The sequence below is a fragment of the Dyella monticola genome (assembly GCF_003363155.1).
Classification (GTDB): Bacteria; Pseudomonadota; Gammaproteobacteria; order Xanthomonadales; family Rhodanobacteraceae; genus Dyella_B; species Dyella_B monticola.
Genome location: NZ_QRBE01000005.1, coordinates 57,672 through 112,542 on the forward strand (window position 1 = coordinate 57,672; position 54,871 = coordinate 112,542).

Consider the following 54,871-nt stretch of genomic DNA (forward strand, 5'->3'; position numbering starts at 1 on the left):
CGTGCGCAATTATCTTCAGATTTTGCGCTGACGTGGCAGCCGTCTAGACGTCTAAACCGAGATGCGCAGAAACAGAAACCCCCGCATGCGCGGGGGTTCTGTGGGTAACGCTTGGCTGCGCGATTGAACTGTTCCGATTCAACCGCCGCTGTTACTGTCCGTTGCTATCGGTGAAGCCGATCTTGTTCAAGCCGTAGCTCTTCGCATCAGCCAGCACGCGCGCGACGACCTGATAAGACACCTGGTCGGCCGCGTCGATCTGCACTTCCGGCTGGTCCGCCTCGCTCTTGGTCGCAATGACCGCGATCTGCGTTTTCAACTGCGCCTCGTCCACCGGGGTGTCGTTCCAGTAGAACGCGCCCGTCTGGTCGATCTTCAGGTGAATCGGTTCCGGCGGGTTGCTCGGCGGAATGATGTTCGGATTCGGCTGCGGCAGATCGATCTTGATCTTATGGGTCAAGATCGGTGCCGTAATCATGAAGATGATCAACAACACCAACATCACGTCGACCAGCGGCGTGACGTTGATATCCGCCATGGGGCCTTTGCCACTTCCAGTACTAAATGCCATGGCACATCACTCCTTGCCGGTCGTCATAAAGCCGACATGGACCATTCCGGAATCCTTGGCATCAGCAAGGATTTTGCGGACGACCTTGAACTCGGTGTCCTTCGCTGCACGAATCTGCAGCTCAGGCTGTGGCGACTTCTGCGCCAAAGTCAGGAACACCGATTTCAGCTCGACTTCCGTAATCGGATTGGAGCTGTCGTTGATATACATGCTGCCATCATCCTTGACGGCCAGGTCCACCGGCTCGGTCAACGGCGGGGTATCCGTTTGATGCGGATTAGCCGTCGGCAACTTCACCGTGATCCGGTGCGACATCAGCGGTGCTGTGATCATGAAGATGATCAGCAGTACCAGCATCACGTCGACGAGCGGCGTGACGTTGATTTCCGACATCGGCGAGCCGGACTCGTTTCCGGAGCTCATCGCCATGGGTCAATACCTCACTTCTGAACTTGAGCGACACCTTCGACGCGTGCACCGGTAGCGAAGAAGTCGTGCAGGTCATGCGCGAATTCGTCGAAGCGGGCATACGTGAGGCGGTTGGAGCGGGTAAAGAAGTTGTAGGCAAGCACCGCCGGGATAGCGGTGAACAGACCGAACGCGGTCATGATCAGCGCTTCACCCACCGGGCCGGCCACCGCTTCCATCGAAGCATTACCGGAAGCCGCGATGCGGATCAGGGCGTGATAAATGCCCCACACCGTACCGAGCAGACCGATGAACGGTGCGGAAGAACCGACCGTGGCCAGCAGGGTCATGCCGCCTTCCAGACGCAGGCTCTCGCGAGCAACGGCCTGGCGCAGAGCGCGGTCGATGAATTCCGAACGGCTGAGCGATTCGGCAAGACGGCCACCGGCGGCCGAAGCCTGCTGATGGTGAGCCACTGCAGAAGCCGCATCGAGCGCGATCTTCGAGAAGGGTTCGCCCTTGGGCTGGGCTTCCAGCTCACGGATCGCGTCCTGGGTCGAGTTGTTCGACCAGAACCCGTTGATCACGCTGTCGGCGCGACCGCGGACCATCGCATTACGGATTGCGTTGGCGATGATGAAGTACCACGAGGAGAACGACATCACCACAAGCACAATGAAGACGATCCAACCAAGCGGATCGAAGTTGTGGATGAGGTCACCGAAGCCCATTTGCTGCATGGCTTGGGCGTTGGCATTGCCACCTAGAGCCGGAGGAGTCTGTTGGAACATAAACGCTACCCTTGGAAGTCAGGCGAGAACTTAACTGTAATAGGTATTACAGCTGATTGAGATTGAAGTTGACGGGTACGCGTACGTAACCTTCAACCTTTTTACCGTTTTTCATTTCAGCATTGAAGCGCCATTTCTGGGCCGCCTCAATCGCCGCGCGATCCAGCTCGCGGAAACCACTGGACTGTTCAACCTTGATGTCCTTCGGCGTGCCATCCACGGCCACCAGAATCAACAGCGTTACGGTGCCTTCGTGCCGTTGGCGAATAGCCTGCGGCGGATACTTGGGCTGCATGCGGCTGTTGTAGCTGATGTCCTGGCTTGCCGTGATATCCGCAGGCGGAGCCGGTGGTGCCGGTGGTGCTGGCGGCGGCGACGGTGCTGGATTGGTCGACTGTTCTTCCACGGCCGGCGGCGGTGCGGGCGGCGGCGGCGTCGGCGGCGGGATCACCTGTCGGATGATCTTCGGCGGCGGCTGCTTCGGCGGCTCCGGCGGCGGCGGCGGTGGAGGAGGCGGTGGCGGTGGCGGCTCGATGAAGTTCACCTGCACAATCTTTTCTTTCTGAACTTCCGCCGTTTTGGGCGGCGCCGCGGGCGCGACCAGTATCAGGAACGCGTATGCATGTAGCGCAATGGCTACCGCCAGCGCCCATGTGCGCCCCCAACTGAACGGCTTGACGCCGGTATCTTGGTTACTTGAGGCCATCTGTCGCTTTCAATCAGGAGCTAGTCAATCGGAATCGTGGTCGCAGCATCCATCGGCAAAGTCCGCTCCCAAAGTAGGGTGACATTTGCCACTGGACAACGCGGGAAAAGTCCAACGGTACAACAGCGCATGGCTTTTGTATAGCTTTTGTGTAGGCCGAAGATGACAATCTTTGGACGTCCATCCGGCCAGCTAAACAGTCTGCCACGTAGCTTTGAATCAACTACCAATGTTGGCGTCTTTCAGCCATTTCTTGGCTTGTGCAGCGGTTTCTGGATCCTTCTCAGCTTCCAGCACTGCCTGCGCCGCAGCGGCTTTGTCCTTTAGTCCAACGTTCGCCTGCGCCAGCGCCATGTAGGCCCTGCCCTTATGCTTGACGCCCTTGCTGATGGCTTGCTGCAGAAGCGGCTTGGCGGCGCTGAATTGGTTTTGGGTGACGAGCGCGAGACCTGCTTTGTAGGCGGGCTCACCATCGGTGGCCAACGGAATCGCCTTCTTGTACGCCGCAGCAGCCGCATCGCCGTTGCCGCCAATCATGTTCGCATCACCAAGCAATACGTAGTTGTCCGCGCTCGGCTTGACGACACCTTTGGTCATGCCTTCTTCAAGCGTCTGCACGGCTTTGTCCGAGTCGGGACCCGGATCGGAAGTGCTCGGGTCCTGCGCCTTATTCATGTACAACTTCGTCATCGTGACGTAGTCGTTTTCTGTCGTGAGTAGGCCTTTGGACTTGCCTTCTTCCATCAGCTTGATGGCGTCATCGTACTTCTGCAATTGGATGTCCAGACTCAGCGCGTTGTGGAAGCTGGTCGCATCCGTCGGCTCCGCGCTCACTTGCTGGCTGGCCAGTGCAGCGGCTTTGTCTTTCTGACCGGACTCGTTGTAGTCGACGATGAGCAACTGCGTCCACCGCGGATCAGGTTTGTTCGTCATCGACTGCGCCTGTTTGATCGCATCGATGGACTCAGGGTATTTCTGCATGTGGTAGTACGCCTCGCCTTCCACCGCATGCGATTCGGCGCTGTCGCTCTTACCGTCGGCGCGCCATTTTTCGATGGTATCGATGCATTGCTGGAACTGCTGGTTGGCGAGGTAGAACTTGGCCAGCTCGTATTGAAGCTGGAAATACGCATCGTTGGGCATCACGCCGTTATCCAGCGAACGCTTGAGCAGATCGATCGCACCAGGCAGATCGTTGTTCAATGCGTGCACACGAGCCAGACCTTGCAACGCCATCGCTTGGGCGTACTTGCTCTTGCTGTTGTCGGCGAGCGGCTGCAGCAATTGCTGCGCCAGATCCTTGTTGTTGGCCTGCGCAGCGTCGAGACCCTTGTTGAGGGAATCCGCTTCCTTCTTGTCGGTCAGATCCAGCTTGGGTGCTTGACGGGTCGCATTGGGATAGAGCGGGGCCGTTTTTTGCTGATCGCTCGACGAGTTGTCGCTTGCTAGCGCCGGAGTGCTTGCCAACATCAACGCAAACGCGGCGCCGGCCAGCATCTTCAGGGAAGCGTGTTTCATAACGTTCCTCAAACGGGAGATCGATTTCACGCACGAAGTGTGCGGGGGATCACTGAGATTAACCTGACAATGCTACCGATAACAAGCTGCAATGCCGCATTAAAGTTTGTTGCAAATCAAACAGTTATGACATTATCGCCATACGCCTGCGCATTTAGGGCAGAAAATTGCCTCATTGCTCGGCGCGAGCATCAGGTCCATGCCGTGACGGACGTGTGTATGCCTGTTCTTTTGTATTAATGCGTTAGTACAATCTGCGCATGACCCTGCACTGCTAAGGCGCAGTGCAGGGTGAAGATTAGATGTCGAGGTTGGCCACCTTCAGTGCATTGGCTTCGATGAAGTCGCGACGAGGCTCGACCGCCTCGCCCATCAGCATCGAGAACATCTGATCGGCGGCGATGGCGTCTTCAACGCCAACCTGCAGCATGCGGCGTGTTTCCGGATTGACGGTGGTCTCCCACAACTGCTCCGGATTCATTTCACCCAGACCTTTGAAACGCTGGATGGAGCGACCTTTCTTGGCCTCGTCCAGCAACCAGGTGCGCACGTCGGCGAAACGCAGCACGCCGCGTGAGGCGTTGCCCCGTCGCACGACGGCGTCGGGATGGATGAGTCCGGCCAGTTGCTGGCTCAAGGTCAGGATCGGACGGAATTCCGACCCCGTGAAGAAGGGCTGCGGCAGTAACCATGTGTGGCTGAGGCCATGCTGTTCACGCACCACTTCGATCGCGGCGGGTTGCTCCCCGTGTGCGGGGCGGAACGACAGGCGATAGCGCGGCTTGCCCAGGCCACTGGAGGCGAGGTTGCGCGTCAAGCCATCGAGCCAGCTCCGCATGGTTGCGGCATCGTCCCAATGCTTGGGCTCAATCGCCGCGTGCTCGAGCATGGCCGAAAGCACATTGGCATCGAAACGGTGGCCAAGGCGCTCGATCTGATCCAGTGCCGTCTGGTAATCGCGCAACAATTTCTCCAGCGCTTCGCCACTGATGGGTGGTGCATCCGGGATGTAAGCGAGTTCTGCGTTATCGACGGCGCTGGAAATCAGGTAGGCATTGAGCGCCGCGTCGTCTTTCAGATACAGCTCCTGCTTGCCCTGTTTGAGTTTGTACAAGGGCGGCAAGCCGATGTAGACGTGGCCGCGTTCGATCAGGTCGGGCATCTGACGGTAGAAGAACGTCAGCAGCAGGGTGCGGATATGCGACCCGTCCACATCCGCGTCGGTCATGATGATGATGCGGTGATAGCGCAGCTTGTCCGGGTTGTAATCCTCTTTGCCAATGCCCGTGCCCAGCGCGGTGATCAGCGTGCCGACTTCGGCGGAGGAAAGCATTTTGTCGAAGCGTGCTTTTTCGACATTGAGGATTTTGCCTTTTAACGGCAATACGGCCTGCGTCTTGCGGTTGCGGCCCTGCTTGGCCGAGCCGCCGGCGGAGTCACCCTCCACCAGAAACAGTTCGCACAACGAGGGGTCTTTTTCCTGGCAATCGGCGAGCTTGCCGGGAAGCCCAGCGATATCCAGCGCACCTTTGCGGCGTGTCATTTCACGCGCTTTGCGGGCGGCTTCGCGAGCGCGTGCCGCATCCACCACCTTGACGGCGATGGCCTTGGCTTCGTTGGGATGCTCAAGCAGAAATTCGCCGAGCTTCTCGTAAACCACCTGCTCCACCACGGTTTTCACCTCGGACGAAACCAGCTTGTCCTTGGTCTGGGAGGAGAACTTCGGATCCGGAACCTTTACCGACAGGACCGCGATCATGCCCTCGCGCATATCGTCGCCAGACAGCGTGACCTTGGCGTTCTTGGCGAGGCCTTCCTTCTCGATGTAGGCCTGGATCGCGCGCGTCAGCGCGGAGCGAAAGCCCGTGAGGTGGGTGCCGCCGTCACGCTGCGGAATGTTATTGGTGAAGCAGAACATCGTCTCCTGGTAGGAATCTGTCCACTGCATCGCCAAATCGACCGTAATGCCATCCTGCTGTGCTTCGAGGCTGATCACGTTGGGGTGCAACGCGGTCTTGAGCTGCGCGAGATGTTGCACGAAGGATCGGATGCCGCCCTCGTACGCGAAGGTGTCGTGGCGCCCTTCCCCGCGCTCATCGCGAAGGTCGATGGTGACGCCGGAGTTGAGGAACGCCAGTTCGCGCAGGCGTTTGGCCAGGATTTCGTAGTGGAACTCGATATTGGAGAAGGTCTGCGGGCTAGGCACGAAGCGCACGGTGGTGCCACGCTTTTCTGAGGGACCGACTTGCTTCACCGGATAAAGCGGCTCGCCCAGGCTGTATTCCTGGTGATATTCGTGGCCGTCGCGATAGATGGTCAGCCAGAGGTGCTCGCTGAGTGCATTCACCACCGACACGCCCACGCCATGCAACCCACCGGAAACCTTGTACGAGTTCGCGTCGAATTTGCCGCCGGCGTGAAGCACCGTCATCACCACCTCGGCCGTCGAGCGCCCTTCTTCCGGATGCGTATCGACCGGGATGCCACGCCCATTGTCCTGCACGCTCACGGAGCCATCGTCATGGATGGTCACGATGACGTGGTCGCAAAAGCCAGCCAAGGCTTCATCGATGGAGTTGTCGACGACTTCGAACACCATGTGGTGGAGGCCGGTGCCATCATCGGTGTCGCCGATGTACATGCCAGGGCGCTTGCGCACCGCTTCCAAGCCTTTGAGTACTTTGATGCTGTTCGAATCGTAGGATGCGTTCATGCAGTAACCATGTTCCGACGCCAGTAATCCGCCCGGTATGGCGCCATGGAGACCGGGCTAGATACAACCTTGCAATTATAGCAGGGGCGCCAAATAACCTTGTTCCACGTGGAACATTTTCACCGAAACCGACCCCAGCACGCCCGGTGGCTCAGTTCCGGAGATAAGGATCTGAGCCGAAGCGCCCTGCAAGCTCTGTACGACCGCCGCCTGATGGGCCTGATCAAGCTCTGAAGCCAGGTCGTCGAGGCAAACCACAGGCCACTCCCCTCGCCGCTCTGCGTCCAACCAAGCCTGGGCCAGCACGCAGATCAAAGCTACGAGCTTCTCCTGACCCCTCGAAAGGTGCTCACGCTGTGGCGCGTGCTCGAACGAAAGCGACCAGTCAGCCCGGTGCACGCCTGACGTCGTGTGGCCTCTACTTTGATCTCGGGAACGCTGAGCCACCAGGACCGTGGCAAGCTGCTCGTCCTCAGGCCAACCAGGCCGGTAGCGCAGTTGGACCGCGCCAAGCTCCGGCAGGAGCAGCGCCGCCTGCTTGCGTAAGAATGGCAACAGCGCATCGAGATAAGACCGCCGCCATTGATCGATGAACTCGCCCGCTCGGGCAAGCTCGCTTTCCCATGGGCTCAACAACCGGTCATCCAAGGTGGAACCCGAGCGCAGCAGGCTGTTCCTCTGTTTGAGGGCACGCTGATAGCGGCGCCAAGTGGGCAGAAACTCATGTTCCACGTGGAACACACCCCAATCGAGGAATCGGCGCCGTTCTTCGGCCCCGCCAGCGATCAACGCGTGAGAACCCGGCTCAAAGCAGACGACGGCGCATTCCCGGATCAAATCCCCGATCGCGACGTGCTCCCCATCCAGCCGTGCTTCCCAGCGCGCTCCCTCGCGGCCCAAACCCAGCCGGTGAACCGTCCCGTCGTCGTGCACCACGGTTGAAAAAATACTCAAGCCGGCGGCGCCGCGCTGGATCAACACATCCCTTGCGCCAGCCCGAAACGAGCGACCGTGCGAAAGCAAAAACGCCGCTTCCAGCACCGACGTCTTGCCAGCCCCGTTTGCGCCCACTAGCACATTGAAGCCAGGGTCCAAATCCAGTGTCAGATCGCCGATGCAACGCAAACCCTGCAAATGAAGACGCTGCAATCTCATGGGTTACGCTCGCCCACACAACAACGCCGAAGCTTGAGGCTTCGGCGTCGATAAAGGGGAGCACAGCCCGATAGCGGATAGCAAAACGTCACAACCGCAGCGGCATGATCACATGCCTGGATTGCTCGTTATCGTCTTCCTGCACCAGGCAGCTCGATTGCGCGTCGCGGAGGCTCAGTCGGGCCTTCTCACCGCGCAGTGCGCCAAGCGCATCGAGCAAGTAGCCCACATTAAAGCCCACCGTTAGATCGGAAACCACGGTCTCGGCCTCGACCTCTTCCACCGCCTCTTCCTGCTCTGGGTTATGCGCAACGATGCGCAATTTGCCCGAGGAAAATTCCAGCTTCACGCCGCGATACTTTTCGTTGGAAAGAATGGCGGCGCGTTGCAACGCGCCACGCAGCACTTCGCGATCCAACGTCGCTTTCTTATCCGCACCAAGGGGAATAACTGCTTCGTAATCCGGAAAACGACCATCGATCAGCTTCGATGTAAACACGACTTCACCGCGGCGGACGCGAAGATGATTACGACCAAACTCCAGGTCCACCGATCCATCGCCTGACTCAAGCAAACCGACCAACTCGTTCACGCCCTTACGCGGAATGATGATCTGCCTTCTCGCCGAAACCTTGCTTTCCAGATGCGTTTCCTTCAACGCCAGACGATGGCCATCGGTCGCCACGCAGCGTAATGCATGCTCCTGCAGGTCCAGCAGCATGCCATTGAGGTAATAGCGCACGTCCTGGTTGGCCATCGCGAATGACGTACGTTCCATCAGATCGCGCAGCACTTCTTCCGGCAGGCTCACCCGCTCAACCAACTCGATTTCGTCGATGGTCGGAAACTCGGTGGCCGGCAATGTGGCGAGCGTGAAACGGCTACGTCCCGCATTGAGGGCAACGCGATCGCCGTTCTGCTTCAGTTCGATACGCGCTCCATCGGGAAGCGCGCGGACGATATCGAAAAGCTTCCTTGCAGGAATGGTCGTTTCGCCATCCACCAGCTTCTCTGCCTCGGTGGAGGCAATCATCTCCACTTCCAGATCGGTGCCAGTGAAGGAAAGCTTTCCCCCGCTGACTTTAACCAGAAGATTGGCCAGTACCGGCAACGTCTGACGACGTTCCACGACGCCCACAACTTGCTGCAAGGGTTTAAGCAGCGCTTCTCGTTGGATGCTGAATTGCATGTCAGTGCTTTCCCTATTCTGCAGTTCTGGTTTTTAAAAGAAGAGTTGTGGTGGCAGTAGGGCCGGTGGATAACTTGAAAACACCAAATTATCCTTTAATAACAAGCGGTTAGGAAAAATCCCCTTGTGCCTTGAACGCTTCGCGGCCTGTGTAACGTCAGTGGATAACTTTGGCGGCTCAAAGCGTCCTCATATTATCCACAGGATACCGACCCGGTTTTCAAGCGCTTATTCAACAAAGCCGCTCAACCGGTCAAGGAACGAATCAATTGCTCCCAATCCTGCCGCATGCGCGTGTCCGATTCGCACAATTTGCGGATGGTCCGGCAAGCGTGCAGCACGGTGGTGTGATCGCGACCGCCGAAGGCCTCGCCGATCTCCGGCAGGCTGTGTTCGGTCAGTTCCTTGGAAAGCGCCATCGCTATCTGTCGCGGCCGCGCGAGTGAACGCACGCGACGTTTGGAAAGCAGATCCTGCAGGCGCACGCTGAAATAGTCCGCGACGATCTTTTGAATGTTCGGCACGGTTACCGCTTGCGCGTGCGTGGCGAGCAGGTCGCGCAATGTTTCTTCCGCGAAATCCGTGGTAATCGGACGTCCGTAAAAATTGGCGCGTGCAGCCAGCGTATTGAGCGCACCTTCCAGATCGCGCACGTTGGAGCGGATACGCTTGGCCAACAACATCGCCACCTCTTCGCTCACCAACACCGCTTTGTCGTGCGCTTTGGATAGCAAGATGGCGGCGCGCGTTTCGAAATCCGGCGGCTCGATCGCCACCGACAGGCCCCAGCCAAGACGCGATTTCAAGCGCGGCTCAAGCTTGTCCACCTCTTTGGGGTAGCGATCGCAGGTAAGAATGATCTGCTGCTTGGATTCGAACAACGCGTTGAAGGTATGGAAAAACTCCTCCTGCGTAGTGTCCTTGCCCGCAAAGAACTGGATGTCATCGATCAACAGCGCATCCACCGAACGGAAGCGGCGCTTGAATTCATCCATGCTCTTGGTACGCAAGGCCTCGATCATCGAGCCGACGAACTGCTCCGAGCGCAGATAGAGCACCTTGAAGCCGGGATTGTGCTCGCGCATCAAGTTGCCGGCGGCGTGCATCAGATGCGTTTTGCCCAAGCCGGTGCCACCGTACAAAAGCAGCGGGTTGTAAGCGCGGCCCGGGTTCTGCGCCACCTGCATCGCGGCGGCCTTGCCCAGCTGGTTGGACTTGCCTTCGACAAAGGTCTCGAAGGTGTAATGCGGGTCCAGGTTATGAGTGAAATGTACCGGCGCCGCCTCGGCCACTGCAGGCGCGGCGGCGGCCCTGGTCCCCAGCGGCGGGCGCCCGTTGACCTGCGGCGCGGCACTGGAACCCACCTCCAGCCGAACCGGGATGCTATGACCGGTCAACAAAGTGAGCACGGCCTCGATCTGCGGCAGGTAACGGTCGCGAACAACGTCCAACGTGTAAGGATTGGGCGCGAAAAGCTGCAATCCGTGGGCATCGTCGCGCGCCTGCAGGGGCATCAGCCACGTGTGCAGGTCCTCGGCGCTCAATTCACCTTCAAGACGCTCCAGACAGCGCCGCCACAGATCACTCATGAATACTTTCAGCCACAGCAGATGCGCTTGCGCGCGGGGTGGACCGGGAAGTCTAGCAGCACTCCCGGGGCAACTATCCACATGGATATCCACAACCTGCTGCCGTGGCCCTATTTGACAGAACCCGCCCCGACTCCGCATACTCCGCGATCTTTTTCACCCACTTATTTAGGAGGAAGCCATGAAGCGGACCTTCCAGCCCAGCAAGCTCAAGCGCGCCCGCACGCACGGCTTTCGTGCTCGCATGGCCACGGCCGATGGTCGCAAGGTGCTCAACGCACGTCGCGCCAAGGGCCGTAAGCGCCTGATCCCGTAAGCCCCGCAATGGCCACCGCCGGCCTGCCGCGCGAGTCGCGGATTCGTCGCGCCGGTGACTTTGCCATCTTGCGTCAAGCCAGCGGTCGCCTCGGCGGCCGCTGTTTTTCTGTGCGCTATCGCCAGAACGAGGTGGGGCACGCCCGTCTGGGCCTGGCCATTTCCAAGCGGGTCTCCAAACGTGCCGTGGACCGTAACCGCATCAAGCGCCTGGTACGCGAATCGTTCCGGCGCGCGGGCGCCAAACTTCCCCCGATTGACCTGATGGTGATGGCGCGCGAACAGGCCTGCTCGGTGCCCGGCGCAGACCTCCTGGCCGAACTCGATGCGCTGTGGCGCAAATTGCCGCCGTTGAAGCGAGAAGGCGACACCTCCACAATGGCGTGTTGACCTCCCTCTTTCCGCCCACCTTGGCCCGCCATGGCAGGGCCTTTTCCCGGATCGCTACGCGATGAACCAAACGCGCACCTTCCTCCTGTTCGCCCTCCTCGCGGTGGCTTACCTGTTGTGGACGCAATGGGAACAGGATTACGGCCCTCACCCGGTCGCCCCCACCACCACATCGACCAGCACCGAGGCGAGTAACGGCGCAGCGGGCAACGCGCCGGCGATTACAAGCGGCAATGGCGGCCCGTCCGGCCCCGCGCAGCTCGTCACGGTCACCACCGATGTGCTGCGCCTGACCATCGATACGCGCGGCGGCAGCATCGTGCGCGCCGAGTTGCTCAATTACCCGGTCGCGCCGCGCACCAAGAAAGATCCCAACCCCGCGCCGATACGTCTGCTCGACGACAGCAGCACCGACTACTACGCAGCGCAGAGCGGATTGGTGAGCGCCGACAGTGCCGCGCCCGATCACCTCGCGATGTTCCAGGCCGCGCAGACCAGCTACACGCTGACCTCCGGCCAGGATGCGCTGAACGTCGACCTCACCTGGACCGATGCATCCGGCATCAAGGTGGTCAAGCGCTACACCGTGCACCGCGGCAGTTATGTGGTGGATCTCGATCAGCAGATCGACAACGGCAGCGGCAAAACCTGGGACGGCAACGCCTATCGCCAGCTTCTGCGGGCCGATCGTCCGGCGCCGGTCTACACCAATTTCCTGCAGCGCATTTCCGACCAGTCGCGCTACGGTTTCTTCGGCGCGGCGTGGTACAGCCCCGAGCAGAAATTCAACAAGCTGGCGTTCGACAAATTCGCCAAGGAACCGCTGCAACATCCCGTCACCGGTGGCTGGGTGGCGATGATGCAGAACTACTTCCTCGGCGCGTGGATTCCGCCGGCGAATGAAGCCGATACGTTCTCCAGCGCGGTCGTGGATGAACAACACGCCGGGCCGCGCTATGCCATCCGCAGCGTGGGCCCGCAGATCAGCATCGCGCCGGGCCAGCACGCCAACGCGTCCGCGCAGCTCTACCTCGGCCCCAAGCTGCCGAACGTGATGCAAAGCGTGGCGCCTGGTCTGGATCTCACCGTCGACTACGGCATGCTGAAGATCTTCGCCGAACCGCTGCACTGGATCCTGGCGCAGCTGGACAAGCTCACCGGCAACTGGGGCGTGTCGATCATCCTGCTGGTGCTGCTCATCAACCTGGCCACCTTCAAGTTCACCAATGCGCAGTTCGCATCGGCCAACAAGATGCGCAAGCTCAAGCCGCGCATCGACGCGCTCAAAGAGCGCTATGGCGACGACCGCCAGAAAGTGCAGCAGGCCATGATGGAGCTGTACAAGAAGGAAAAGGTGAACCCCGCCGCCGGCTGCCTGCCGCTGGTGATCACCATCCCGATCTTCTACGGCCTGTATTACGTGCTGCGCGATAGCGTGGAACTGCGTCAGGCACCGTTCTTCGGCTGGATACACGACCTCTCCGCCGCCGATCCGTACTTCGTGCTGCCGGTGCTCTACACCGTCGTCATGCTGGTGCAGCAGTGGGTGATGCCGGTGCAGCCTGGCATGGATCCCACGCAGCAGAAAATGATGAAGTTCATGCCGCTGATGTTCGCGGTGATCTTCCTGTTCTTCCCGTCGGGCCTGGTGCTCTACTACGTCGTCAACGGCTTGTGCCGCCTGCTGCAACAGTATTGGATGATGCGCCGTAGCGAAGCGGCCGCGGCGAAAGCCACCGCCTGATATCCCGCGCGGGCGGCCCGGTGCCGCCCGCTGCGGTTATGCTGATACGCATGACCGCAGCCACGTCCTCCAGCGACACCATTGCCGCCATCGCCAGCGCATCCGGCGCAGCAGGCATTGGTGTCGTGCGCGTATCCGGGCCACGCGTGCCGCAGATCGCGCACGCGCTGCTCGGCCGCACACCCGCACCACGGCACGCGCATTTCACCGCTTTTTGCAGCGCCGAGGGTGAGCTGATCGATCGCGGCCTGCTGCTGTACTTTCCCGCGCCCGCCTCCTACACCGGCGAACACACACTCGAACTGCAAGGCCACGGCAGCCAGGCGCTGCTCGACGCATTGCTTCGCCGCATGTGCGAGCTCGGCGCACGCCTCGCGCGTCCGGGCGAATTCACCGAACGCGCATTTCTCAACGGCAAACTCGATCTTGCACAAGCAGAAGCCGTCGCCGACCTCATCGCCGCACGTTCACAAGCTGGCGCGCGCGCCGCACTGCAATCGATGGAAGGCGTGTTTTCCCGCAAGGTCGATGCACTACTGCAAGCGCTGATTGCCTTGCGCGTGCACATCGAGGCAGCGATCGATTTCCCCGAAGAAGAGATCGATTTTCTTGCCGATCCCGCCATCGCGCATCAACTACAAACAGTGCGCGCGGCGCTTGCCGATCTATTGCGCGAAGCGCAACGAGGCGTTCGTCTCAATGACGGTTTGCGTGTCGCCATCATTGGCCGGCCCAACGTGGGCAAATCCAGCTTGCTCAATGCACTTGCCGGCAGCGAGCGCGCCATCGTCACCAATATCGCCGGCACCACGCGTGACGTATTGCGCGAAAGCATCAGCTTGGACGGAGTAACACTGGAACTGGCCGATACGGCCGGCCTGCGCGAAACGCATGATCCGGTGGAACGAGAAGGCGTAAGACGGGCGCACAGCGAGCGCGCACGCGCGGATGTCGTGTTGCTTGTTACCGACGTGCCGCATGCCAGCGACGACCTTGCGTGGCTGCACGATCTTCCCGTCACCATCGAACGCATCGTCATCGTCAACAAGATCGATCTGCACGACGCCGCCGCACGCATCGAACACCACGACGGTGCATCGTGGCTTTGGCTTTCGGTGAAAACAGGGCATGGACTGGACGCACTGCGCGAACGCCTCAAGCAGCTGGCCGGCGTCGGCAGCGGCGAAGGCGCGTTCAGCGCGCGACGCCGGCACGTATTGGCCTTGGAACGCGTGGCCGATCACCTGGATCGCGCAGCCCATGTGCTCACTGCCACACGCGCCGGCGAACTGGCTGCCGAAGAACTTCGCCACGCGCAGCATGCACTCGGCGAAATCACTGGCACTTACAGCAGTGACGACCTGCTCGGCGCGATTTTCAGTTCGTTCTGCATCGGCAAGTAGAGATTGGTCCAATGAATTCCAAAGCCATCTGCATATCTTAATAAAACTATATAAATCAAATTATTAAGATATTTTCTGTCCATGGACGTCCACGGCTGTCCACTGGCTTCGCTGGAAAAGTGGGCTCACCATCGGGCACACTGGCTTAAGTGGGCCCACCAAGCGAGGCAGGCATGTCATTAGGAGCAGATTCAACGCATGAAGCAGACCCCGATGGCCGTGTAACCTCAGCCAAGAAAAAGTCCAAAAAATTGAATGTCGCGTTATTGGAACGGCAAGACGGACGAAGATGAGAAGCTACTTGTGATGCAGCGATACTTGTGCCTCGGCCACAATTTTCTATGAGCGCATCGGACTGAATCAGAGCATACAAACTAGAGATATAAGCTGGGCCGTCACTCGTCGTCGTTCACGCTAAGGTAGTCGTAGTTCCATCTAAGTGTTCGCTTAGCGTGATACAGAGAAAAATCTCTTTCTGTCGTCGGCACACAGGATTTTATAATGACGCTGCCAACACTTTTATCCCAACTGCTAAGCTCGAAAAGTGCCTTGATCTTGTCGGCAAGCTTTGTTGCTTCACCAATTTGTTGCTGTGCCGACTGGCCCTTCTTGCTATGCGAAACCACAGCTATTCCTAAGCTATATGGCTCCTCGGGCTTTAGTTCAATGCTTTCCTTCCCCTCAAGGGTCAGATAGATCCCTTCTATCGGATTGCCCAACTCGGTTATCACCGAAAGCAGTGCATTAGAAAGCCTCCTGTCCTTCTTTACTTTATCGGCATGCTTATTGTCGGTCTTATCCGGGGAAATGGTATGGGCGGCCTTCAGGCGCTGCTCGAAGCTATCCGGAAGAGCAGATCTTGAATAACGCGATGCTAACCAACGACTAAACGTGCGCAGGTTTTGGTCGCTTAAAATATGCTTTGGTGCATGATCTAAAAGATCTTCTTTCTTGACTACAATCTTTTGGGTTTGGTCCAAGCTAAGGGCAAGCAGCGCACTATCGATCTCTTGTTCAATGTGCAAAATTCGGGCGTGTTGTCCCGACACATGTTTCCCAGACGTCCTCCCAGTTGTCAGCTTAATGCACTTGATGAGTTCTACGAATTGAGCGCCTTCTGCTGCCGTCTGCAAATCACAATCATGTGTTGCGACAAAGAGCAACGCATCAGTTTCATCTGAATTTACCCACCCTTTCTCAAGCGCAAGACCGGGTTCGACAAGCGAACCCTGCCTCCAAGGATGAAGTTTTCGAGGTGCTTCCGTGCTCACACGAAACTATCCAGAGGATCCTCCGGGAGCAAGTCATCCAACGAGTTCAAGGACTTCTTGCGCTGCTCGCTTTCGAGTGCCGCCTTCACCACCAAGTCGACAACACTTTGTGGGTTGGCACCTGCACTAATCATTTGCCAGAAAGTCTCGTCGGAAGGCCCGACTGGATAATCCAGATATATTGGCACCAAGTAGCCAAGGCTATCACTCAAACTTTTGGCAGCGACCATAAGCTGACCAATCTTTTGCTTATTTTCTTGCAGGGGTGCTTTCTTTCCACTCTGCCACGAATGCAAAGCTTGTCTTGAAACGCCAAAGGCAGCAGCCAATTGTTCAGTCGTCGCATGCAAGGAAGACCGAAGCGCCACTATATGTGAACCCCAAGACGGTTCGCTCAGTATCGGGGGGTGAACGACCTGAGATAACTGAGATGCTGTAGCGTTAACGTTGGTCGTGGCAGGAGCAAATACCGCGCTTGCAGTCCGCCGATCATCTAAGTCATAAGACGCACCCCACCGTCCGCTAGTTATTGCGGAGTGCGGGAGGATCAGAAACATTACTGCTGTCGCAGTATTTAAGCCCACTGTCTTAGGGCTTCCTGAGTCACTATATGTTTGAAACATTGCGAGAGATCTCCTTTCACACTTATAAGATATCGACCAACAGCGTCCATGTTTAAGGGCTCGCGTTTTTCATGCCCAGCGTCACTATCTATGACTGCGTGAGCACTTTTGATTCCCTTGTGGCGTGGAAGCAATTCCATGCCAAGAGGGATAAAGTCTGGAGGGAAGCCAATTTCTCCGGGCCTTCGTACGCACCTAAGAACCACTTTGTTATCGGCTGCAGTAATGAAAACATGCTCTGCCGATTGCTGCTCAAGTTGCCAATTTCGCTCTTGAGCCCAAGAATCCAGCCCGAGTAAAGATGGGGGCAAATAGTCGGCCAAAGTCTTGCCGGCTTTTTGATCAGGAACGATAGCGTCCAGCATCCGCATGCTCACCGATTCCATGTAATCCAAAGATACTTCGGCGTGCAGTTCGGCCAAAGCTGCCATGAAGCGTTCTTGGAAGGTCGAGTATTCCGGGTAGTTTGTTGTCTGGATCCAGAAGCGATCATTCTGGATCACGACCGCCCAATCTCTTGCAACATTGAGACAAGTTAACTGTCTTGGCGAAGGCAGCTCAATATTTTGGGCGTTGACCACTACCGAAATACTGGACTGCATCTCTCGCTGGTCCGGGTAGCCCAACTTCCGGAACCTCTCTTTGATCGCCGTACGCCGTGCATCGTCGTTCAGAGCAGCTATTGGGTTATGCCGAACTTGTGCCGCAGCAAAATATACCGGCGCACGCGTCAGTGGTTGCCCCATGAATAATTCTCCTCGCTCTGGAAGGGCAGTTTACACTTTGGATTACATGGGGCAAGTGAAGACGATCAAAAGGTATACGTTCCGATAGCGATCCAGAGCTCTATCGAAATCCCTACCAGAATGATATTATCAAATTATTAAAGGAGATTTGATAATGACCGCCACCGTTGTTGGATACGCCCGGGTCAGCAGCGCGGGCCAGTCGTTGGATATCCAGCTCGATAAGCTCAACGCCTACGGCTGTACAAGGGTCTTTGCCGAAAAGCGGTCCGGGAGGCAGGTAGACAGCCGCCCAGAGCTACAGGCGTGCCTACAATTCCTGCGGGAGGGGGATACGCTGGTCATATCTAGGCTAGACCGCATGGCCCGCTCTATTCTCGATCTTGCGAAGATTGCCGACCAGCTAAAAAAGAAGGGGGTCGCCCTTAAGGTATTGGATCAGGCGCTAGACACCGGCACCTCGGAGGGCAGACTGATGTTTAGTCTTCTGGCGAGCTTTGCGGAATTCGAGAACGACATCCGGGCCGAGCGCCAAGCAGATGGTATTGCCAAGGCGAAAGAAAAAGGGGTGAGCTTCGGTCGAAAACGTGCTCTAACAGCAGAGCAATGTCAGCGGATCAAAGTTCTTCGTGAGGAAGAGAAGTTCTCTGTTCCTCAGTTGGCGGAGCGATTTAATGTCGGGGTCGCAACTGTTTACCGCGCGCTTCAGGAGTCCGATTGAGTGCCTCAGCTCCAATTCGCCATAACTACCGTCAAATCTAATAGTTGAACTAATAGTCTTCTATTCATTGACACCGCATACAGTAGGTACCGCAGCAAGCGTCCGCAGTTTGAGTCCAAGTACGACTAAATTTGCGCCAAGGGGGGGGGGCCATGGAACACATTACAAAATGTTCTCGTGATCCGAACAGCAATATTTTGTCCTCAAATAAGCGCCTCGTGACATCGGTGCTTTCGTGTTTGATGCTGATGATGACGGCCGCATTTGTATATGCCTCATCGCAAGAGGCGAAAACTGAGATCTTACGGCCCGTTGCTTCATCCATCGCGAGGCCCCCCATTTCCAGCGACCTTACTCCCCAACAGGCATTGGTCATCGCGATTGACCACAATGATCTTACAGGCGTGACTACGGCATTGAAGGCTGGGGCAGACCCAAACGCGGTCACTAACAACAGTACACCGGTGATGGACGCAGCGTTCTCTGGGTACGTGGAGATCACGAAGATACTGCTAGCACACGGAGCTGATGTAAATTTTGCAAATATCTATGGCGTGACGCCGCTTCTAGCCGCCGCCGGAACGGGTCAAGCTGATACGGTTACATTACTAATTCAAGGCGGCGCCACAATCGAGTCGCGGGATTGGAAAGGGAACACACCTTTATTAAGCGCCGCCGAATCCGGCAGTGTGGAAACGGTAAAAGTACTTCTCGCGCACAACGCAGCTGTGAATGCGCGGAATCGAGATGGTGACTCTGCTCTTGATATAGCCAAGCACGACATAAGCGATCCGTATAGGACCGCTTTCGCTAATGGATACAAGGAAATTTTACAAATTTTGTCAGTTGGGGATTGCACAAAGCTAAACTGTACAGCTGTAAAAAATCCCCCAATTGGGCCAGTAAAGCCCCCGGTAGATCCCAATGCGCCACATGTTACCCCGCCGTCACTTGTGGAATGTGACTACAACGCCACACCGGCAATGGGAGATGCGGAATATGCATTTCCTGCAGATATGCCCCCGGTATCTGGCTCTCCAATACGCGTGACACTCAATACCCCCATCGTGGCGCAAGTTCGGGTATTGGCTATGAATAATGGAAATGTAATCGGAATTCAGAAAGGAGCGGGAGTCAATCAATTGCTCACCACATACTCCGGGACTGAATTTCGGTTTCGACCAGAACTCTGTGTCAATGGACTATGGCGTCCCATTACTAGCAGAATGGCTGTAACGGAGTCGGGCTACATGTGGACTACGTCCGCCAATCCCAATCCGACCGATGATTTTTTTACTCTCGCTGCAGCAGGAGAAACATTCCAACCAACGGCTTCCAACATCGGTCTTACGCTTGAGGTTCGATTTCCGATACCGCAAGTTAAGGTGTCAGTTACGGCTGAGCATAATTGCCACAATTATTGGGTCGCTGCCGAGGTGACTAATTATGGCAAGGTTTCGATTTCAACTCCGCAAGGCGCTTACCCGGCAAAAATAGTGTCGGTGGAAATGGTTTATGACGGCAACTTTATCGCTGGAAACGACAATCCATGGGACCCGTCGAACCCGACGAGGCTAAATGCATTCCCGTATTCCAGTCCTATCTCAAGCACGCTCAAAAATCAGTCCTATGCAGTCGTATCAGACCAGAACCGATCTGCAGGATTTGGTGTGAGCATATGTGGCGGCTTTGTTGTTAATGCGGCTGTTGAACTCGGTGACGGCAGAAAATACTACGGCCATGTGCACGCTGGATAGCAGGAAAGCGCCCATCATCTAGACGAGTGGGCTGTAGCACTCAGTCTTATTTGATCCATTGCACTCGCTCAATCAACCCTTGGCTCATCTGACAAAGAACTCAAAAAAAGTCAAAAAAAGACCAAACTTGCTTTGGCAATCGTAAACGTCGTTTTCAAAAATTACTTATCGGTTGAAATCATCGCTCGCTGCGATCTTGTCGTTTACCTTGGCCGACCAGTGATACTTTCCAACTGGTAGCGGCGGGAACACTCCAAAGTCTTTGGGGAAGGTGGCTGACGCCGCCCCACCGCTTCCCGAACGAATTGCGCGAATGATGCTCTTCCCGTTTGGCTCGACCACAATGAATGTGGCTTGATAAGGGGCGCCTTGATTCTTATCCCGCACCCACAATTGGGTTTGGCTATCGGTGGACTGCTGCCAATTACGACTCTGCGCGCCCGCCTTTCCAAAAGGGGCAATCGCTAAAGGCGCGGCTAATAAGGTAAGAAAAAAAGCCAAACGTTTCATCTCCCACCTCATAGACCAGTGTAATAGACCACGCAGCCTTTATCGTCGTATGAATCAAGAACAGTGTTACTAACGATCTTCTTTGCTTGATGATCCACGACCGAAGTAGCCATAGAAACTGCGTCTTCACTTGAAATGTCTGGATTAGCCGCTCGCACCATCCAAGTGCAAACGTTTCGTATCACATCCTTCGAAGCGGAACGCGGATCGTAATTAAACGATCTTTGCTTCACCTGACCGTCGATGGACTCTGCGTTCTTATCTGCAAGATCAAGTTCGGTCCAATCCTCAGAACCGACACCGCCGATGTCATTTACTTCGACTACCTTAAGATTGTCGGCCGCGAATTCATTGTAACGATGCGCAAAGTCCTTCGGCGATGGAAATGTAGTTGATGCATACGATTCTGACGCGGTTGAATGCCCACACCCAGCAACGGCGATAGCTGATAACGTTAGCAGAGTAAAAATTGATCGCTGGAGCATATTGTCCTCTTACGGTCGATGACTTAAATGTTGATATCCGATACGAGATTGCCTTTTCGCAAGTCAGCCATCATTCCAGCCAGCTGCCTTGGCGAACCAAGATCGCCGTTTTCAGCACAAACCACAGTGCTGGACGATTCGGGTGCGTAAACTCTTACCACCCGCTCTTCACCGGGCTGCATCTCGGCACCATACAGATCTAGTACTTGATCGACGGAATGAATGAGTCGATCATTGTTGTCAAAGCCGCCGCAACTCGCTTGCCCGACAGCTCGTGGCTCATCGGAAGAAATGTTTTTGATCGTACAATCGAATCCCGCGCCGCCTGAAAAGCTGCCTTGGTATTTACAGGATTCGAAGCGCGCTACACCAATAGAAATAAGGTGGGCGGCAAAGGCAGCGGTAGACTTAATGGTCCAATCAGGCATCTCGTTGCCATCAAGTAATCGCGATTGGTCGATGAATGACTTGCCCAACATCGGCATACTTGCAGGAGGCATTCGTTATCGAAAGCATGGCTACGGCTGTAAAGTATTTTTGCCGGACATTGCGATCGATTTCGACTTTGGCGACCAAGGGGAGTACGACGGGTTTGATCTATGGCGTCTACGCATCTTTGCCGGAGAACGACTTGTTGAATTTGGGATCTCATCCGCGAGCGAGCTTGATGGCCTATTCAACGAAGCCGTACGAACGGGTGCCCTAGTTCATTCCGAAGGCACGCAGTACTACCTTCGAAGCCGTCCTTTTGGGATCGATTGAATTGTTACCCAGATAAGGCGCCAATGTAGGTACCTGGACAAAGCTTACGCATTATTGGGATAACAAACCTTCCGCAACCTTATTCCACCGAGGTCGCAAAAATGTTTTTAGGTCTCGACGTCAAAGCTTGGCTAGGCCTAACCGTGCTAGGGGCCATTGTCTCGACAATAGGCTCTCTCCTTGGCATCGTCATTAAGGACTACTTCTTTGCCCGCTCATTCGAAAGGTGGAAGGAACACCACATTCTTGAACAGATCTACCAGAAGTATCGAGACCCACTACTTCTGTCAGCACGCGAGTTAGCGTCGCGCACCGCAGAGATATTAGATCACTTTCCAACCGTCTATCTCACCGAGAAAGTTCGTTTGTCACGGCCCCTAAAGCAGCTGGCGAATACTACAGATGACCCCTACTTTCGACACTACAAACTGGTGAGTACAGCGTACCGTCTTAGCGCTTTCTTGGCTTGGGTAGAGCTTTATCGGCAAGAGTTAACCTTCTTACATTACGACAGCAGCAAGCGCGCAAAAGACTTGGAGAGCGCAGTAGGTCTGATTAGAGGCGATCTCGCTGACGGTCAACTAAATCAAGCTGACGACTGGATCGAATGGCGAGATACCCTGATTTTTCGCGAAGAGCTACGAGCCATAGGGGAGTCCCTCATTTTGGAGCGCGGAGCCACGCGCACAGTCATGGGCTATGGATATTATTGCGGGCTCCTGGAGTCGGAGACTTCAAATAGCACACAACGTTGGTCAATGGTTGCGCTCAACTTCCTTCTTGAGCTAGAGAACACCGGCAAGGACTTTCGCCACACTCGTTTAAAGCGACTTTTTGTTCACCTTGTCGATCTAATGCGTCTTATCAAAGATAAGTCAGTCGACTCTCACTTGGATGAGACACACCTGCGTCTAAAGAACGAAATTTAACGTCTCGCTTCTTGATCCAATATCTTCGGTTAATTCAGGCGTCAGTGCGTCGGCAGGTTATCCACGTGCTCGGCGTAATACGTCACCGCATTCAGGACATGGCTAAGTTGTGCGCTCAAATCGATAAAGAACTCGCCGATCAGCACGCGGGGTAGAAGCAGCACGGCGTTGCTGTCGCCGGGTGTCGATGCGGTACCTGCGAGCTGGCCCATGAGTTGAAGTTTGTCGCGGATCGTTTGTAGATCCTCGTAGCAGTTTTGGGACAGCAGGTAGCCTGGGGGGTTGATCAGGTCGTGAATGTTGTTCATGGGCTTGCTCCATGGCGTTAAGTCACGCCACGTATTGCGCGTGGCGTGAAGGGTTGTTGCAGGAAAAATCCTGCACGTAGGTGCGGAAGGATCCGATTCCGTTTCTACGAAAACCCTGAGTGGCCCGACACCACGCAGTATGCGTGGCGGTGAAGCGTTACAAAAAATCGGCGTGGCGGGGGCACGCGCGTGCGTGCATGCCGTATGATCGGGAGAACCATGGTCAACTCTCTATTCAGTTGGTTGTGGCCAGCGGATCGTCTGAGCTCGAACTCCGGCGATCCGCGCTTCACTCATGTCGGGTGTGCCATGCGTCATCAATGGCAGATGGGCACACCCGACAACTGGACCATCGCATAAAGCGCGCGCCTAATCTGTAAGGGGACGCGGATTTCGTGTAGCCGATAACGCTGATGCGCAGGTTTTCGATTCAGCCGATGTCCGCGCTGGCCGCGCACCTTGGCGAGGAACATCACCGGCTACTTACACGCGTTGTTGCGGGATGCGCACCTGCACGCGAAGTCCGCGCCCAAACGGGGAATCCAGCAGTTCAACGTTCGCGTTATGCAGGCGCGCTGCACGCTGAACAATGGAGAGACCCAGGCCATAACCTTCTCCAAGGCTTCCAGCTTCCCGATGAAAGCGGGCGAATACTGCTTCGCGCCGTTCCAACGGAATACCTTCGCCATCGTCGATCACGTCGATGAGCGCGCCTGCGCCATCTTCGCTGATGGCCACTTGCACCTGGCCGCCGCTTGGGATGTGACGCAGCGCGTTTTCGATCAGATTACGAAGCAGCGCACCCAATGCGGCCTCATGCCCCTGCACCCAGACATGCTCAGCACAAAAGCCAACGCTCATATCGACGTTGCTGCTCGCTATCGTTGAAGCGAGTTCTTCGATGACATTGCCGGCCAGCGTCACAAGGTCGACCGGACGCATATCGCCCGCGGCGGATTCGATGCGCGCAAGCGCCAGCAATTGCTCAACGCGACGCGCGAGCTTCGCCAAGCTGTCGCGCGCGCCGTCCATCGCCTTGCGCGCGTCGCCGCCATCCAGGGTGGCTTCGGCATTGTCGATATTGACCATGGCCGAACTGATGGGCGTGCGCAGTTCATGCGCGACATCGGCGCTGAAACGGCGCTCGCGCTCCAACGCATCTTCCAGTGCCTTCAGCTGCGCGTTGAGTGCTTCGACCACGGGTTGCAGTTCGCGTGGGGGTTTATCCAGCTGCACTGGCGCGCGGCTTCCCGGCTCGCGCTTGCTCAATAGATCAGCCAGCTGTTGCAGCGGGCTGAGTCCATGTTTGATCGCCCAGCGCATCAGCACCGCGAGCAGCGGAAGCACGAACAACAACGGCGCGCCGTGTTCGATCCATAACGCGCGCACGATGTCGCGCCGACTGTCGTTGCGCTCACCGGTACGTATGATCAAATGACTTGCGTCCGCCGGTTGGGTGAACAAGCGCCATCGATGATGATCTTGTTGCACGTTGGTGTAACCGACCTCGCCCGCGCGCACCGGTGGTAGCGCCGCCAGGTTCATGGTCGACAGCAACAGATCGCCGGATTGATCGTAGACCTGGAAACCCACTTCGGCTTGATAGGTGCGCACGTTGGGAACATCCGACGACGATGGCACGATGATGCGATGCCGACCGTTGTTGGCGAGCGACGCATCGGCGCCGTTTTCAATCAGCACCTGCAGCGTTCGCGCATTTTGTGCGAGGCGACCATCGGCCAATTCCTGCAGCTCCTTGTCGCTCTTCATGAAGCTGTAGAACCCAAGAACGAGCAGGACGACCGTCAATATCCCCAAGACAAGGCGCAGCAGGCGCCAGGAAATACTTGCCGCTTTGGTCATGTCACGTTTCGCGCAATCATGTAACCGAAGCCGCGCACCGTGCGAATCGTGTTGAAGCCGACCTTGCGTCGCAGCCCGTGCACAAGCACTTCAAGCGCGCCGTCGCCGACATCGCGATCCAACCCATACAGGGCGTTTTTCAATTGCTCGCGTCGGACCAATCGGCCTGCGCGTTCCATCAGTGCCTGCAGCAGCGCAAACTCGCGCTTGGTCAATTCAACGGTCTCGCCCTGGTAGGTCAGCGACATCTGACCAAGGTCCAATTTCAACGCGCCCACCTCGATGCGATTGTCGGCCAGGCCATGCGCGCGCCGCGTCAACGAGCGGATACGCGCGGCAAGTTCGTCGACATGGAAAGGCTTGATCAGATAATCGTCGGCGCCGGCATCCAGCCCACTGATGCGCGCCGTCAATGCATCGCGCGCGCTCATGACCAGCACCGGCGTGCGGATATTCAAGCTTCGCGCTTCGCGCAGTACTTCAAGGCCATCTTTGCCGGGCAGACCCAGATCCAGCAGGATCAGGTCGGCGCTGTTGTCGCGCATGGCCTCCATCGCCGAACGTCCGTCCTGCAGCCAGGTCACTGCATAACCCAGCCGTTGCAGCGCACTGTCTATGGCAGCGCCGAGCTGAAGATCATCTTCAACGAGCGTGATATGCACAACGGACTCCGTGACGTTCGGCCCTCGCGCTCGGGCCGATCAAGCAGGTTTCTTTCACATGCCACGCTTGGCGTCAGCAAAGGCATGGGGTTATAGCCATCGCGGCCATTCTCCATCGCTGCGCTTGATGACGTCCAGTTGGCCATATCTGGAGGTTTCGCGCAGGCGCGGCGGCCGAACTATCCATAAGGAAAAACTAAGCCGGGCCGGACACACTCCGGCGCGATACGCCCCAAAGAAAGGGTCGGGCCGAAGCCTTCACCCAATTTAACGCCGTGCGGTGATCGCCCCGTACCTTCACATGGCACACTGCTTTTTCCATGACCGGCAGGAAAAATGAAATCGATACACACGCCACGCATCGACCTTCGGTATTGGGCTGCGATCGCACTCGCGAGCGTTTTTGGCACCAACATGGGCGATTTTTACGCGCATGAAAGTGGCCTGGGTATTGGCGCGGGGCTCGCGGTGCTGGCGTTACTCACGGCGGTGGTGTTCGGTGCCGAGCGTTTCGACGATGCGCGCCACGAGCTTTACTACTGGCTGGTCATCATCATCATCCGCACCGGCGCGACCAATATCGCGGACTTCCTTGCCTACCGCGTCCACATACCGGAACCGGCGCTTACGCTCGGCCTCGCCGCATTCATTGCGTTGTTCGGATGGTTAGGTGTCAAAGGTGCGCAAACCGCGCAAGGACTACCGCAAACCAATACCGCTTACTGGCTGGCTATGCTGGGTGCCGGCGTCTTCGGCACGGTGCTTGGCGACATTGTCGAGCATGCAATCGGCGAGGGCATCGCGGCGATCGTTCTGTTCGCCCTGTATGCGGTCACGCTTCGATCGGTTTGGCATCGCGCGGCGCGGCTTGTGCTGTTCTATTGGTTGACGGTGGCCGTTGCACGCACGGCGGGCACGGCTATTGGGGACTGGTTTGCCGAAAGCAAAGCTATCGGCTTGGGTCTACCGTTGTGTACGTTGCTGAGCGGTGTCGCATTCGCTGCGGTCATTCTGCTGTGGAAGCGTGCAGCAAAGCCGGGTGCCGCGCTTTCGGAAGCATAAATCGGCGTCGCTTACGTGCGGGCCACTAAGGCATCGACGTCAGCCATACGGGGCATGCCGCCGCGTGCACCCAGTTGCGTCACCGAGAGCGCCGCCGCGGCACACGCTTTACGTACCGCGTTCGGCAACCCTTCGCGGAGAAAGACCGCGAATGCTGCGTTGAACGTATCGCCGGCACCGGTGCTGTCCACGGCATGTACTTCAAAACCCGGTTGGCGCATCGGTTCACCTTCGTCGCGAAACCACGCGCCTTCGGCACCGCGCGTCATCACCACCGGGCACGGCGCGCGACGCATCAGGCGTAGAAAGTCTTCAGATGCATCCGCACCGAGCAGCGTGGCAAGTTCGTGCTGGTTGGGCGTGATGTAGCGTGCAAGACGTAACCATTCGAGCGGCAACGGCTGCGCGGGTGCGGGGTTGAGAATGACCGGCACGTGTTCGGCATGCGCCAGCCGCAAGGTGGCTTCCACCGTTTGCAGCGGAATCTCCATCTGCACAAGGACGGCGTCGGCTTGCGTGATGAGATGCCGGGCTGTTTCCACGTGCGAGGGCATGAGCCGCGCATTGGCGCCGGGCACGACCACGATTTCATTCTCGCCACCCGCTACCGTGATGGATGCGGTGCCACTGCTGCAGTTGCCGATGCGCGCGAGGTGCTGGATATCGACGCCTTCCTGCGCGAGCCCTTCGCGCAGCGGCTCGGCGAAGGCGTCGTCGCCGACCGCGCCGACCATGTGCACCTGCGCGCCGAGTCGCGCGGCCGCGACAGCCTGATTGCCACCCTTACCGCCATGCACGGTGAGAAACCGTTCCCCAAGCAAGGTTTCACCCGGCGCCGGAAAGCGCGGCGCCAGGGTGACGAGATCCATATTGATGCTGCCGACGATCACCAGGCGCGTCATGAAAACGCTCGCAAAGGAAAGAATCGATGAGACATTGCAGAGCGTAAAGGTACGCGCGTGCCTGCGGTAGTTCCTCGCGGGCATGTGCCGGCGTGTTGCCGGCACATCGTACGGAATGCGTGATCAGTTGCCGCCGTTGCTCGAACCGTTGTCGGTTCCACCGCCCGCGCCGTGTCCGTTCTGCCAGCGGTTCTTCATGTTCTGCTTCATGGTGGCGTATTGCGTTTGCTGCGCAGGCGTGAGCACGGCGTTGATTTGCGAATCCGCATCCTGCTGGATGGAACGCATCTTGGCGCGACGATCCTGCGCGGAAAGCGAGCTGTCGCTGCGCGCGGCTTGCGCCTGCTGTTGGCGGTTCTGCAGGATCGAGGTGATCTTGGTGGTCTGGTCGTCGCTCAGACCCAGATGCTTGGCGAGCCGCGCGGCTTGTTTCTGCGGGTCCGGTGCCGCGTGCTGGCGCATGGCGGGGGCGGCGCTGTCGGAGTTGGCCGGTGCGCTGCTGTCCTGCGCGAACACCATCGGGGCAACACTCGCGATACCGAGCGCCAGGCCCAGCAGGGCAAAACGCGAGGCGAATCTGTTCATGGGTCTCTCCTTGGTGTGGGCCATCGGTCGACGGCCGGCAATGAAAGGAAACGACAAACCCGGTCGCGCCGTTTACCTGTCGCGCGGGCCAGACGCACGATTAGGGCCCTCTCAACCTTTCGCAACCTTGAAAGCATCGGCTGCGGCCCCGACGCTGAACACTTTCCGCCCTGGAGCCGACCATGATCGAGCTGCATTACTGGCCTACGCCGAATGGCCACAAGATTACGTTGTTTCTGGAGGAATCCGGTCTGCCCTACACCATCAAGCCGGTGAACATCGGCAAGGGCGAACAATTCGAACCGGCGTTCCTCAAGCTCTCGCCCAACAATCGCATGCCGGCCATCGTCGACCTGGAGCCGGCCGGCGGTGGCGAGCCGATCAGTGTGTTCGAATCCGGCGCGATCCTTCAGTACCTCGCCGAAAAGACGGGGCGTTTTATCCCTAAGGATCTGCGCGGACGCACCACGGTGATGCAGTGGGTGTTCTGGCAGGTGGGCGGCCTGGGTCCGATGCTGGGACAGAACCATCACTTCAACCGTTACGCGCCGGAGAAGATTCCGTATGCGATCGATCGCTATATGCGCGAAACGCATCGTTTGTATGGCGTGCTGGACAAGCGCCTGGACGGGCGCCACTTCATCGCCGGCAGCGACTACACGATCGCGGATATGGCGGCATACCCATGGATCGTGCCGTATGAAAATCAGGGCATGACGCTCGATGATTTTCCGCACCTCAAGCGCTGGTTCGAACACATCCGCGAACGTGCGGCGACGCGACGGGCGTATGCGATTGCGGACACGATTGAAGGCAGGACCGATTTGCGGACGGATGAAGAGGCGCGGCGGCATTTGTTTGGGCGGTGAAGCTCGAACGTGCACCCTATTTGTTCGAAGCGCAAAGCAAGCTCCTTCCCTGCAAGCAGGGGAGGGAGTCGTTACCGGTATGCGGTAATCCAACAAAAAAAGCCCGCCGTTCGGCGGGCTTTTTCATGCATGCGCTTTCAATGCGCCCGGCCCACGCCGGAATCACCTTGCAGCAGCGGCGGCGGCGCGCCGGCCACGGCGAGCAGGGATTGCGCATAGCCATCTTCCATCGTCACCGTGGAAACCTCGTCCCACGAAAAGAACGAAGGCTCGCACAGCCACTCCGCATCGGGCGTGATCTCCTGCAGGTTGAAGCCATCCTCTTCCACGCTGATCAAGCGACCGATGTAGCACACTTCCGATTCGTCCTCGCTGTCCACGTGGACGCCAATCACCGGCGCCATCGTGCTCGCCGCTTGCACGACGTCGCGGATGCCGTCCAGTGGGAAGGTGCGCGGCAGGCGTGGCACCAGGTTCTTGAGCACGAGTGCCTTTTCCATGAACAGGCTATGTTTGTCCGGTGTTTCCAGCTCGGTGATGTCGCGATGGCGCATCACATACATGCCGTCATAGGTGACGCCGTCACCCACGACCCATAACAGGAAAAATTCCCGGCCCACACTGCCGACATAACCGCAGAAGCTGCCGTGTTCCAGTTCAGCGCGCCATAACCGCACCAGCTGCTGCTTTTGTTGCGCTTCGCGGAGCTGCGCACGCGGGCCGGTGGCCTTAAGTTCAATGATCGTACCCATGGCGAATATTTTACCAGAGGGGGGTCCGGCCGCTTGTTTACGGACCGCTAAAACCCCCCATTCATAAGGAGATAACAAATAAATACAATAAGTTACACAGTAATGGCAGCTCAGAGGATATAGCGGCTCAAATCCTCGTCGCGGACCAGGCTGCCCAGGTTGTTATCGACGTATTCGGCGCTGATAACGTATTTTTCGCCGGATTTGTCCGCAGCTTCGTAGGAAATCTTCTCCAGAAGCCGTTCCATCACCGTATGCAGGCGGCGGGCGCCGATGTTTTCGGTGCGCTCGTTCACCTGATAGGCCACCTCGGCCAGGCGGTCGATGCCGGTTTCGTCGAACGTGACGCTTACGCCCTCGGTGCCGAGCAAGGCCACGTACTGCTTGGTCAGCGCGTTGTGCGGCTCGCGCAGGATGCGTTTGAAATCGCCGACCGACAGCGCGGACAGCTCCACGCGGATCGGCAGGCGGCCCTGCAGTTCCGGAATCAGGTCCGACGGCTTGGCCAGCGAGAACGCGCCCGAGGCGATGAAGAGCATGTGATCGGTTTTGATCGGACCGTACTTGGTGGATACGGTGGAGCCTTCCACCAGCGGCAGCAGGTCACGCTGCACACCCTCGCGGCTCACGCCCGCGCCACCCCATTCGGAGCGCTGCGCGACCTTGTCGATTTCGTCGATGAAGATGATGCCATTCTGCTCCGCCGCTTCCATCGCCAGCGTGCGGATCTCCTCATCGTTGAGCAGCTTGGCGGCTTCTTCCTCGATCAACAGCGGACGCGCCGCCTTGATCGCCAGCTTGCGCTTCTGCGTGCGCGCGCCGCCGAGATTCTGGAACATCTGGCGCAATTGCTGGCCCATTTCTTCCATGCCGGGCGGTGACATGATTTCCACGCCGACGTTCATCGCGACGTCGAGCTCGATTTCGCGATCGTCCAGCGCGCCTTCGCGCAACTGCTTGCGCAGCTTCTGGCGCGTGTCGCTTTCCAGCGACGCGGCCGGTGCGGGGTCGTGCGTCCAGTCGGTCGGCGACATGCGGCGCGGCAAGAGCGCATCCAGCAGGCGGTCTTCGGCGCGGTCTTCGGCCTGCGAACGCACGCGCTTCATGGCCTGCTCGCGGGTGAGCTTGTACGCCACGTCGGCCAGATCGCGCACGATCGATTCCACATCCTTGCCCACGTAACCGACCTCGGTGAACTTGGTCGCTTCCACTTTCACGAACGGCGCATTGGCCAGCGTGGCGAGGCGTCGGGCGATTTCGGTCTTGCCGACGCCGGTGGGGCCGATCATCAGGATGTTCTTGGGCGTTACTTCTTCGCGCAGCGCCGGCTCCAGCTGCATGCGCCGCCAGCGGTTGCGCAACGCGATGGCGACGGCGCGTTTGGCGTCATGCTGGCCGATGATGTAGCGGTCGAGTTCGTTGACGATTTCGCGAGGAGTGAGTTCGGACATGGGTAGGAAACCTTGAGAACGAGGGAGCGTGAAAAGGGGCGGAAGGGATACGTTCCCGCGTCGTCAAAGCTCTTCGATCGTGGTGTTGTGATTGGTATAGATGCAGATGTCGCCGGCGATTTTCAGCGCGCGCTCGACAATGGCGTGTGCATCCAGATCGGTGTTTTCCATCAGCGCGAGCGCGGCCGATTGCGCGTACGGGCCACCGGAACCGATCGCGATCAGGCCGTGCTCGGGTTCGAGCACGTCGCCGTTGCCGGAGATCAGCAGCGAGGCGTCTTTGTCGGCCACCGCCAGCATCGCTTCGAGCCGGCCCAGGCGGCGATCGGTGCGCCATTCCTTGGCCATCTCCACGGCCGAGCGGGTGAGGTTGCCGCTGTGCTTGTCCAGCTTCTGCTCGAACAATTCGAACAGCGTGAACGCATCAGCAGTGGCGCCGGCGAAGCCCGCCAGCACGTCACCCTTGCCCAGGCGCCGGATCTTGCGTGCGTTAGCCTTCATCACCGTATTGCCGAGCGTGACCTGGCCGTCGCCGCCGATCACGACGCGACCGTGCCGGCGCACCGAAACGATGGTGGTGGCGTGGAAGGACTCCATGGACATCTCCGAATCAAGCCAAGACCGCAAAGGTGGGGCCGGCAGGCGGGAATCCAAGCCGTTCGCAGGGTTATGGACCGGCTAGGTCAATGGCGTTGCCACAGCAGCACCGCACCGGCGGCCGCGATGCTCCAGACCAGCAAGGCCGCCAGCAAGGCCGGCACAAGGCGCAGGCGGTCGGCCAGCCAGTAAAGGCTGATCAGATATGCCAGATAGGGCACCACCGCCCACATGCCGAAAACGATGGTGGCCTTCAGATCGGCCGTGCCGCGCTCGCTGCCCACGATGTAGTGCGCCATCAGCGCGAAGGTGGGAAACAGCGGCAGCAATCCGGTGATGTAGTAATTGCGCGTGCGCGCCAGCAGCCCGATCAACAGCACCATCAAGGCACCGATGAACGCTTTGGCGAAGAGATTCATTATTTGCGCCGCGCACGCGGATGCGCGGCGTCGTACACCTTGGCCAGATGCTGAAAATCCAGGTGCGTGTAGATTTGCGTGGTGGCGATGTCGGCGTGACCCAGGAGCTCCTGCACCGCGCGCAGGTCGCCGGACGATTCCAGCATGTGGCTGGCGAAGGTATGCCGCAGCAAATGCGGATGCACATGCTTGGCGAAGCCTTGCCGCAGCGCCAGCGTTTTCATCCGCGCCTGCACGGTGCGCGGACTGATCGGCGCGCCGTTGCGACCGCGAAACACCGGTGATTCGGGCGCGTGGCCTTCCGCCTGCGCCAGCGCGCGCAGGGCGGCAATCGCATGCCGGCCGACCGGAACGATGCGGGTCTTGCTGCCCTTGCCCAGCACGCGTACTTCGCCGCTCTCCAGATCCAGGTCCAACCAATGCAAGCCGGTCAATTCGGACAAGCGCAAACCGGAGGAATAGAACAGCTCGAGCATGGCGCGATCGCGCACGCCCAGCGCATCGTCGTTGCCGTCGCCTTCCACCAAGGCGGTGGCTTCGTCCACATCCAGCACCACCGGCAATTTGCGATGCACCTTCGGCCCGCGCACGCCGGCGAGTGGATCATGCGAGAGCATGCCTTCGCGCGTGAGTTGCCGGAACAAACTGCGGCAGGACGAAAGCAGCCGCTGCAGACTTTTGGGCGAAAGCCCCGCGCGATGCTCAGCGGCCACGAAGCCGCGCATGCGATGCGGTTGCAGCGCATCGAACGCGGTGATGTTCTGCGTCTGCATGTAACCTAAGAGCTTGGCCAGATCGCGTCGATAACCATCGACCGTATGCGGTGATGCCTTGCGCTCGCTGCGCAATCGCGCAAGCCATGCATCCACCTGGCCTTGTGCGTCCATCGCTACGCTCAAGCGCCGTCCTGCATGCGTGCCAGGGCGGCGGTGACGGAAGCGGCGATCATCTTCAGAAAGACCGTGCCCATGCCGGGCTGGAAATGATCCTGATCGCGGCTGCCCAGCGCCAGTAAACCGAACTCGCCCAGCGGCAACAGTGCCGCCGATTTGATGTGGTCGGCCTGCGCACCGAACAAACGGTGCAGGCGGTCGGCCGAAAGCCGTCCGGAAATCGGCTCGTGATGCGCCAGGAAATCCGTAAACTCCGGCATGGCGGCGCGGCCATTCGGCTCAAGCATCAACCAGTCGGCTGGCGGCAAGGTCAGCGGCCCGAACAGCACCAGGCGAACCTGATCGGCGTCGAAATCTTCCGACAGCCGTGTCACCACGCTGCGCGCGGCCACCGACGGTGTGTTGGCACGTAGCACCGCGACGTTGAGCTCATGCACGCGCTGCATCAGCCGTTCGTTTTCCTCGGCGATGGTTGCCAGTTCGGCGAGCTTGCGTTCCAGCTCGGTGTTCTTGTCGCGCAAGGCCTGCAGCTGATAGGCCGCCAGCGATGCCACGGCGCCCTGTTCGCGCGGCAAGGTCAGCAGTGTGGCCAGGTCGGGGTAATCGCTGAGAAAACCAGGATGCCGGCGCAGGAAAGCGGCGACGTCGCTGGCTTTGATGGTTTCTTCGAGCAGGGCGTTGGTCATGCACGGAACCTCGTTGAACGCTGGCCTTCGGCCCGAGTGTGCGATGGACGGGCCCTCGCATCAATCACCAAGCCATTCACCTTCAAAAACAAACGTGGCCGGCCCGGTCATCCACAGCCGCTCTCCGGGTCCGGCCCATGCGATGTGCAGCGTGCCGCCGGGAAGATCGACTTGCACCTGTTCGTCCACTTCGCCGCGTTGCCGCAATACCGCCATGGCCGCGCAGGCGCCGGTGCCACAGGCCAGTGTCCAGCCGGCGCCGCGCTCGTGCACGCGCAGCCGGATGTGCTGCGGATCGAGTTTCTGCACGAAGCCGGCGTTGGCGCCTTCGGGAAACTGGGGGTGATCTGTGAGTGCCGGGCCCAGCTGCATGAGCTCGGGCGCGAGCAGATCATCCACCACCACCACCGCGTGCGGGTTGCCCATGGAGACGGCGCCGATCTGCAGGCGGTGACCGGCCACATCCAGCGCGTAATGATGTTCCGCATGCGGCGCGAGGAAGGGAATGCGCGCCGGCTGGAAGACCGGTTCGCCCATGTCCACCGTGACGCGCTGCGCATCGACCATGCGCACCGCCACCGGGCCGGACGGGCTCTGGATCTGCACCGTATCGCCGATCGCCAGCGCGCCAGCGCGCAGCAGCCACGCCGCCACGCAGCGCACGCCGTTGCCGCACTGGCCTGAAGGCGAGCCATCGGCGTTCCAGATGCCGTAATAAAACGCGCTGGAACCATCGCGCGCCGGTTCCACGCTCAAAAGCTGGTCGAAGCCGATGCCGGTGTGGCGATGGGCCATCGCGCGAACGGTGGCTGGATTGAGCGCGAGCGCGCCAGCGCGACTGTCGATCACGGCAAAGTCGTTGCCGCTGCCGTGCATCTTGGTGAAGCGCAGCTTCATGCGGCCAGTCGCGCCATCAGTTTCCGCTCAGCGGCGTGGTGACCACGCCGCTGGCGCTGGCCGGCGCTTGCGCCGTGCTTACATGCGCCGGTGCCGGCGCATGGACCGGCGCAGGCCTGGGCGTAGGCGACGGGTAGTACAACGGCCCTTTGTTGCCGCAGCCGGCGATCGCGGCGAAGGCGAGGCAGGTCGGCAGCAGCAGAATCGTTCGGCGCATGAGCAATCCCTCGGAAAACGCGGGCAGTATAGCCAAGCCGCGCCACGCGCATCGTTGCAGCCGCCGGCAAAAGCGACGGTGCGCGCGTCAGGCGGGCGCGGTCGGTGCTCGGAATTCTCATGCACGCCTCGGTACACTCCCCGCCTGCGCGCACGCTCGCAACGTTTTCTGCTGGCAGCTCTTATCATGTGCGCCCCGCAACGGAATGCGAAATGTCGGAGTGCCCGCGATGAACTGGAACGACCTGCTACGTCTGCCCACGACCTTGCTCGCCATCGTGGCCGGCGTCTTGTTGCTGCTTGCCCTGGCCCAATTGCTGGCCGCGCGCCAGCACGTGCGCGAGCGTCGGCATGTCACTGCGGCTGGGCATACGCTGCTTTTGCTGGTGTTCTTCGTGCTCGCGGTAGTGCTGGGCGGCACGGCGATGTCGCTGCGCGGCTATCGTTTCCTTGGTGAAGAGGCGCCGGTGGTGCAGATCGATGCGCAGATTCTTTCGCCGCAGCGCTGGGCGCTTACGCTCACCTGGCCCGATGGCGTGACGCGCAAGGTGATGCTGGCCGGAGACGATTTTCAGGTCGACGCCGTGGTGCTGAAATGGAAACTTCCGGCCATGCTCGCCGGTTTGCCGCCCCTTTATCGACTCGATCGCATCAGCGGCCGCTATGACGATGCCACTGCGGAGATGACGGCGCCGCGCACCGTGATCGACTTCAGACAAGCGGGCACGGACGATCTCATCGACCTGAAAAAGCAGATGCCTCGCTGGTTTCCCGAAGTGGATACGGTGTTCGGCAGCGCCGCCTTCCTGCCGCTGGTGGACGGCGGCCACTACAGCGTGAGCCTGATGCGCACCGGCGCACTGGTGGCACGTCCGGATGAGGCTACGCAGCAGCGCATCAGCCAACCGTTGGGCGAATGACGTTGATCTATTCCCGATTCGTAGCCGTGGCGGCAGCCCTGAACGTAAAAAATCTTGGGATGTTTCCCGTCATGGGGCAGTGCTAGATTCTCGCCACCATCAACCTGCTCCGCAGACCAAAGGGGAACATGCATGAAGCGTTTCGCATCCGTTGCGATGCTGGCCGGCCTTGCCTTCGTTGCCGGCAGTGCCATGGCGCAGCAACAGCCCGTTCACGACGTCAGCGCCAAGCACCATCCGAACCTGTCTCGTGCCCAACGCCAGGCTGACATGGCTTACAAGAGCATCGTCGCCGCGCAAGACGCCAACGAGTTCGACCTGGGCGGCCACGCTGCCAAGGCGAAGGAACTGCTCGATCAGGCCAATCAGGAGCTCAAGCAGGCGGCCGAATTCGCCAATCATCACTAAGCGCCCCCGATCAGCGCAGCAAGGGCCTCCTTCTGGGGAGGCCCTTTTTATGGCTCAATCCAACGTCTTCGCGTAGCAGAACGCATCCGAGCCATCCTCGTAGAACCGCTTCTTCACCGGCCCCAGGCGTTCATAGCCCAACCGCTCATACAGGCGGATGGCACTGTGATTGTCGGTGCGCACTTCCAGCCGCAGCATGTGGCAATGGCGTTGGCGCGCGGTCGCTTCAGCCGCTTCGATCAAGGCGGTGCCCACGCCCTTGCCGCGCGCCTGGGGCAGGCTGGCGATCGAATACAGCCGCGCCACGCGGCTTCCCTTGCGAAAAAAAACCATCGCCGTGCCGAGGAAACGGCGGCGATTGGCGCTGGCCACCAGGACGCGTGCCGAATCGCTGTCCAGGTGACGGCGAAACTGCGCGCGGCTGATCTGGTCGCTGTCGAACGTGGCCTGTTCCAGCGCAACCAGGTCATCCAGATCGGAAAGTTCAGCGCGACGCACCCGCACGGCGGCGGTGGCAGGCGTCAGGGTCATCAGCGGTACTCGGCAGGTGCAGGGGGCAGGGATTCGAGCAAGCGCGGCACTCTAGTGCACCGGGCGCCGGAAATCATCTGCTACTCGCTTACCCCTGCATTTAGGCATGCTTCATGCCGCACCCTTGTGCGCGCCGCCAAGCTGAAAGACACTGCCGCCTTGCGCTGCGCCGCCTCGTTTCCCCACGCGACGACGTCCTTGCCCGCTGGTCAAACTGAGGTGTCATGACCCGACTCGTCATCGTCGTCGAGAAAGCTTCCGATTGGGGCTCCTACTATCCGTCCGTCGACGTGGTCACCGCCATGGATTACCTGCGTGAGCCGGTAGGCGGCGACGACGAGCGCACGCAGGTGATCAACCTCTGCCGCAGCTACAAATACCTGGGCACCGGCTACTACGTGTCGCTGCTGGCCGAGGCGCGTGGACACCGTGTGATGCCTTCGGTGCGCACGATAAACGATCTGCGCCGCCGCTCGTTGTATGGCATTGCCATCGATGACCTGAACGCCAAGCTCACGAATTTCCTGCCCGCAGGCGGGCGCGATACCACCGACTTCGGCACGCTCGTCTACTTCGGCGAAACCGCTTACCCCGCGCTGCAGGACTTGGCGCGGCAAGTGTTCGAAATGTTTCCCTGTCCGCTGCTGCGCATCGAATTCGAGCGTGAACGCGTCTGGCAGATTTCGTCGATCAAGCCCGTGGGCCTGCACACGCTCGATGATGCGCAGGAAGACGCCTTCGCCGCCGAGCTCGACCGCTTTTCCAAGAAGCTGTGGCGCAAGCCTCGTACAAGACGCTTGTATCGCTATGACCTGGCCATGCTGGTCGACCAGAACGAAGCCATGCCGCCGTCGAACAAGAAGGCGCTCAAATCCTTCATCACGGCTGGCAAGGAACTGGGCATCGAAGTCGATCCGATCGGCAAGAACGACTATCAGCGCCTGGCCGAATACGACGGCCTGTTCATCCGCGAAACCACCGCCAGCGACAACCACACCTACAGCTTCGCGCATCGCGCCGAACGCGAAGGCATGGTGGTGATGGATGATCCCAGTTCGATCCTTCGCTGTACGAACAAGATCTTCCTCAACGACTTGATGGTATCGCGCAAACTCGCCGTGCCGCGCACGGAGATTCTGTATCGCGACGACACCAAGGGCTTGAAAGACGTCGCCGGCAAGCTCGGCTATCCGCTGGTGCTGAAAATTCCGGATGGATCATTTTCGCGCGGCGTGGTGAAAGTACAGAGCGAAGGTGAGCTGGAAAAAGCCACCGGCGAATTGTTCCAGCACAGCGCACTGCTGCTGGTGCAGGAATTCGTTTCCACCGAATTCGATTGGCGCATCGGTGTGCTTAACCGCGAGCCGTTGTACGCGTGCAAGTACTACATGTCGCGCGGCCACTGGCAGATCTACAACCATGGCGCGAAGGGCGCGGCGAAAACGGGCAATTCCGAAACCATCCCGATTCGCGACGCACCACCCGAGGTGGTGAAGCTTGCCCTCAAGGCCACCAATGCGATCGGCGATGGCCTTTACGGTGTCGACCTCAAACAGATCGGCGACAAGGCGGTCATCATCGAAGTGAACGACAATCCGTCCATCGATGCCGGCGTGGAAGACGCTTATCTCGGCGAGGACCTCTATCGCCGCATCATGCAGGAGTTTTTGCGGCGCATGGAACGCAAGCGCATGGGCATCAACGCGTAGGGCTATTCCGGCCACCCTTCCCTGGGCGAACCGGAATCGCGTGCGCGCTCCCTCGCGCTGACCATTGGCCGCGACCACTCCCTTTCAGCCTTCGGTCTACCCTTGATGCGGCACTCCGGCCGCAACGGCTCCACTGCCAAGCGGAATGCGGAAATCAGTTCCAGATCAACTGCGAGGCGCTGCGACGGCGCGGTTTGCACAGGCTCAGCAACTGCTTGGGCAAGCCCGGTTCCAGCGTGAGCGCCACCGCCAGCGGCGCGACGAACAGCCAGAAAAACGGTGTCCAGCCCAGCCATTGGGTATGCGCGGGCACCAAGGTGCTCGCCAACAAGGCGCCACCGGCCAGTAACCACAACAACGACAGCGCCAACAGCCGTGCGCGGTGGTCGGATTTGTCTGCGTGAGTACGCATGGAACACTCCCTGGGGGCGATGGGCAAAGCGTGCCGGTCGCCGATCTCATAGGCTGCGATTGGTCGGCGCGACCGCGCGTGCCCGACCGAGGCCGGCGAGCAAAGCGCTTACAATGGCAGGCTACGCAGGAGCACCCGCATGTCCCACCCCTTGCAGTTCGCCGTCTTCGGCCATCCCATCGCGCATAGCGTGTCGCCGCAGATTCACCAGGCCTTTGCACAACAGTTCGGCATTGCCCTCGACTACCGCGCCATCGATGCCGCACCCGATGCGTTTGTCGACGCGATCGGCCATTTCTTCCACGAAGAACAGGGCCGCGGTGCCAACGTCACCATGCCCCACAAAGCGGCTGCGTTTGCGCTGGCGGACGAACGCACGCCGGCAGCGGCACGCGCGGGCACCGCCAATGTGCTCACGCGCCTTCCAAATGGACGTCTATCTGCCCACAACACTGACGGCGCGGCGATGGTGCGCGATCTCACCGACCGTCACGGTCTCGATCTGCGCGGCCACGACGCGCTGCTGCTGGGCGCTGGCGGCGCAGCGTGCGCCGTGGCGTGGTCGCTGATCGATGCAGGCGTGCAGACGCTCACCATCGTCAACCGTTCGCCCGAATCGGCCGACGCGCTCGCCGATGCCATCGGCGAGCCGGCGCGCGCGCGCACGCGCTACTGGGAGGATCTGGCCGGCATCGGCAGTTTCGATCTCATCGTCAACGCTACCTCCGCAGGCACGCTCGGGCATGCGCTCAACTTGCCGTTCTCGCTGGCGGCATCGCGTGCCACCTGTTACGACCTGGGTTACGGCAAGTCCGCGTTCGGCTTCCTTGCCTGGGCGCGCGTCGCCGGTGCGCGCTATGCGTACGATGGTTTAGGCATGCTGGTGGAGCAGGCCGCCGATGCGTTCGAGCTGTGGCATGGCAGGCGGCCGGATACGGAGCCCGTCTATCAATCGCTGTGCGTGCAAATGGCGTGAAAACAGCACTGCCATGCAGAAACGGTTGCGGTGCATGTTGCATTGCGCCGTCGATCAGTTCGCCCATTCCGGGGATGCCGCAAGGCAAACCTGCAGGGGTGCGTTGCGTGCAACTTACACACGACAACGGCTGCGCCATCTTCGATGATCCACGTCGTCCGGCGGTATGCGCCAGCCTGCAAGCGGAACCTGTCATGTGTGGTAATGACCGCCACCACGCGTTGCGTTGGCTGGCTCAACTGGAGGGCGCCACGTGCGCCTCGTGAGGTGTGCTGCAACGCACATGGCATGCCTCTGCATTTGGCCTTTTTAAACGCTCAGCCATGCTAGCTTGATCGGACAGGGGGCATCTAGCATTGGGGAGTGTTGTGCAATGGTGCCGAAGCGGGGTTTTCATCACGGCCTGGCCATCGCCGGGTTTTTGTTGCTGAGTTTGGCCGGTGTAGCGCAGGGGGCGCCGGATAACAGTCCAGTCGGTTCGGGCAATGTCACCGTCGCCGACCCCACCGTTCCCAGGCCACCGGGCCAGCCCTGTGTGGTGCAGCTTTTCAGCAATGACACATTCAATGACTACAGCCCGCGGCCATTCAATTACACGCCGCCATCAGGCTGTGGCACGCATTGGTCGAAAGTAGTGCTGGAAGGTGATTTCTCGATCACCTCCGGCGTGCAGTACGACCGTACCGCGACCATCTTTCTTGCCGGTGTGAATCTTTATTTCGGCACCACGCAGGAGCCAACGGAAACCGCAGGGCGAAGCTGGCATGTGGAGCGCGATCTCACCGATTACACCGCTTTGTTCCGCAATGCGGGCGCAGGCCAGGTGTTCATCGGCAATATCGTCAACAGCACCTACACCGGCGTAATTCACGGCAGTGCGCGTTTGCTGTTCTACCCCGCTTCCGTCGTGGCGCCCGCTGCGAACGCGCCGGACGCGGTGTACCCACTGGGCAGCGATCCGGTCGGTAGTACCGTTACGTTGAACGACAGCAGTAGTCAGATGGCGGCAACGCTGACGCTGCCACGCAACGTCGAACGTGCGTACCTGGACGTCTTCACGCAGAGCCAGAGCAACGATGAGTTCTGGTACACCTGCGTGCCGGATCCGTACGCTTCGGAGACCGAAGAATGCGGCGGCGGCAATTTCCGTGAAGCGGAAATCAGCATCGATGGACAGCCGGCAGGCGTGGCCCCGGTGTATCCGTGGATCTACACCGGCGGCATCGATCTGTTTATCTGGAAACCGACGCCTGGCGTGCAGACGCTCAACTTCATGCCCTATCGGGTCGACCTCACGCCGTTCGCGGGCATCCTCAGCAACGGTTCGCCACATACGGTCGCGGTGAGCGTCGAGGGCGCCAACAGCTACTTCTCCGCCACCGCAAGCCTCCTGGTTTACGAGGACAAGGGTGCGCACCAAGTGAGCGGCGCGCTGGTGCAGAATACGCTGGCGAATCAGCCGCCGACGCCCACCATCGGCAGCACGCTGACGCAGGATTCGTCCGGTAACGTCACCGGCGCCATCACCACCGATCTGAGCCGCCACTTCGCGATCGAGGGTTACGTAAACACCTCGCACGGCCGCGTCGACACCACGGTGAACCAGACGGTGAGCTTCGCCGACACGCAAACCTTCGACATCACCTCCGCCGATTACCAACAGATCAGCAACCAGCTCACCAAGGTGGATGGCTACAGCCGCAGCATGATCGGCAAGCAGCTGAGCGGCGAGTTCAAGGCGAGCTTCCGCTATCCGCTCAACGTGGCTGTCAACGAGACCATCGAAACGAATGGCGGCTACTCCATTCTCACCGCCATCAAGCAGGGCTATGACCAGCATACCGGCTTGAGCGTGGGCGGCTTCCCGCTGTACTCGGCCGATGTGCACAACCATGTGCAAGGCTCCGACACGCTGGTGCTGGACAGCAACTTCGACATCCTCAGCCACAGCGGCCAACAGACGACGCAAACCTTTACGTTTGGCGATTCGCTGGGCGGCTGCTACAGCGGCAGCGTGAGCTCGGCCAATAACGTGGTGACGGCCTATAGCACCGGCCAGGCCTGCCCGGGCCACCGCAACCGCGTGTACTGGTTCACGCATCCGGATGGCTCGCCCTATCAGGGCGATACCCTGCTGCCCTGGTAAGGCGCGGGGAACGCCGTACCCCCTCAGATGGTCTGAGGGGGTACCGGCATGTTAGTTTTGTCGGTATGTGACAGAGCCTTATGCTCGATGGAGCCCGTACCGATGATGCGTAGCCGTTTGTTTGCCCTTTCCGTTCTTGGCGTGGCCGTTGTACTTGGCGGTTGCCATCACGCCACACGTCCGGACGGTACGCGCGTGGATAAGAAGGGCGTCACCAATCTGGTCTCGTTCGAGAACTTCATCGCCACTCACCCGACCGCCGATGAATTCAAGAAAATGTATCCGGGCGTGCAACTGATGATGCCGGGCGCCATCAGCGCGCTGGACACGCGCTACGACAACACGCGTTTCTTCCCGCAGCTCGATGGCAACGGGCACGTCATCGGCGGCGATTTCCACTGAGTCCGCGCGGCTGCACGCGTTGCCGTTCGAGAACCGTTCGCAATCTGCTTTCAAGCTGTCACATTCGACAGCTTGAGTCACGCGGCTGACATGTTGCATCGCTAACCTGCGCACAACAGGGTGCCGTCCTGATGTTGTAAGGGCGGTTTCGTTCCAGGATAAGCGTGTAAGGCAGCATGTCTTCCTTTACTTCGACTGCACCGCATCGACGTGGTGTGCTTTTCACCGCGTTGGCGGCGGCCGTGCTGCTGATCGGCGGCGGGCTGTGGTTTGCGCACGCATCGATGAGCAACAAATCCGCCGACGGCCATACCGCCAACGATGGCAGCGAAATAGGCGTCATGCTGGATCTGGCCGACAAGGCCTATCACGACAAACGTCTGGTGGCGCCCGTCGGCAGCAACGTCTACGAGTTCTATTTCAGCGTGCTGCAACTGGACCCGAACAACGCCACCGCGCAGCAGCGGTTGCGCGATGCGTTCAAACCGGCGTGCGATGTGGTCGAAAACACCATCAACAGTGGTGATCTTGATGAAGCGCAGCGCGAGCTTTATCTGCTTCGCCAATACGATCAGCACAACTACAAGCTTGCCTTGCTCGGTAGCGTGCTCGATGCGCAGCGGGTGATCGAGCGGCGTCGGCATGAAGCTGAAGCCGCGCGGCTGCAGGCGCAGCAGCAGGGTAATGAATAGTCTTTCTGTACGTTCTCTGCGGAAAAGCCGTAGCGGGATACAGCTTTAGCCAAGAGCACCGCGTTACCAAGCCGTCATTCCGGCGATAGCATTGCCTTTTCACGCGCGGGCAACGCACGAGATCAAACGGCATTAGCCGGCCAGATACGCATCCTTCAAACGCACGTAGTGATCGGCCGAGTAATGCAACTGCTCGATCTGCTTGTCGCTCAGCACACGCACGCGTTGCGCCGGATTACCCAGCCACAGCTCGCGCTCGCCCACCACCTTGCCCGGTGCCACCAGGCTTCCCGCGCCCACAAAGCCGTACTTCTTCACTACCGCGCCATCGAGCACGGTGGCGTGCATGCCGATCAAGCAATAATCCTCGATGGTGCACGCATGAATCACCGCGGCATGGCCGATGGTGACGCCTTCGCCGATAAGGGTAGGAAAACCGCCGGGTGAATACGGGCCGTCGTGCGTCACGTGCACGATGGCGCCATCCTGAATATTGCTGCGCGCGCCGACGCGGATGTAATGCACGTCACCGCGCAACACCGCGCCCGGCCAGATCGACACATCATCACCAAGCACCACGTCACCAATGACCGTGGCTGCCGGATCGACATACGCGCGAGCGCCGAGCGTGGGCATCACGCCCTTGAAGGATCGTAGAGGACTCATGCGGTTCATTTTAGCCGCTAAAGGCGGCCTCAAGGCATTGATGGCGCGGAACCACGCTGCGCCTCAAGCACCCGCAAGGTTTCCTCGTAACCGGCGTCAATGGCAAGCTGCCAGCCGCGCCAGTCGAGCATGCCCACATGTTCCAGCGGCGGTGTGATGAGCAGATGGGCGCGGGCGCGGCAATGCTCGCTGGTTTCCTCGCTGTTGACCATGGCCGCGCGGGTGAGGGTGGATACCAGGCCGGGCCAGCCGGTGCCGCGCCGCTGGCGCATCCATAGACGCCACCAGGGCGGCGTGGCGAACTCTTCGGTCTGCGCGCGCAGCTCGATGTCCGCGCGAATGCTTACGGCGGTGATATGCGCGACACCGTCGTCGGCCATGACATCCGTCGGCAGATTGTCGACCAATGCGCCATCCACATACACCTGCCCATGATGCAGTACCGGTGGAAGGATGCCGGGAATCGAACTGGTCGCGCGCAGCCACAACCACAACGGGCCGTGACGATGCACCACCCTGCCTTGTCCAGAAAGGTTGGTGGACACGCAGAAGAACGGCCGCTCCAGATCCTCCATGTCGATCGCACCAAACGCGCGTCGCAGCATGATCGCCGCGCGTCGCCCGCGCGTGAGCGCCACCAGTGGAACCGTCCAGTCCGACAGCGGCTTGCCGCGCACGAACGCTTCGTAATACACGCGCATCATTTCGTCGACGCTCCACATATTGGCAACGCCTGCGCCGATGATGGCGCCGATGCTGGTGCCGCCAATCGCATCGAAATCGTGGCCGGCTTCGCGCAACGCACGCAGTGCGCCCAAATGCGCCAAGCCGCGCGCGCCGCCGCCGGCCAGCACCAGGCCGCGCGCGTGTCCGCTGATCAGTCGCGCGATGCGCGGTATGTCGTTTTCGCCGCAAATATGATGGTGATGCAGTTCGCCGCTGAATTGCGCGCGCCAGCGTCGTGCAGCACCCGGCAACACGCGGTGCGCGGGATGCAGCAACAACAAATGGCGCGGGCGGTGCCGCACCCGCGCCGGATGCCCCGGCGCGGCTTCCGGCCACAGCTTGGCCGGCTGCGCGGCCAGCGCCGGCAGTAGCAGCACATCGGCCTGGCGCAGGCAACGCATGCGCCAGGGCGCGCTGCCGGTGCTATCGAGATAAATCACGTAGCGCACCTGCGCCTCGCGTTCGGCAAACCAGTCGCTGCCGCGATTGGCGCCGTGCTCGGCATCGATCACCTGGCAGCTTCCGTACGCTTCCAGCGCCTGTGCAAGCTGCATGGCCAGGCCGCGCACCGGCACCTGCTCGTCGACCGGCAGAATGGCGAAGGTGCGCGGCTCGTCCGGCGGCTCCACATTTCGTTCGCGCCGTATCAGCCGGTCCACCGCCTGGCGGGCCATGCCGAGCATGGCGCGGGGATGGTGCTCGATCAGCAGTTCGAAATGATGCCGATCCAGCCGCAGCAATTCACAATCGCGCAGCGCACGCACGTTGTAACGTAGGGGCTCGCTAGCCAGCAGGCTGATTTCGCCCAGGCAATCGTCGGCCGCCACCTGGCGGATCAGGTGGGTAGGGCCGTCGAACACGCCCACGCTGCCGCTGCGCAGCAGATAAAGCGCCTCGGCGACCTCGCCGGCCTTGAACAGGTACTGGCCGCCCGGCAGACACATCCAGCGCAGGTAACCGGCCAGCGTCACCCGCTGCGCATCGGTCAGATGCGCGAAAAGCGGAAGGCGACCGATCAGGGCGGGAATGTCGGCAGGTAGCATGCGCGCGATGGTACGACGAGCACGATGACGCGACATGCGTTCCTGCTTGATTTTGGGTTATGCCACCAGCACGCTTGGAACGAGAAGGAGTAAACCATGGACCCTAACAACCCCCTGCTGGCCGATACCGCATTGCCGGCCTTTTCCAAGATCACGCCCGATGACGTCCTGCCCGCCGTCGATGCACTGTTGGTCGAAGGCCGTGCCGGTATTGCCGCGCTCACCGCGCAGGGCGCAGCGCGTGACTTCAAGGCGGTGATGCTGCCGCAAGAACGGTTCGAGCAACGCATTGCGCATGCCTGGGCACCTGTTTCGCATCTGCACTCGGTGGCCGATAGCGAAGCGCTGCGCAACGTGTACGGGCCGGCCGAAGAAAAACTGACCGACTACTCGATCGAAATCGGCCAGAACCGTGATCTGTACGCGGCGGTGCAGGCGGTGGCCGATGCAGCCGATTTCGCCACGCTTTCGCCCGCGCAACGTGCGTTGGTGGAGCATGCGCTGCGCGATTTCAAACTCTCCGGGGTGGCGTTGGAGGAACCGGCGCGCTCGCGCTTTCGCGACATCGGCGTGGAGCTCTCCAAGCTGTCTACCGAATTCTCCAATGCCGTACTCGATGCCACGGATGCCTGGCATCAGCACGTCACGGACGAACGCGACCTGGCCGGCATGCCCGAATCGGGTCGCGCGGTACTCCGTCAATACGCCAAGGAGCAGGGGCTGGACGGTTATCTGGTCACGCTCAAGCAACCGAGCGTGCAGGCGGTCATGACCTACGCCGACAACCGCGGCCTGCGCGAGCGTGTGTACTGGGCTTATCAGACGCGCGCGTCCGATCAAGGCCCGCACGCCGGCAAGTACGACAACACGGCGCGCATCGAACGCATCATGGCACTACGCCATGAAGCGGCACAGCTGCTTGGTTTCGCCAATGCGGCGCACGAATCCCTCGCCACCAAGATGGCCCAGGCGCCCGACGAGGTGCTGAGGTTCCTGCGCGATCTGGCCGCGCGCGCCAGGCCGGTCGCGCAACAAGAACTTACCACCTTGCGCGATTTCGCTGCCGAAGAACTCAAGCTTGACAACCTCGAAGCCTGGGATGTCGCTTACGCCTCCGAAAAACTGCGGCAAAAGCAGTACGCGCTGGATGAAGAACAGCTCAAGCCGTATTTCCCCTTGCCCGCCGTGATCGATGGACTGTTTGGCCTGGTGCACCGGCTCTACGGTATCCGCCTGGCAGCGCGCGATGGCGTGGATACCTGGCACCCGGACGTGCGCTATTACGACGTCGTCGATGCCCAGGGGCATATCTTCGCTGGCGCCTATGTCGACCTTTATGCACGCAGCGGCAAACGCGGTGGCGCGTGGATGGATGTATGCCGCGCCCGTTTCGACGACGGCATGCATCTGCAATTGCCGGTGGCGTTCCTTACCTGCAACTTCGCCCCGCCGACGGAAGACCGCCCGGCCCTGCTCACGCACGATGACGTGCTCACGCTATTTCATGAGTTCGGCCACGGCTTTCACCACTTACTGACCGAAGTGCCTTTGCCTTCCGTTGGCGGCATCGACGGCGTGGAGTGGGACGCGGTGGAACTGCCCAGCCAGTTCATGGAGAACTTCGGCTGGAATCGCGAAGCGCTCGATCTTTTTGCCAAGCATTGGGAAACCGGCGAGCGCCTGCCTGATGAACTGTTTGAACGCATGCTGGCGGCGCGGCATTTCCATGCCGGCCTGTTCCTGGTGCGCCAGCTTGAATTCGCCTTGTTCGATTTCCTGCTGCATCTGGAATACGACCCGGCCAAAGGCGCACGCACCCTCGACGTGCTCGAGCAAGCACGTCACGAGGTGGCGGTGCTGCATCCGCCGGCCTGGCAGCGTTTTCCGCATGCTTTCAGCCACATCTTTGCCGGCGGCTACGCAGCGGGCTACTACAGCTACCTGTGGGCGGAGCTATTGAGCGCGGACGCGTTCGGCGCCTTCGAAGAACGCGCGCAAAGCGGCCAAAGCGTGATCGACCCTGCCATGGGCGAACGCTTCCGTCGCGAAATCCTCGCCGTGGGCGCCAGCCGCCCGGCGCTGGAAAGCTTCATCGCCTTCCGCGGCCGCAAGCCGGAGCCGGAGGCGTTACTGCGCAGCCACGGGCTGGTGGCCTGACCTCGCCGCAACCACGCCCTTCCCCGCGCGCAGGGGAGGGCCGGGGTGGGGTCAAGCACCCTCGCGGCACGTTTCAACCGTGCCGCATCATCAAGGTCCAGGCTCGCCCTTCCTGCGCAAACAGGTTCACAATCAGCCCCACGCCGCCCTGCCACTATCGGTGGCGCCAAGACGTTATCGACCTAGCACTGTGGACTTGAGGAGTCTGCGATGAACGCGATCACGCAACTGCCCGCTGAGTGGCATAACTGGATCCGTGAAAACCTCGCGCGTGGTTGCGCTCCGCAATCGCTGATCGATGACATGGTGCGCAACCACTTCGATCCCGTGTTCGCCCGCGCTGCGGTCAACAACGTGATAAGCGGGCCCTTCGTTGCACCGGCTGCACCCGCGCAAGCCAAGCCCGCCAGCGGATACACCTATGAAACGCCACGCCTGCACGCCGGCAATCTGATCCGTACCGCCGATCGCGACGTGCATGTCGTCACGCGCGTGAATCGACCCATGATCGCCGTGCTGGATGGCGTACTCAGCGCGGAGGAGTGCGATGAACTCGTACGCCGTTCCTCCGACAAGATGCGCCGCTCCACCACCGTCGATCCACTTACCGGCAAGCACGAAGTCATCGCCGATCGCAGCAGCGAAGGCACCTTCTTTCAACTCAACGCCGATCCCTTCATTGCGCGCCTGGACCGGCGCATCTCCGAAGTGATGAACTGGCCCGTGGAAAACGGCGAAGGCCTGCAGATCCTGCACTACGGCACCGGCGGCGAATACAAACCGCACTTCGATTACTTTCCGCCCGAAGATCCCGGCAGCCAGGTGCAAATGACCATCGGCGGCCAACGCGTCTCCACCATGGTGATGTACTTGAACGACGTGGAAGAAGGGGGCACCACCATCTTCCCCGAAATCGGCCTGGAAGTCGTACCGAAAAAAGGTTCAGCCGTCTATTTCGAATACACCAACAGCCATGGCCAGCTCGACAAACTCACCTTGCACGGCGGCTCGCCGGTGAAGCGCGGCGAGAAGTGGATCGTTACCAAATGGATGCGCCAGCGCCGGTATGGAGAGTCGGCGCCCTGAACGGCGGGCTTGTCGATCAGCAAGACAGGACCAGCGATGTGCTCAGTAACGCACACCGCTGGTCGATAGCCTGACCAAGCGCTCAGTACTGCGCGTTGTCCGCTTGAAGATGGTAGTGCGTAGCCACGTCCACTTCGTTCTTCGATCCTAGAAATACTGGCACACGCTGGTGTAGGCCTGCAGGCTGCAGATCGAGAATGCGTTCGCGCCCCGTCGTGGCCGCACCGCCGGCCTGCTCGACGATCCATGCCATCGGGTTGGCTTCGTACATCAGGCGCAATTTGCCGCCTTTGCTCTTGATCTTGGCATCCAGCGGATAAAAGAACACGCCGCCGCGGGTGATGATGCGGTGGACGTCGGCGACCATCGAAGCGACCCAGCGCATGTTGAAATCTTTGCCGCGCGGACCGTCTTTGCCGGCGAGCAGTTCGCCGATGTAGCGCTGCATGGGTGCTTCCCAGTGGCGCTGGTTGGACATGTTGATGGCGAATTCGGCGGTCTCTTCCGGAATGCGGATGCCGCGACGGCTGAGCGTGAAGCTGCCGACTTCGCGGTCCAGCGTGAACTCATGCGTGCCATAGCCGAAGGTGAGCACCAGCACGGTAGCCGGGCCGTACACCACATAACCGGCGGCAAGCTGCGTGGCGCCCGGTTGCAGGAAGTGTTCGGCTTTCGGTTCGCTGATGCCATCCGGGCAGCGCAGCACGGAGAAGATGGTGCCGACGGAAATGTTCACATCGATATTGGAGCTGCCATCCAGCGGATCGAACAGCAGCAGGTGATTGCCCTTCGGATACATGTCGGGAATCGGCTGCGGGTCTTCCATTTCCTCCGACGCACACGCGGCCAGCTGACCGCCCCAGGCGTTGGCTTCGAGCAGGATTTCGTTGGAAATCACATCCAGCTTTTTCTGTGCTTCGCCCTGGATGTTGCCGGTGCCCGCTTCGCCCAATACGCCGCCGATGGCGCCCTTGTTGGTCGCCACCGCGATGCGTTTGCAGGCGCGGGCAACCACTTCGATCAGCAGCGTGAGTTCGGCATTGATGTGACCGGCGCGGCGCTCTTCGATCAGGAACTGGATCAGCGAAATGGGCTTCATGACGGGCCTGCTGTTAAACGGGCCGCCATTGTCCCGGGTCAGCCGTACATAAGCCAGTCACGCGCCTGAACCGTTTCATAGCCTCGCCAGAGAGCTGCTGACAACACGCTGGCAGCAGCACTGGCGCAAGCTCTCAGCGTCGAAAAGGAGGAGCGATCATGCGCGATACGGTTTATGTGCAAGTGTTCGATGGGTTTGCGGACTGGCAGGTGGGCCTGGCCCTGGCCGAAATTCGCCGCCCGGGGGAGTGGGAAATCCTTAGCGCCGGTTTCACGCGCGAGCCAGTGATGGCGATGAGCGGGTTGCGGGTAGCGCCTGATGTCAGTATCGATGAGCTCGATCTGGATGCCGCCGCGCTGCTGATCGTGCCGGGCGGGCATGTGTGGCTGTCCAGGCAGATCGAACGTATGGCGACATTGGCGCGCAGCGTATACGACGCAGGCGCCCCCGTCGCTGCCATCGATGAGGGTGTGTTGGCGTTGGCCAGGGCAGGCTTGCTCGACCGTCGTCGTCACACCGGTAATTGGCCGGGGCAGATCGGTCGCGACGTGCCGGACTATGCAGGGCACGATCAATACGACGCCAATGTGCTGGCGGTGAGCGATGAGGGCGTGATCACCGCAAGCCATCTGGGCAGCATCGAATTGGCGCGCGAAATCATCCACACGCTGGGTCTGTACAACGCCAGCGATCGCCAACATTGGTACAGCCTGTTCAAGCATGCGGTACCACCGCCGTGGTTGCGTGGTGAAACGGCCGCTGCGGCGTACGCCGCCTGAGCATGAGGTGATGACGTCATGAGCAATTTCATCGATCGCGTTTTAATGGCCTATCGGCCGATGTATCTGCGGGGTCTGCTGATGGACGGTCAATACCGCTTGCCCATAACGGAAGCGAAAAAACCGGAGAAGGGCAACCGCGTCGTGCAACTGACACCTGCGTTCGATCCGGAACGCAAACGCGTGCTCGTCCTGCCTGCCGCGGCATCGGCCACGCTCTGCACACGCGTAAACGATGAGCCATCCAGTGGCTTTAGCGGCGCATAACTCCATCCACAAGGACTTGATCATGAAAAAAACCTATCACGGCAGTTGCCATTGCGGAGACGTCGCGTTCCAGGCGGATATCGATCTCTCGCAAGGCACGGGGCGCTGCAATTGTTCGATCTGCACCAAGGCGCGCCAATGGGGTGTCGTGGTGAAACCCGATGCCTTCCAGCTGATCAGCGGCGAAGACAAACTTTCCGATTACCAGTTCGGTACGCGCAGCATGCATCATTTGTTCTGTCAGCGTTGCGGTACCAGGCCTTTCGGCAAAGGTCATCTGGATGTGCTCGGGGGTGATTTTTACTTCGTCAATGTGTTTTGCCTCGACGATGTGGACCCCAATGAGTTGATTGAAGCGCCAGTGCATTTTTCCGATGGGCGTAACGACAATTGGCAGGCCGCGCCGGCCGAGACTCGACATTTGTAATGATCCGCGTGGTTTACAACGGTCATGGCGGGGCTGGCCCCTCACCCCGGCCCTCTCCCCGCAGGGGAGAGAGGGCAAAGGCGCGCTGGCACAACGGTGTTTCATGGTCTGCGACCGGCTTCCATGACTTCGGTCGCTGGTCGAGCGCGACAAGCTGGGCGATGATGCACGGATGCGTCGAGCCGATCGCCTGTTCCTCATCATCAACGCCCTGCGCGGTCGACGTACCGCGCTGCAGGCGCGTCAGCTCGCGGAAACCCTGGGGGTATCGCTGCGCACGGTCTACCGTGACGTGGCGGACCTCCAGCTCTCGGGCGTACCCATCGAAGGCGAAGCCGGCGTGGGTTACGTGCTGCGCAAGGGCTCGGACATTCCGCCGCTGATGTTCACCGCCGACGAGCTCGAATCACTGGTGGTCGGCACGCGCTTCGTACGCGCGTTTGCCGGCGAAAAACTGGCGGCCGGCGCGCAGGCCGCGCTGCTGAAAATCGAAGCGGTGCTGCCGCCGGAATTGCGTGAGCGCTCCTCACGCACGCGGATCTATGCGCCGATCTGGCGTGATGCAGAATCCACGGCTTTCGCCGCACGCATCGATCAATTGCATGCGGCTATCGAAGCGCAGCACGTGCTCACGTTGTCTTACCGCGACGAAGTGGGGCGCGAAAGCGAGCGTGAGGTGGAGCCGTTGTGCCTGGCGTTCTGGGGCGGCAAGTGGACCCTGGGTACGTGGTGCCGCTTGCGGAAGGATTTTCGCAATTTCCGGCCGGATCGGATCGAGCGGATGGAGCCTAGCGGGGAAGTGTTTGTCAGCGCGCCGGATCGCGATCTGGCCTCCTATCTGCAGGCGATGCGCGGCTATTACTCGGGGCTTGAGTAGCTTCGGTGGCGACGCCGTAAGCCCCGTTTACGCTACCCTGCGCCAACCAGCTACCGCAGGAGTCACCCATGTCCTCAGGCGTGCGTCACCCGCTGTTGTCGATTGCACCGGCCAAGCTGCGTCCCACCCAGATGACGGTGGGCAAAGCGGAAGTTGCAGAAAAACGCGCTCAATGGGAAAAGCTCGGTAAGAAAAAGCGCAAGCAGCTGCTCGCCGCGCACTGGTTTCCCGGCGTACTGGGGCCCAAGCACGAGGTCTACATCGTCGATCATCATCACCTTGGCCTGGCGCTGCTCGAAGAACGCGTCAAGGATGTGCCGGTGATGATCCAGCGCGATTTTTCCTGGCTGGAGCCGGATGTGTTCTGGCGCACCATGGAGTTCAATCGCTGGGCGCATCCTTATAACGAACACGGTCAGCGGCAGGACTACCAGGCCATTCCACGCAACCTGGATGGCCTGGCTGACGATCCTTACCGGACGCTTGCCGCGCGCGTGCGCATGGCCGGTGGTTATTCCAAGGATGCGACGCCCTACTCGGAATTTCTGTGGGCGGAGTTCTATCGCCGCCGCGCCAAACTCAAAGGCGGCCGTGTGAGCGCGAAGACGCTGCAAGAGGCGCTGCTATTGGCCCATTCACATGAGACGGCCTATCTGCCCGGTTGGACTGGACAGATCGAATGAACGAGACGGCCCCTACATCGGCACGTATCGCCGATGTGCTGGCGGGCCTGGCGCTCGCGGGCTTGCTGGTGCCCGAGGCGGTTGCGTACTCGGGCATTGCGGGCATGCCTCCGCAAGCGGGTGTGGTGGCGCTCTTCATCGGCCTGATCTGCTACGGCCTCCTGGGCACGAGTCGCTTCGCGGTGGTGTCGTCCACCTCGTCGTCTGCCGCGGTGCTGGCGGCAGGCACCGTATTGCTGGCGGGGGCGGCGACCGATCGTGTGGCGGTGGCCGCTATGCTGGTGTTGTTCGGTGGCGTGTGCTTTCTGGTGGCGGGTGTGGCACGGCTGGGCGGCCTTTCGCATCTCATCGCGCGCCCGGTGTTGCGTGGGTACACCTTCGGGCTGGCGATCGTGATTGCGCTCAAGCAACTTCCGCATCTTGGCGGATGGCCGGATCTGCATGGCGATTTCGTGCCGCTGCTGGTGGTGGATCTGGTGCGAACGTCAGCGCAGGTGAACGTGGTGACGCTCGGCGCGGGTGTCGTCGCGTTGGCGTTGTTATTCGCCTGCGAGCGCGTGCGCCGCCTGCCGGGCAGTTTGCTGGTGATCGCACTTGGCGTAGCCGCGTCCAGTGCGCTGGCGGCGCGCGGTGTGCCGCTGACGGGTGTCATCCATCTGCAGATGAGCATCGGCATACCGACGTGGCCGCGCAGCGGCCAATGGTTGTCGAGCGTGGAACTGGCGGCGGCGTTGCTGCTGATTCTGTATGCGGAGTCGTACAGCTCGATCCGCGGCTTTGCGCTGAAACACAACGATGCCGTGACGCCCAATCGCGATCTGCTGGTACTGGGTCTGGCGAACGTGCTCAGCGGTGCGTGCCAGGGCATGCCGGTGGGGGCCGGCTATTCCGCGACCTCGGCCAATGAAGCGGCGGGCGCACAATCGCGCCTGGCGGGCCTGGTTGCAGCGTTCACGGTGTTGCTGATGGTGTGGCTGCTGCTGCGCTGGATCGAGCGCATTCCGCTGACCGTGCTCGCTGCCATCGTGATTCATGCGGTAAGCAAATCGTGGCGCCTTAGCGTGTTTCGGCCCTATTTGCAGTGGAAGCGCGACCGCCTGCTGGCGCTCGCTGCCGTCATCGCGGTGTTGTCGCTGGGCATTCTCAACGGCTTGCTCTGCGCCATTGTCTTGAGCCTGATGCTGTTGCTGCGCCAGCTCGCTTCGGCACGTCTGAGCGTGCTCGGTCGGCTCGCCAATGGCCATGATTTCGTGGACATCGCCCAACATCCCGCCGCGGTGGAGGCATCGGGCATGCTGATCCTTCGTCCGGAAGAGCCATTGTTTTTCGCCAATGCCGAAGCGGTGATGACGCTGGCGCGTAAAGAGGTCGAACAGCGCAATGGTTTGAAGCAGGTGATCCTGAGCCTGGAAGCATCACCGGATCTGGATAGCACCGCGCTCGAATCGCTGGGTGACTTTTCCGCGTGGCTGCAGGCGCGCGGCGTGGGCTTGCGCGTGGCGCGCCTGAAAGATGAAACGCGCGATCTGTTGCTGCGCGCCGCCCTGCCCCAGCTTTCGTCACAGGCGCTCAACAACTGGAGCGTGGAAGATGCCGTGATGGCATCCAGGGGCACACCGCCCATAACGGGGAACACGACGCAGTGAAACACGCAACACATCTGGGGTGCATGGTGGCGGCCCTGCTGCTGACCATGCCGGTCTTCGCACAAAACGCCGACGCACGCTTCAAGCAGATCTACCAACAAGAATGGGCGTGGCGCACCGGGCAATCGGGCATCAGCGCGTCGGGCGAAGCGCAGCCGAACAATGGACGGCTGGACGATGTCGATGCGAAAAGTCAGCAGGAGCGGCTGGCCTACTGGCAAGCGGTGATGAGCCGGCTGGACACGATCGATCCGAAAGAGCTCTCGGCTGCGCAGCAGGTGAATGACGCGATCTATCGCGAGCAGATCCGCAATTTCATCGCCGACCAGCAGTTCAAGCAATGGCAGATGCCGTTCAACAGCGACTCGGCTTTCTGGAGCGAGCTGGCCGACGATCTGGACGGCGATACCCTGCGCACCGAAACCGATTACCGTCATTATGTGGATCGTCTCGGACAGGTGCCCGCGTATTTCGATCAGCAGATCGCCAATATGCGCGCGGGCCTGCAACGGGGTTTCAGCGTGCCGCGCGACGTATTGAAGGGGCGCGACGTTTCCATTGCCGCGGTGGCCGATGCGAAGGACCCCACGCGGACCTCGTTCTACGCACCGTTGCAGCACATGCCCGCGACGATCCCGCTCGCCACGGCGGCAGCCATCCAGGCTGATGCGCGGGAAAAAATCAGCCGCGAGGTGATTCCTGCGTACGCCAAGCTGTTGACCTTTTTCCGCAATGAATACGTGCCGCACGCGCGCACCACG

61 protein-coding genes (2 of these 61 only partly in view) are annotated in these 54,871 nt (G+C 60.0%); 28 read left to right on the plus strand and 33 right to left on the minus strand.

What is annotated here, in order from left to right; translation table 11 throughout:
- Positions 1–31, plus strand: the final stretch of a protein-coding gene (locus DWU98_RS10195) for a pyridoxine 5'-phosphate synthase (RefSeq protein ID WP_115495458.1). 713 nt of this gene lie to the left of the window's left edge; 31 of the gene's 744 nt are visible here — the last part of the coding sequence; the start codon falls outside the window, past its left edge; it ends in the stop codon at positions 29–31.
- Between the two features lie 120 nt (positions 32–151).
- On the opposite strand, the gene DWU98_RS10200 is transcribed toward DWU98_RS10195, so the two are convergent.
- The 9 genes from DWU98_RS10200 to dnaA form a co-directional block, all read right to left on the minus strand.
- Positions 152–571, minus strand: coding sequence for an ExbD/TolR family protein (locus DWU98_RS10200; RefSeq protein ID WP_115495459.1), 420 nt, complete (start codon positions 569–571; stop codon positions 152–154).
- 6 nt (positions 572–577) lie between these two features.
- On the minus strand, positions 578–1,000 hold the full coding sequence (locus DWU98_RS10205) for an ExbD/TolR family protein (RefSeq protein ID WP_115495460.1): 423 nt from the start codon (positions 998–1,000) through the stop codon (positions 578–580).
- A gap of 11 nt (positions 1,001–1,011) precedes the next feature.
- Positions 1,012–1,770, minus strand: a complete 759-nt coding sequence (locus DWU98_RS10210) for a MotA/TolQ/ExbB proton channel family protein (protein WP_115495461.1) — start codon at positions 1,768–1,770, stop codon at positions 1,012–1,014.
- 46 nt (positions 1,771–1,816) lie between these two features.
- Entirely contained in the window at positions 1,817–2,476 is a 660-nt protein-coding gene (locus tag DWU98_RS10215; protein WP_115495462.1) for an energy transducer TonB, read from the minus strand.
- A gap of 219 nt (positions 2,477–2,695) precedes the next feature.
- A complete protein-coding gene (locus DWU98_RS10220; RefSeq protein WP_196239498.1) occupies positions 2,696–3,994 on the minus strand; it encodes a tetratricopeptide repeat protein in 1,299 nt (432 codons plus the stop codon).
- A 298-nt stretch (positions 3,995–4,292) separates the two neighbouring features.
- Positions 4,293–6,707 carry a DNA topoisomerase (ATP-hydrolyzing) subunit B gene (gene gyrB / locus DWU98_RS10225; protein ID WP_115495463.1) on the minus strand — a complete coding sequence of 805 codons (2,415 nt, stop codon included), beginning with the start codon at positions 6,705–6,707 and terminating at the stop codon, positions 4,293–4,295.
- Between the two features lie 75 nt (positions 6,708–6,782).
- A complete protein-coding gene (gene recF, locus DWU98_RS10230) occupies positions 6,783–7,862 on the minus strand; it encodes a DNA replication/repair protein RecF (protein WP_115495464.1) in 1,080 nt (359 codons plus the stop codon).
- 88 nt (positions 7,863–7,950) lie between these two features.
- The gene (gene dnaN, locus DWU98_RS10235; protein ID WP_115495465.1) at positions 7,951–9,051 is read right to left on the minus strand and encodes a DNA polymerase III subunit beta; all 1,101 of its coding nucleotides are present in this window, start codon (positions 9,049–9,051) and stop codon (positions 7,951–7,953) included.
- Between the two features lie 245 nt (positions 9,052–9,296).
- Positions 9,297–10,640, minus strand: coding sequence for a chromosomal replication initiator protein DnaA (gene dnaA, locus DWU98_RS10240; RefSeq protein WP_115495466.1), 1,344 nt, complete (start codon positions 10,638–10,640; stop codon positions 9,297–9,299).
- Between the two features lie 181 nt (positions 10,641–10,821).
- Between dnaA and rpmH the strand changes: the two genes are divergently transcribed.
- The 4 genes from rpmH to mnmE all read left to right on the plus strand — a co-directional run bounded on the left by rpmH (position 10,822) and on the right by mnmE (position 14,492).
- Positions 10,822–10,956, plus strand: a complete 135-nt coding sequence (rpmH, locus tag DWU98_RS10245) for a 50S ribosomal protein L34 (protein WP_007510029.1) — start codon at positions 10,822–10,824, stop codon at positions 10,954–10,956.
- Positions 10,957–10,964: 8 nt separating this feature from the next.
- Positions 10,965–11,345, plus strand: a complete 381-nt coding sequence (gene rnpA, locus DWU98_RS10250) for a ribonuclease P protein component (RefSeq protein ID WP_115495467.1) — start codon at positions 10,965–10,967, stop codon at positions 11,343–11,345.
- Positions 11,346–11,406: 61 nt separating this feature from the next.
- Entirely contained in the window at positions 11,407–13,089 is a 1,683-nt protein-coding gene (gene yidC / locus DWU98_RS10255) for a membrane protein insertase YidC (protein WP_115495468.1), read from the plus strand.
- Positions 13,090–13,139: 50 nt separating this feature from the next.
- Positions 13,140–14,492, plus strand: coding sequence for a tRNA uridine-5-carboxymethylaminomethyl(34) synthesis GTPase MnmE (mnmE, locus tag DWU98_RS10260; protein ID WP_115495614.1), 1,353 nt, complete (start codon positions 13,140–13,142; stop codon positions 14,490–14,492).
- A gap of 395 nt (positions 14,493–14,887) precedes the next feature.
- On the opposite strand, the gene DWU98_RS10265 is transcribed toward mnmE, so the two are convergent.
- From DWU98_RS10265 to DWU98_RS10275, 3 genes are all read right to left on the minus strand, one after another.
- Entirely contained in the window at positions 14,888–15,763 is an 876-nt protein-coding gene (locus DWU98_RS10265) for a hypothetical protein (protein ID WP_147293286.1), read from the minus strand.
- Positions 15,760–16,113 carry a hypothetical protein gene (locus DWU98_RS10270; protein ID WP_147293287.1) on the minus strand — a complete coding sequence of 118 codons (354 nt, stop codon included), beginning with the start codon at positions 16,111–16,113 and terminating at the stop codon, positions 15,760–15,762. Before DWU98_RS10270 ends, DWU98_RS10265 begins: the two co-directional genes overlap by 4 nt.
- A 224-nt stretch (positions 16,114–16,337) precedes the next feature.
- Complete coding sequence (locus DWU98_RS10275; RefSeq protein ID WP_115495471.1) at positions 16,338–17,132, minus strand: TIGR04255 family protein; 795 nt, start codon at positions 17,130–17,132, stop codon at positions 16,338–16,340.
- Between the two features lie 154 nt (positions 17,133–17,286).
- On the opposite strand from DWU98_RS10275, the gene DWU98_RS10280 reads away from it, so the two are divergent.
- Positions 17,287–17,853, plus strand: coding sequence for a recombinase family protein (locus DWU98_RS10280; RefSeq protein WP_115495472.1), 567 nt, complete (start codon positions 17,287–17,289; stop codon positions 17,851–17,853).
- Positions 17,854–18,005: 152 nt separating this feature from the next.
- Positions 18,006–19,610 (plus strand): ankyrin repeat domain-containing protein, encoded by a 1,605-nt coding sequence (locus tag DWU98_RS10285; protein WP_115495473.1) that lies wholly within the window; start codon positions 18,006–18,008, stop codon positions 19,608–19,610.
- A gap of 165 nt (positions 19,611–19,775) precedes the next feature.
- On the opposite strand, the gene DWU98_RS10290 is transcribed toward DWU98_RS10285, so the two are convergent.
- Genes DWU98_RS10290 through DWU98_RS10295 form a run of 3 tightly spaced genes read right to left on the minus strand, consistent with a single transcriptional unit; the run spans position 19,776 to position 21,084 of the window.
- Positions 19,776–20,120, minus strand: a complete 345-nt coding sequence (locus DWU98_RS10290) for a hypothetical protein (RefSeq protein ID WP_147293288.1) — start codon at positions 20,118–20,120, stop codon at positions 19,776–19,778.
- Positions 20,121–20,128: 8 nt separating this feature from the next.
- Positions 20,129–20,605 (minus strand): hypothetical protein, encoded by a 477-nt coding sequence (locus DWU98_RS21695; protein ID WP_147293289.1) that lies wholly within the window; start codon positions 20,603–20,605, stop codon positions 20,129–20,131.
- A gap of 23 nt (positions 20,606–20,628) precedes the next feature.
- Positions 20,629–21,084, minus strand: a complete 456-nt coding sequence (locus DWU98_RS10295) for a hypothetical protein (protein ID WP_147293290.1) — start codon at positions 21,082–21,084, stop codon at positions 20,629–20,631.
- Between DWU98_RS10295 and DWU98_RS10300 the strand changes: the two genes are divergently transcribed.
- On the plus strand, positions 21,017–21,367 hold the full coding sequence (locus tag DWU98_RS10300) for a DUF6896 domain-containing protein (protein WP_425480225.1): 351 nt from the start codon (positions 21,017–21,019) through the stop codon (positions 21,365–21,367). The two genes, DWU98_RS10295 and DWU98_RS10300, sit on opposite strands and share 68 nt — an antisense overlap.
- A gap of 101 nt (positions 21,368–21,468) precedes the next feature.
- Complete coding sequence (locus DWU98_RS10305; protein ID WP_115495477.1) at positions 21,469–22,296, plus strand: hypothetical protein; 828 nt, start codon at positions 21,469–21,471, stop codon at positions 22,294–22,296.
- Positions 22,297–22,337: 41 nt separating this feature from the next.
- Here DWU98_RS10305 and DWU98_RS10310 read toward each other — a convergent pair whose 3' ends face one another.
- The 3 genes from DWU98_RS10310 to DWU98_RS10320 all read right to left on the minus strand — a co-directional run bounded on the left by DWU98_RS10310 (position 22,338) and on the right by DWU98_RS10320 (position 25,129).
- Complete coding sequence (locus DWU98_RS10310) at positions 22,338–22,604, minus strand: XAC0095 family protein (protein WP_115495478.1); 267 nt, start codon at positions 22,602–22,604, stop codon at positions 22,338–22,340.
- 483 nt (positions 22,605–23,087) lie between these two features.
- Positions 23,088–24,467 carry an ATP-binding protein gene (locus DWU98_RS10315; protein ID WP_115495479.1) on the minus strand — a complete coding sequence of 460 codons (1,380 nt, stop codon included), beginning with the start codon at positions 24,465–24,467 and terminating at the stop codon, positions 23,088–23,090.
- Complete coding sequence (locus tag DWU98_RS10320; RefSeq protein WP_115495480.1) at positions 24,464–25,129, minus strand: response regulator; 666 nt, start codon at positions 25,127–25,129, stop codon at positions 24,464–24,466. Before DWU98_RS10320 ends, DWU98_RS10315 begins: the two co-directional genes overlap by 4 nt.
- A 336-nt stretch (positions 25,130–25,465) precedes the next feature.
- Between DWU98_RS10320 and DWU98_RS10325 the strand changes: the two genes are divergently transcribed.
- Complete coding sequence (locus DWU98_RS10325) at positions 25,466–26,191, plus strand: COG4705 family protein (RefSeq protein ID WP_115495481.1); 726 nt, start codon at positions 25,466–25,468, stop codon at positions 26,189–26,191.
- Positions 26,192–26,202: 11 nt separating this feature from the next.
- Here DWU98_RS10325 and rbsK read toward each other — a convergent pair whose 3' ends face one another.
- A complete protein-coding gene (gene rbsK, locus DWU98_RS10330) occupies positions 26,203–27,093 on the minus strand; it encodes a ribokinase (protein WP_115495482.1) in 891 nt (296 codons plus the stop codon).
- A gap of 123 nt (positions 27,094–27,216) precedes the next feature.
- Positions 27,217–27,678, minus strand: a complete 462-nt coding sequence (locus DWU98_RS10335) for a hypothetical protein (protein WP_115495483.1) — start codon at positions 27,676–27,678, stop codon at positions 27,217–27,219.
- A 182-nt stretch (positions 27,679–27,860) separates the two neighbouring features.
- Between DWU98_RS10335 and DWU98_RS10340 the strand changes: the two genes are divergently transcribed.
- On the plus strand, positions 27,861–28,547 hold the full coding sequence (locus DWU98_RS10340) for a glutathione binding-like protein (RefSeq protein WP_115495484.1): 687 nt from the start codon (positions 27,861–27,863) through the stop codon (positions 28,545–28,547).
- Positions 28,548–28,684: 137 nt separating this feature from the next.
- Here DWU98_RS10340 and DWU98_RS10345 read toward each other — a convergent pair whose 3' ends face one another.
- The 8 genes from DWU98_RS10345 to lptM all read right to left on the minus strand — a co-directional run bounded on the left by DWU98_RS10345 (position 28,685) and on the right by lptM (position 34,459).
- Positions 28,685–29,299: a hypothetical protein gene (locus DWU98_RS10345; RefSeq protein WP_115495485.1), complete on the minus strand. Its 615-nt coding sequence runs from the start codon at positions 29,297–29,299 to the stop codon at positions 28,685–28,687.
- Between the two features lie 110 nt (positions 29,300–29,409).
- The gene (gene hslU, locus DWU98_RS10350; protein ID WP_115495486.1) at positions 29,410–30,750 is read right to left on the minus strand and encodes an ATP-dependent protease ATPase subunit HslU; all 1,341 of its coding nucleotides are present in this window, start codon (positions 30,748–30,750) and stop codon (positions 29,410–29,412) included.
- Between the two features lie 63 nt (positions 30,751–30,813).
- On the minus strand, positions 30,814–31,347 hold the full coding sequence (hslV, locus tag DWU98_RS10355) for an ATP-dependent protease subunit HslV (protein ID WP_115495615.1): 534 nt from the start codon (positions 31,345–31,347) through the stop codon (positions 30,814–30,816).
- 86 nt (positions 31,348–31,433) lie between these two features.
- Positions 31,434–31,766: a GlpM family protein gene (locus tag DWU98_RS10360; protein ID WP_115495487.1), complete on the minus strand. Its 333-nt coding sequence runs from the start codon at positions 31,764–31,766 to the stop codon at positions 31,434–31,436.
- Positions 31,766–32,653, minus strand: a complete 888-nt coding sequence (gene xerC, locus DWU98_RS10365; RefSeq protein WP_115495488.1) for a tyrosine recombinase XerC — start codon at positions 32,651–32,653, stop codon at positions 31,766–31,768. Before xerC ends, DWU98_RS10360 begins: the two co-directional genes overlap by 1 nt.
- Before the next feature lie 8 nt (positions 32,654–32,661).
- Entirely contained in the window at positions 32,662–33,345 is a 684-nt protein-coding gene (locus DWU98_RS10370) for a DUF484 family protein (RefSeq protein ID WP_115495489.1), read from the minus strand.
- Between the two features lie 60 nt (positions 33,346–33,405).
- Entirely contained in the window at positions 33,406–34,242 is an 837-nt protein-coding gene (gene dapF, locus DWU98_RS10375) for a diaminopimelate epimerase (RefSeq protein WP_115495490.1), read from the minus strand.
- A 16-nt stretch (positions 34,243–34,258) separates the two neighbouring features.
- Positions 34,259–34,459: an LPS translocon maturation chaperone LptM gene (gene lptM, locus DWU98_RS10380; protein ID WP_115495491.1), complete on the minus strand. Its 201-nt coding sequence runs from the start codon at positions 34,457–34,459 to the stop codon at positions 34,259–34,261.
- Positions 34,460–34,688: 229 nt separating this feature from the next.
- On the opposite strand from lptM, the gene DWU98_RS10385 reads away from it, so the two are divergent.
- On the plus strand, positions 34,689–35,378 hold the full coding sequence (locus DWU98_RS10385) for a hypothetical protein (protein WP_115495616.1): 690 nt from the start codon (positions 34,689–34,691) through the stop codon (positions 35,376–35,378).
- Between the two features lie 132 nt (positions 35,379–35,510).
- Positions 35,511–35,786 (plus strand): hypothetical protein, encoded by a 276-nt coding sequence (locus DWU98_RS10390; protein ID WP_115495492.1) that lies wholly within the window; start codon positions 35,511–35,513, stop codon positions 35,784–35,786.
- A 54-nt stretch (positions 35,787–35,840) separates the two neighbouring features.
- Here DWU98_RS10390 and DWU98_RS10395 read toward each other — a convergent pair whose 3' ends face one another.
- Positions 35,841–36,317 carry a GNAT family N-acetyltransferase gene (locus DWU98_RS10395; protein WP_115495493.1) on the minus strand — a complete coding sequence of 159 codons (477 nt, stop codon included), beginning with the start codon at positions 36,315–36,317 and terminating at the stop codon, positions 35,841–35,843.
- 224 nt (positions 36,318–36,541) lie between these two features.
- On the opposite strand from DWU98_RS10395, the gene DWU98_RS10400 reads away from it, so the two are divergent.
- Positions 36,542–38,026 carry a RimK family protein gene (locus tag DWU98_RS10400; protein ID WP_115495494.1) on the plus strand — a complete coding sequence of 495 codons (1,485 nt, stop codon included), beginning with the start codon at positions 36,542–36,544 and terminating at the stop codon, positions 38,024–38,026.
- A 154-nt stretch (positions 38,027–38,180) separates the two neighbouring features.
- On the opposite strand, the gene DWU98_RS10405 is transcribed toward DWU98_RS10400, so the two are convergent.
- Complete coding sequence (locus tag DWU98_RS10405; RefSeq protein WP_115495495.1) at positions 38,181–38,438, minus strand: hypothetical protein; 258 nt, start codon at positions 38,436–38,438, stop codon at positions 38,181–38,183.
- Positions 38,439–38,577: 139 nt separating this feature from the next.
- Between DWU98_RS10405 and aroE the strand changes: the two genes are divergently transcribed.
- The 5 genes from aroE to DWU98_RS10430 all read left to right on the plus strand — a co-directional run bounded on the left by aroE (position 38,578) and on the right by DWU98_RS10430 (position 42,654).
- On the plus strand, positions 38,578–39,414 hold the full coding sequence (aroE, locus tag DWU98_RS10410) for a shikimate dehydrogenase (RefSeq protein ID WP_115495496.1): 837 nt from the start codon (positions 38,578–38,580) through the stop codon (positions 39,412–39,414).
- An 8-nt stretch (positions 39,415–39,422) separates the two neighbouring features.
- The gene (locus DWU98_RS10415) at positions 39,423–39,680 is read left to right on the plus strand and encodes a YkgJ family cysteine cluster protein (RefSeq protein ID WP_115495617.1); all 258 of its coding nucleotides are present in this window, start codon (positions 39,423–39,425) and stop codon (positions 39,678–39,680) included.
- Between the two features lie 107 nt (positions 39,681–39,787).
- Positions 39,788–41,560, plus strand: coding sequence for a peptide-N4-asparagine amidase (locus DWU98_RS10420; protein WP_115495497.1), 1,773 nt, complete (start codon positions 39,788–39,790; stop codon positions 41,558–41,560).
- A gap of 102 nt (positions 41,561–41,662) precedes the next feature.
- The gene (locus DWU98_RS10425) at positions 41,663–41,962 is read left to right on the plus strand and encodes a hypothetical protein (protein ID WP_147293292.1); all 300 of its coding nucleotides are present in this window, start codon (positions 41,663–41,665) and stop codon (positions 41,960–41,962) included.
- Between the two features lie 176 nt (positions 41,963–42,138).
- Positions 42,139–42,654 carry a hypothetical protein gene (locus DWU98_RS10430; RefSeq protein ID WP_147293293.1) on the plus strand — a complete coding sequence of 172 codons (516 nt, stop codon included), beginning with the start codon at positions 42,139–42,141 and terminating at the stop codon, positions 42,652–42,654.
- 132 nt (positions 42,655–42,786) lie between these two features.
- Here the strand turns inward: DWU98_RS10430 and DWU98_RS10435 are convergent, their stop codons facing one another.
- Together DWU98_RS10435 and DWU98_RS10440 are read right to left on the minus strand one after the other, a co-directional pair.
- Positions 42,787–43,320 (minus strand): gamma carbonic anhydrase family protein, encoded by a 534-nt coding sequence (locus DWU98_RS10435; protein WP_115495618.1) that lies wholly within the window; start codon positions 43,318–43,320, stop codon positions 42,787–42,789.
- Positions 43,321–43,349: 29 nt separating this feature from the next.
- Positions 43,350–45,125, minus strand: a complete 1,776-nt coding sequence (locus DWU98_RS10440) for a patatin-like phospholipase family protein (protein WP_230474793.1) — start codon at positions 45,123–45,125, stop codon at positions 43,350–43,352.
- 60 nt (positions 45,126–45,185) lie between these two features.
- On the opposite strand from DWU98_RS10440, the gene DWU98_RS10445 reads away from it, so the two are divergent.
- A complete protein-coding gene (locus DWU98_RS10445) occupies positions 45,186–47,246 on the plus strand; it encodes a M3 family metallopeptidase (protein WP_115495501.1) in 2,061 nt (686 codons plus the stop codon).
- Between the two features lie 210 nt (positions 47,247–47,456).
- On the plus strand, positions 47,457–48,332 hold the full coding sequence (locus DWU98_RS10450; RefSeq protein ID WP_115495502.1) for a 2OG-Fe(II) oxygenase: 876 nt from the start codon (positions 47,457–47,459) through the stop codon (positions 48,330–48,332).
- 82 nt (positions 48,333–48,414) lie between these two features.
- Here the strand turns inward: DWU98_RS10450 and DWU98_RS10455 are convergent, their stop codons facing one another.
- Positions 48,415–49,431, minus strand: a complete 1,017-nt coding sequence (locus DWU98_RS10455) for a class 1 fructose-bisphosphatase (protein ID WP_115495503.1) — start codon at positions 49,429–49,431, stop codon at positions 48,415–48,417.
- Positions 49,432–49,589: 158 nt separating this feature from the next.
- Between DWU98_RS10455 and DWU98_RS10460 the strand changes: the two genes are divergently transcribed.
- The 7 genes from DWU98_RS10460 to DWU98_RS10490 form a co-directional block, all read left to right on the plus strand.
- Positions 49,590–50,210, plus strand: coding sequence for a DJ-1/PfpI family protein (locus tag DWU98_RS10460; RefSeq protein ID WP_115495504.1), 621 nt, complete (start codon positions 49,590–49,592; stop codon positions 50,208–50,210).
- 18 nt (positions 50,211–50,228) lie between these two features.
- Positions 50,229–50,477 (plus strand): hypothetical protein, encoded by a 249-nt coding sequence (locus tag DWU98_RS10465; RefSeq protein WP_115495505.1) that lies wholly within the window; start codon positions 50,229–50,231, stop codon positions 50,475–50,477.
- Positions 50,478–50,499: 22 nt separating this feature from the next.
- Positions 50,500–50,904, plus strand: coding sequence for a GFA family protein (locus tag DWU98_RS10470; protein ID WP_115495506.1), 405 nt, complete (start codon positions 50,500–50,502; stop codon positions 50,902–50,904).
- A gap of 172 nt (positions 50,905–51,076) precedes the next feature.
- Positions 51,077–51,781, plus strand: a complete 705-nt coding sequence (locus DWU98_RS10475; protein ID WP_115495507.1) for a helix-turn-helix transcriptional regulator — start codon at positions 51,077–51,079, stop codon at positions 51,779–51,781.
- Positions 51,782–51,849: 68 nt separating this feature from the next.
- Entirely contained in the window at positions 51,850–52,464 is a 615-nt protein-coding gene (locus DWU98_RS10480; RefSeq protein WP_115495508.1) for a ParB-like protein, read from the plus strand.
- Complete coding sequence (locus DWU98_RS10485) at positions 52,461–54,110, plus strand: SulP family inorganic anion transporter (RefSeq protein ID WP_115495509.1); 1,650 nt, start codon at positions 52,461–52,463, stop codon at positions 54,108–54,110. Before DWU98_RS10480 ends, DWU98_RS10485 begins: the two co-directional genes overlap by 4 nt.
- Before the next feature lie 23 nt (positions 54,111–54,133).
- On the plus strand, positions 54,134–54,871 hold the start of the coding sequence (locus DWU98_RS10490) for a DUF885 domain-containing protein (RefSeq protein ID WP_115495510.1). It continues 1,002 nt past the right edge of the window; 738 of the gene's 1,740 nt are visible here — the first part of the coding sequence; the start codon lies at positions 54,134–54,136; its stop codon lies beyond the right edge, outside the window.

Bases quoted from the DNA above. Each gene is read 5' to 3' on its own strand.
- dnaN (WP_115495465.1), bottom strand. From the start codon at position 9,051: ATGCAATTCAGCATCCAACGAGAAGCGCTGCTTAAACCCTTGCAGCAA.
- DWU98_RS10435 (WP_115495618.1), bottom strand. From the start codon at position 43,320: ATGAGTCCTCTACGATCCTTCAAGGGCGTGATGCCCACGCTCGGCGCT.
- dnaA (WP_115495466.1), bottom strand. From the start codon at position 10,640: ATGAGTGATCTGTGGCGGCGCTGTCTGGAGCGTCTTGAAGGTGAATTG.
- DWU98_RS10340 (WP_115495484.1), top strand. From the start codon at position 27,861: ATGATCGAGCTGCATTACTGGCCTACGCCGAATGGCCACAAGATTACG.
- DWU98_RS10400 (WP_115495494.1), top strand. From the start codon at position 36,542: ATGACCCGACTCGTCATCGTCGTCGAGAAAGCTTCCGATTGGGGCTCC.
- DWU98_RS10425 (WP_147293292.1), top strand. From the start codon at position 41,663: ATGATGCGTAGCCGTTTGTTTGCCCTTTCCGTTCTTGGCGTGGCCGTT.
- DWU98_RS10200 (WP_115495459.1), bottom strand. From the start codon at position 571: ATGGCATTTAGTACTGGAAGTGGCAAAGGCCCCATGGCGGATATCAAC.
- yidC (WP_115495468.1), top strand. From the start codon at position 11,407: ATGAACCAAACGCGCACCTTCCTCCTGTTCGCCCTCCTCGCGGTGGCT.
- DWU98_RS10460 (WP_115495504.1), top strand. From the start codon at position 49,590: ATGCGCGATACGGTTTATGTGCAAGTGTTCGATGGGTTTGCGGACTGG.
- rpmH (WP_007510029.1), top strand. From the start codon at position 10,822: ATGAAGCGGACCTTCCAGCCCAGCAAGCTCAAGCGCGCCCGCACGCAC.
- DWU98_RS10335 (WP_115495483.1), bottom strand. From the start codon at position 27,678: ATGAACAGATTCGCCTCGCGTTTTGCCCTGCTGGGCCTGGCGCTCGGT.
- DWU98_RS10440 (WP_230474793.1), bottom strand. From the start codon at position 45,125: ATGTCGCGTCATCGTGCTCGTCGTACCATCGCGCGCATGCTACCTGCC.
- rnpA (WP_115495467.1), top strand. From the start codon at position 10,965: ATGGCCACCGCCGGCCTGCCGCGCGAGTCGCGGATTCGTCGCGCCGGT.
- hslV (WP_115495615.1), bottom strand. From the start codon at position 31,347: ATGGAGTCCTTCCACGCCACCACCATCGTTTCGGTGCGCCGGCACGGT.
- lptM (WP_115495491.1), bottom strand. From the start codon at position 34,459: ATGCGCCGAACGATTCTGCTGCTGCCGACCTGCCTCGCCTTCGCCGCG.
- DWU98_RS10305 (WP_115495477.1), top strand. From the start codon at position 21,469: ATGTTTTTAGGTCTCGACGTCAAAGCTTGGCTAGGCCTAACCGTGCTA.
- DWU98_RS10420 (WP_115495497.1), top strand. From the start codon at position 39,788: ATGGTGCCGAAGCGGGGTTTTCATCACGGCCTGGCCATCGCCGGGTTT.
- DWU98_RS10345 (WP_115495485.1), bottom strand. From the start codon at position 29,299: ATGGGTACGATCATTGAACTTAAGGCCACCGGCCCGCGTGCGCAGCTC.
- DWU98_RS10445 (WP_115495501.1), top strand. From the start codon at position 45,186: ATGGACCCTAACAACCCCCTGCTGGCCGATACCGCATTGCCGGCCTTT.
- xerC (WP_115495488.1), bottom strand. From the start codon at position 32,653: ATGGACGCACAAGGCCAGGTGGATGCATGGCTTGCGCGATTGCGCAGC.
- DWU98_RS10385 (WP_115495616.1), top strand. From the start codon at position 34,689: ATGAACTGGAACGACCTGCTACGTCTGCCCACGACCTTGCTCGCCATC.
- DWU98_RS10370 (WP_115495489.1), bottom strand. From the start codon at position 33,345: ATGACCAACGCCCTGCTCGAAGAAACCATCAAAGCCAGCGACGTCGCC.
- DWU98_RS10405 (WP_115495495.1), bottom strand. From the start codon at position 38,438: ATGCGTACTCACGCAGACAAATCCGACCACCGCGCACGGCTGTTGGCG.
- DWU98_RS10325 (WP_115495481.1), top strand. From the start codon at position 25,466: ATGAAATCGATACACACGCCACGCATCGACCTTCGGTATTGGGCTGCG.
- DWU98_RS10315 (WP_115495479.1), bottom strand. From the start codon at position 24,467: ATGACCAAAGCGGCAAGTATTTCCTGGCGCCTGCTGCGCCTTGTCTTG.
- DWU98_RS10300 (WP_425480225.1), top strand. From the start codon at position 21,017: ATGGTCCAATCAGGCATCTCGTTGCCATCAAGTAATCGCGATTGGTCG.
- mnmE (WP_115495614.1), top strand. From the start codon at position 13,140: ATGACCGCAGCCACGTCCTCCAGCGACACCATTGCCGCCATCGCCAGC.
- DWU98_RS10480 (WP_115495508.1), top strand. From the start codon at position 51,850: ATGTCCTCAGGCGTGCGTCACCCGCTGTTGTCGATTGCACCGGCCAAG.
- DWU98_RS10475 (WP_115495507.1), top strand. From the start codon at position 51,077: ATGCGTCGAGCCGATCGCCTGTTCCTCATCATCAACGCCCTGCGCGGT.
- DWU98_RS10295 (WP_147293290.1), bottom strand. From the start codon at position 21,084: ATGTTGGGCAAGTCATTCATCGACCAATCGCGATTACTTGATGGCAAC.
- DWU98_RS10310 (WP_115495478.1), bottom strand. From the start codon at position 22,604: ATGAACAACATTCACGACCTGATCAACCCCCCAGGCTACCTGCTGTCC.
- dapF (WP_115495490.1), bottom strand. From the start codon at position 34,242: ATGAAGCTGCGCTTCACCAAGATGCACGGCAGCGGCAACGACTTTGCC.
- DWU98_RS10205 (WP_115495460.1), bottom strand. From the start codon at position 1,000: ATGGCGATGAGCTCCGGAAACGAGTCCGGCTCGCCGATGTCGGAAATC.
- DWU98_RS21695 (WP_147293289.1), bottom strand. From the start codon at position 20,605: ATGCTCCAGCGATCAATTTTTACTCTGCTAACGTTATCAGCTATCGCC.
- rbsK (WP_115495482.1), bottom strand. From the start codon at position 27,093: ATGACGCGCCTGGTGATCGTCGGCAGCATCAATATGGATCTCGTCACC.
- recF (WP_115495464.1), bottom strand. From the start codon at position 7,862: ATGAGATTGCAGCGTCTTCATTTGCAGGGTTTGCGTTGCATCGGCGAT.
- gyrB (WP_115495463.1), bottom strand. From the start codon at position 6,707: ATGAACGCATCCTACGATTCGAACAGCATCAAAGTACTCAAAGGCTTG.
- DWU98_RS10220 (WP_196239498.1), bottom strand. From the start codon at position 3,994: ATGAAACACGCTTCCCTGAAGATGCTGGCCGGCGCCGCGTTTGCGTTG.
- DWU98_RS10390 (WP_115495492.1), top strand. From the start codon at position 35,511: ATGAAGCGTTTCGCATCCGTTGCGATGCTGGCCGGCCTTGCCTTCGTT.
- DWU98_RS10465 (WP_115495505.1), top strand. From the start codon at position 50,229: ATGAGCAATTTCATCGATCGCGTTTTAATGGCCTATCGGCCGATGTAT.
- DWU98_RS10285 (WP_115495473.1), top strand. From the start codon at position 18,006: ATGGAACACATTACAAAATGTTCTCGTGATCCGAACAGCAATATTTTG.
- DWU98_RS10470 (WP_115495506.1), top strand. From the start codon at position 50,500: ATGAAAAAAACCTATCACGGCAGTTGCCATTGCGGAGACGTCGCGTTC.
- DWU98_RS10485 (WP_115495509.1), top strand. From the start codon at position 52,461: ATGAACGAGACGGCCCCTACATCGGCACGTATCGCCGATGTGCTGGCG.
- DWU98_RS10360 (WP_115495487.1), bottom strand. From the start codon at position 31,766: ATGAATCTCTTCGCCAAAGCGTTCATCGGTGCCTTGATGGTGCTGTTG.
- aroE (WP_115495496.1), top strand. From the start codon at position 38,578: ATGTCCCACCCCTTGCAGTTCGCCGTCTTCGGCCATCCCATCGCGCAT.
- DWU98_RS10395 (WP_115495493.1), bottom strand. From the start codon at position 36,317: ATGACCCTGACGCCTGCCACCGCCGCCGTGCGGGTGCGTCGCGCTGAA.
- DWU98_RS10215 (WP_115495462.1), bottom strand. From the start codon at position 2,476: ATGGCCTCAAGTAACCAAGATACCGGCGTCAAGCCGTTCAGTTGGGGG.
- DWU98_RS10280 (WP_115495472.1), top strand. From the start codon at position 17,287: ATGACCGCCACCGTTGTTGGATACGCCCGGGTCAGCAGCGCGGGCCAG.
- DWU98_RS10210 (WP_115495461.1), bottom strand. From the start codon at position 1,770: ATGTTCCAACAGACTCCTCCGGCTCTAGGTGGCAATGCCAACGCCCAA.
- hslU (WP_115495486.1), bottom strand. From the start codon at position 30,750: ATGTCCGAACTCACTCCTCGCGAAATCGTCAACGAACTCGACCGCTAC.
- DWU98_RS10275 (WP_115495471.1), bottom strand. From the start codon at position 17,132: ATGGGGCAACCACTGACGCGTGCGCCGGTATATTTTGCTGCGGCACAA.
- DWU98_RS10455 (WP_115495503.1), bottom strand. From the start codon at position 49,431: ATGAAGCCCATTTCGCTGATCCAGTTCCTGATCGAAGAGCGCCGCGCC.
- DWU98_RS10450 (WP_115495502.1), top strand. From the start codon at position 47,457: ATGAACGCGATCACGCAACTGCCCGCTGAGTGGCATAACTGGATCCGT.
- DWU98_RS10290 (WP_147293288.1), bottom strand. From the start codon at position 20,120: ATGAAACGTTTGGCTTTTTTTCTTACCTTATTAGCCGCGCCTTTAGCG.
- DWU98_RS10430 (WP_147293293.1), top strand. From the start codon at position 42,139: ATGTCTTCCTTTACTTCGACTGCACCGCATCGACGTGGTGTGCTTTTC.